Source organism: Actinorectispora metalli (genome assembly GCF_056323685.1).
The window spans coordinates 945,926-1,001,635 of the sequence record NZ_JBREYE010000002.1 but is presented as its reverse complement, the minus strand read 5'-3'; the positions used below and the strand labels follow the sequence as shown (position 1 = coordinate 1,001,635).

Sequence of the window (55,710 nt, the reverse complement as noted above, 5' to 3'; positions counted from 1 at the left end):
GCACCGACCCATACACAGCGTCGCGGCCCGAACCGGTCGACGGCATGTCCGATCAGGCGTGAACTGAGCATGCCCGCGATGCCGAACCCGACCAGCAGCGTCCCGCGTTCGGCCGCGCCCATGCCGAACGCATCGCCCAGCCGCAGCGCCACCAGGTAGGACACCCCGCCCAGGCAGCCCCAGCAGACCAGCACCACCAGCCCGGCGCGCAGCACGGTCGGGGTCAGCGCCTGCCGCAGCCTCGGCCGAGGCGCATCGGGCTTGTCGGGGGCGGCGGGCAGGCCCACCGCGCCGAGCAGCGCCGCGGCCACCGCGGAGCCGACGAATGCCCACTGCCAGGATGCCTCGGCCGCGAGCCCGCCGATCAGGGGGCTGGAGGTCTGCCCGGCGGCCTGCATGGCGCCGAACATGCCGATCGAGCGGCCCAGCCGCTCCCGGGGCACGCTTGCCGCGATCGCGGCCATCAGCAGCGGCGTGGTGAACGCGTTCGCCACGCCCTGCACGCCGCGAGCGGCCAGGAACAGGGTCCAGGAGTCGGCGAACACACACGCCAGCGACCCCAGCACGTACAGCGCGAACGCCAGCCGCACGGTGCGCCGCGCGCCCCAGCGTTCCCCGAACGTGCCGGAGACCAGCATGAACGCGGCGAAGGGCACCAGGTAGGCGGTCAGCGAGGTCGCGGCGTCGCCTGCGGAGATGCCGAAGGCACCACCCAGTTCGGGCAGCATGCTGGCGACCATGCCGCCGCCGAACGGCCCGAGGAATCCGCCCGCGTACAGCGCGGCCAGCCGTAGCCTGCCCGCCCCGTGCTCAGTAGTTGCCTGGGCCACGCCCTGGTCCCCCGTGGCCGCGCCGCCGCAGGTACCGCTCGAACTCCGCGGCGATGGCGTCGCCGCTGGCCTCGGTCAGCTGGATGTTGGAGTCGCCGCGTTCCTCCAGCGACCGCACGTACTCGCTGACCTCTTCGTCCTGGTCGGCCATCTCGCTGACGGTGCGTTCCCACTCCTCGGCCTGCTCGGGCAGCGCGCCCAGCGGCACCTCGAGGTCGAGTACGTCCTCGACCTTGTGCAGCAGCGCCAGGGTGGCTTTCGGGGCGGGCGGCTGGGAGACATAGTGCGGCACGGCAGCCCAGAACGAGATCGCCGGGATACCCGCCTTCACACAGGAGTCCTGGAACACCCCGACGATCCCGGTCGGCCCCTCGTAGCGGGAGCGTTCCAGGCCGAACCGGGCTGCCGACTCGGCGTCGTAGGAGGTACCGGTCACCGGCACCGGCCGGGTGTGCGGGGTGTCGGCGAGCAGCGCGCCGAGGGTGATGACGGTGGTGATGCCCAGCTGATCGACGTAGGACAGCAGTTCGGCGCAGAACGCCCGCCACCGCATGTTCGGCTCGATGCCGTGCACGAGGACCAGGTCGTTCTCCGAACCGGGAGGGCGGCACACCGACAGGCGGGTGGTGGGCCATTCGATGCGGCGGGTGATGCCTTCGATCATCCGCACGGTCGGGCGGGAGACCTGGAAGTCGTAGTAGTCGTCGGGGTCGATCTCGGCCAGGGGAGTGGCATCCCAGCTCAACTGGAGATGTTCCACCGCGGTACTCGCCGCGTCGCCGGCGTCGTTCCAGCCTTCGAACGCCGCTATCAACACCGGATCCTTGAGCGTGGGCAGCTCGACGGAATCGGTGTCGTCCGGTTCGCGGTGCAGGTCGGGATCGGTCACTGCGCAAGCCTACGACCAAACGGGCAGGAGCGAGTCCGTAGGCTGTAGGCATGTCGGAACGCTCGACTCCGCCGCTGCTGAACGCCCTGGAAGCGCGTGTCGTGGCCGCCGACGGCGCCGCGCGCTCGACGTTCCGGTCGTTTCCACCCGGCCTGCCCGATTTCACCGGGCAGGCGGACCGCGACGAGATCTTGACCGTCACCCGCCCGGAGGCCGTGCGCCGCGGCTGTCCGGAGGCGAGCACGGACACGATGGAGGCCTGCCTGTGCGGTCGCGCCCCGGCGAACCTGTCCGAATGTGACATCCCCGAGCAGTCCACCGACGCGTTCCCCGCCTGCCACCCCGAGGCGAAGTACTTCGACATCTAGGAGCAACTGTGACCCGACCGTCCAGCCAGGACGGCCGTTTCCCGGCAGCGGTGCTGTGGGACATGGACGGCACGCTGATCGATTCCGAGAAGATCTGGGACATCCCGCTGGGTGAGCTCACGGAGCGTCTCGGCGGCCGGTTATCCGCCGCCACCAGGGCCGCCATGGTCGGCTCGAACAATGTGACGACGATCCGCATGCTCTTCGACGAGGTCGGCCTGCCCCACGACCCGGCACGCATGGCCGAGGCGATGTCGTGGTTGATGGAGCGCACCGCCGAGCTGTTCCGGGCCGGGCTGCCCTGGCGTCCCGGCGCCCAGGAGGCGTTGCGCGCCGTCCAGTCCTCGGGCCTGCCGATGGCGCTGGTGACCTCCACCGAGCGCAGGCTCACGGAGATCTGCCTGGACACCATCGGCCGCGAGTTCTTCACCGCCACGGTCTGCGGCGACGAGGTCGACGGCAACCACAAGCCCCTGCCCGACCCCTACCTCAGGGCCGCGACGTTGCTGGGCGTGTCCACCGTCGACTGCGTGGCCATCGAGGACTCGCCGACCGGCGTGGCCTCCGCCGTCGCGGCGGGCTGCACGGTGCTGGTGGTCCCGTGCGAGGTCCCGGTCCCCTCGGGTGAGCGCCGCATCTTCCGCGAATCCCTGGTCGGCGTGGACGCCGACCTGCTGGCCGACCTCGCAGGCCACCACCCCGCAGCCGGCGCCTGACGGTTCAGCGCGAACCCGTGACCTCGCGGCTCGCCTGCGCGATCACCACGAGCACGGTGGCCGGGCGGGTGCAGCCGCTCGGCGCGGGTTGCACTGGTCCCCCGAAGACGTTTCGAGTGTCGACCGCGCCCCACGCGGATTCATCACCCGATGATCCACGACCGGGATGTCGACGGGCTGATGGCGGCCGGTTCGGTGACCGACTCAAGTCGCCTGCGCCCCGGGCGGTCGGGCCGGGTCCTCGTCGGGGAGTCGCAGGTCGATCAGGTATCCGACGAAGTGGAGGTCCTCGGTTTCCGACACCCACCCGTCGGCCAGACACATAGCCCGCACCACCGCCGTCCCGGGTTTCGGGTACAGACCGCCCGGGCGCGGTTCGTAGCGGCACAGAACGGCGTCGATCCACGTCACCACACCGGTGGTGATCGGCAGGTCCGCCGCCTCGCCGTGGTGGTCCTCGGCGTGGGTGACCGTCGCGGCGTTCTCGGCGCCGAGCACCGCGGTCAGGTAGTCGAGGCCGGGCGCGGTGAGGGTCCAGCCGATCGGCGTGCCGACCTCGACGCGCTGCCCGCAGCATTGCTGCTGCCAGGAGTCGATCCAGACCCTCAGGCGCGTGCTCACTGTTGCCAGGTGAGGATCTCGCCGCCCTTGCCCTGCATCAGGGAACCGGGGAACACCCGCAACCGCCACGGGCGCAGGCGCAGCGCCGTGAACGCCTCCGCGGTGGGGCTGTCCCAGCCGGGCACGCCGATACCGCCCGGGTCGTAGCCCAGCGGCTCCGGGGTGGACTTGTAGAGGTTCCACAACCGGGTGCGGACCTCGTCGTCGTAGACCAGTTCGGCCTCGCATTCGGCGACGGCGCTGTCGTGCTCCGGCGACCAGTAGCTCATCGAGGCATGCGGGTGCAGCCCGAAGTGCGCGCGTTTGACCGGGGTGGCGATGGTGCCGACCCAGCCGGTGAGCGCACCGTCGTCCCATTCCCAGATCGGGTGCACGACGCGAGAGCGCGGCCGCCCGGACTTGTCGACGGTCGCCATCGTGCACCAGACGATGCGGTGCGCCATGTCGATGAAGCCCTCGGCCGTCGTGGCCAGGTCTGCCATGAGTCCCCCCGGAGTGATCGTGACTACCTCATTGTGGCAGCGACGCACCTACCTGGCAGGATCGGGACCTGTGAAAACGTTCGACGGACTGTTCGCCGAGCTTGCCGAGCGCGCCCAGACCCGACCGGAAGGTTCGGGGACGGTCGCCGCGCTGGACGCGGGCGTACACGCGCAAGGCAAGAAGGTGCTCGAAGAGGCAGGCGAGGTCTGGATCGCCGCGGAGCACGAGTCCGACGAGCGGCTCGCCGAGGAGATCTCCCAGCTGCTCTACCGCGTCCAGGTGCTGATGCTCGGTCGCGGCCTGAAGCTGGACGACGTCTACCGCTACCTGTAGGTCAGGAGAAACCATGCTGCGCGTTGCCGTGCCGAACAAGGGCGCATTGGCGGAGGCCGCCTCCGAGATGCTCGCCGAGGCGGGCTACCGGCAACGCCATGAGAGCCGCGACCTGACCGTCATCGACAACGTCAACGAGGTGGAGTTCTTCTTCCTGCGCCCCAAGGACATCGCGATCTATGTGGGCTCGGGGGAGCTGGATTTGGGCATCACCGGCCGCGATCTGGCGGCCGAGTCCGGCGCGGAGGTCGGTGAACGGCTCGCCTTGGGCTTCGGCGGCTCCACGTTCCGCTTCGCCGGACCCGCGGGTCGCGAGTGGACGCTGGAGGATTTGGCGGGCAAGCGCATCGCCACCGCCTACCCGCGCCTGGTGCGCACCCACCTGGCCGAACACGGCGGTCTGGAGGCCACGGTGATCAGGCTGGACGGGGCGGTGGAGATCTCCATCCAACTCGGCGTCGCGGACCTGATCGCCGACGTGGTCGGTTCCGGCCGAACGCTGCGCCAGCATGGCCTGGTGGCCTTCGGCGAGCCGATCTGCGTGTCGGAGGCCATCCTCATCGAGGGCAAGGGCTCGGCGGACACCCCGGAGAAGGCGCAGTTGGCGGGCCGGTTGCAGGGTGTGGCGTTCGCCCAGCAGTACCTGATGCTGGACTACGACTGCCCCCGCGAACTGCTGGAGCGGGCCATCGCGTTGACCCCCGGCCATCAGTCGCCCACGGTGGCGCCGCTGGCCCACGAGAACTGGGTCGCGGTGCGCGCGATGGTGCCCCGCAAGGAGGCGAACCTGATCATGGACCGCCTCGCGGCGATCGGCGCCAAGGCCGTGTTGGCCTCCGACATCCGCTCCTGCCGCCTCTGAACCCAAGAGCCGACCTGTGCGGGGCCACCGACGTGCCGATGACCCCGCACAAGCTTGAACCGCGCTAGTGCCGTTCGGCTGCGATCAGCGGTGGTTTCGGCTTCGGTCCACCCGAAGGAAGGCATACCGTTCGGCGCTCGGGTCGTCGGTGCAACGGACGCGTCGTTTCCGGTTGTGCCGTCGCACGACCGGCCTCGCGCATAGGCGTTTCCGCCTCAGGCGGTAGCAGACTCATCCGCGAGAGCGAGGCGGCACCGCGTCCTCTGAAGGGATCTTCGGGATAGACGACTCAGCCCGAGTTTCTCAAGGAGATCCGATGAGATCAGCATTTCGCAGCATGGCGGCCGCGGGGGTGGCCGCCGCGGCCCTCGCGGTGATCGGCGTCCCCGCCGCCCAGGCCGAAACGGCACCCGCGCGCCACTCGGCGGTGATCGGCGCGGCCCGCCTCGACTACATCACCCAGGAAGACGACGTACGCCTCAGGATGAACGCTCATTCCGTCTCGACCCCGGGGACATCCCGCGCGTGGGGAACCGTCCGGATCTCCCACTACTTCGCCGTACCGGACATCGCGGTCTGGGCCGAGGCGACCGTCGACTGCGTCAAGGTCACCGGCCGATCCGCTGTCGTCTCCGCGATCATCCACGACACCCACCCCGAACTGGCCGACTGGCGCGGCAAACGCGTTGGCATCAGCATCGGCGGCACACCCACCCAGTTCGGTACCACCGGCCCGGTCGCGCAGGAAGAACTGCCTCCGTGCTCGGCCCCCGCGCCGATGATGGGCCTGCGTTCAGGCGGCTTCCACATCAGCGGCTGACCTGCCCGCAGAACCGACGAGTCGACCAGGGCGGCCATGGCTTGACGGCCGCCCTGCTCTCCTCCGCCACCCCGGGCAGGGTGACCTTGATGCTCCTCGGCTTTACTCTCGGTCCATCGCCGAGACCGTGACGCGGACTGCCGGCTACTCGCGCGGGAGGCCGAGCGGCATGGGGAGGGCGAAGCCTGATGACGCGGACGCTTGATCCGGTCGCCACCGACCCATACCGAGGAGCCTCACTCCGATGGCCCCTGCTCCGTCACGGGCATCAACTCGCCGCGGCCGTTTCCGCATCGGACCGCCACCTGCCGTACGGCCGGTTCCCGCCGCGGAGCAGACCCGATTCGACCAGCCACCTGTTGACCTTCTCCACGTTCCGGTACACGAGCACGTTCTCCCAGGGCACGAAAACCCGGTCCAGCACCAATTCCGCGCGGCTCTGACTTAGGTGACAGTCGATCCGGACCCCACGGGCGTTGAGCGGCAGCATGAACAGCACCGCCTCATCCGCGGCGGCATCGGCGGGCAGACTCGCGGGCCCGACCAGCGCCACGTGGCTCACCGCCGCCTCGACATCCACCGCCTTGGTACCCGACACCACGATCCCCGCGTCGCGCTCGGCCACCGCCCGAAGCGACCCCGCACGCCCTTCGCCCGAACCCGCGCCGAGCCGCGGCGGCGGGTCGGCGATGGCGACGCTGATCGCCAAGCCCTGGGTGGCGCAGCGCCGGTGCCACTCACGCGCGGCGTCCGCGAACGGCTCATACAGCGCGTGGTTCACCGCGAGCCCGACCAGAAATCCCGCCAGGTGATCCGGCACCCGACTCGCCGCGCCTCCGGCGGCGTGGGCCGTGTGCTCGGCTGCTTGTGACTGGGAGAAAATCAGGTCGGACGGCGGGGACACGTGATCACCGGCAGGGACCGCGACTGCTTCGGCGCAGGCGCGGTCGTGGGTTGCCGACATCAGGTCCGTGGTGTGGTCCGGGTCCACCGACTCCGTGCGCGCCGCATGGCCGGCTTCCACCGACATCTCGTCGGCGATGGAATTCGGTGTTGCCGACATCTCGCCTACGTCGTCCCGATCCCACTCCATCTCGCCTACCGGTTGGTCCGGGCCTACCGGCACTTCGCGTGTCGTGTCGTTCGGGCGCGTTGGCGCCTCGGGGTTTCGATCCGCCGACACGTCGTCCGCGGTGGGGTCCGGGCCCGAGAGTGAACCCTCGCGATTCCCCGGCTCATCGTTGACGGCACCGATTGGGCTGCTCGGCCCGGCTGTCGGTGTCGCTGCGGTGGAACTCGGTTCCATCGGGCGCGGATTCGTGCGGTGGCCGGAATGGTCTGCCCCGGAACGGGCTTGGTCTGCGTCCCGCTCCGATGTTCGCCCGCCGGCGGGCGCCGACGCCAGCGTTCGCGGGACGCGATGGCCGGTGTGGCGGTCGATCGCGGTCAGGGTGTCGCGGTGCGCGGGCTCGTGGAGCAGGTCGTAGCCGTGCGCCGCCGAGTAGGCGGCGTGCCGGAACGCGGCGTGGGTCGCGACGTCGGCCACCCGGGTGCCGTCGACGAACACGTCGCGTCCGTCGCGCAGGCTGCGCAGGTAGGCCTCACCGGTCAGCAGATCGTTGGGAATGTTGTATCGCGGATCGGACTGCTGCTCGCGCAGCGCGGATGTATGCCACATCTGTTCCCCTCAGAACATGACGATGCGAGGTGTGCCGGTGTCCGGCTTTCGGTGGCGCGGACACCTTTGGTCGAGGCCGTCGGAGCCGATGTCCCCTCGATCGGCTCCGCAGCGGCGCCGCGACGGTGCCAATCACGGTCCGATTGGCCTCAATTCGCGGCTTGTCGGTGCCACTGCGAGGTCGAAGTGGCACCCTCCGGGCTTTGCGTAGACACCCCCACCGGCTTGATTCGCCCTCGGGCGCACGGGATAGGCACCCGAGCGCACCATCCCGGCGCCGTCCCGGTGCGCGGCGGGAAGCGGCGAATACCGTCGGCTGGGTGTGGTCAGCTGGCGGCGGCGATGTGGTGAAGCGGCGGACGACCGTCGGGCCGGTGCTCTCCCGGTGCGAACGTGGCGCCGCCGCGGCGGCAGTCCGTTGGGGAGAAGCCGTAGGCCTGGCGAAACAGCCTGCTCAGGTGGGACGCCCCGGTCAGACCCCACCGTCTGCCGATCGCGGCCACCGTCAGGTGCGCCAGGCGCGGGTTCATCAGGTCCTGGTGGCAGCGAGCCAGCCTGGCCTCGCGGATCCAGCGGGCAGGGGAGGTGCCGCATTCGTGGAACAGCAGCTGCAGGTAGCGCACCGAGATGTGGTGGGTGCGGGCCAGCGAGGCCGGGTCCAGGGCGGGATCTCCCAGGTGTTCGCAGGCGTGCGCCTGGATGCGCCGCAACAACGCATGCCGGGCGTTGCCCGCCTCGGGCAGCGGAACGTGCTCGGCGACCAGGGTGGCGACCAGGCTCGCGATGCTCTGTCCGACCTGGTCGGCCGCGGCGACGTCGAGCTCTTTGAGGTGCGCGGCCAGACCGTCGAGCAGTCTGCGCAGCAGCGCACCGACTCCGCGGTCGGTGGGCCAAGGCGAACTGGGCAGCAGGCGGTGGCGCTGCTGATCGCCGAGGCCCGCGACGTGCCGCGGCAGGGTGAGCATGATCAGCCGGGTGCGCCCCGGCGTGACCAGCGTGTGCGCGCGGGAGTTGTCGAAGGCCACCAGATCACCGGGGCGCGCGGTGACGCGCCTGCCGTCCTGGGCCACCTCGGCGGCGCCGTGTTCGATCAGGCAGAGCCCGAGGCTTTCGGTGTCGTTCTGCGCGGCCATCCGGTCGTCGCGCCAGATGATGTGGGCGTCGGCTTCGACCAGAGTGGCTCGCAATGCGCCGAGGTCGCACCGGGTGATGGTGCCGTCGAACGGTCCGCTGTCGGGTCGCAGCACCCTGGCCGGGCCACCCGACATGCGAACGAGATCCCGCCAGATACCGAATTGCTGGTCCGATGCCACCCGGGTCGTCGACAGAACTTCGACAGATTTCTTCGTCCCGGTGTCAATACGGGTGATGTTGTCCACGTTCGATTCCCCCCAGAATCAACGTAATGGTGTCGTCCCCGTCGGGCCCACCCCCCCGGTATCAGCCCATTTCACGGCGGTGACGGCACCATGCTCGACGCTTGTCGCCGTGCACAGCTCCCAGCTTACTTATCCTGAAAGGGCCTCGCGACATGGTTTTGTCACCGAGAATTTGTAGTGCTCATGAATTCCCGACATTTGCGGAACAAAGCCGGTGACGAATTCACGAAGCCATTGTCGTCTCGCCGGGCGGGGGTAGCGGACGGCCGGTAGCCTCGGTTGACATGCCGAAGACCCGCCCCACCGCGGAGCCCTTCGTTCCCGAGGACGCCGACCTCAACGCCCTGCGTGCCGCCGCCGCGGGCTGCCGCGGCTGCCCCCTGTACGCCGACGCCACCCAGACCGTGTTCGGCGAGGGCGATCCGCACGCCAGGGTGGTGTTGCTGGGGGAGCAGCCCGGTGACTCCGAGGACCGCCGAGGCGAGCCGTTCGTGGGGCCCGCGGGCAAACTGCTGGATCGCGCGCTCGTCGACGCGGGCATCGACCGCGACCGCACCTATGTCACCAACGCGGTGAAACACTTCAAGTTCGCCCGCGCGGAGCGCGGCAAGCGCCGCATCCACAAGCCGCCCAACCAGACCGAGATCGTCGCTTGCCGCCCCTGGCTCGCAGCCGAACTGCGGCTGCTGCAACCGGAGGTGCTGGTCTGCCTCGGCGCCTCGGCGGGCAAGGCACTGTTCGGTTCGTCGTTCCGCGTCACCGAGGTACGCGGCACACCGATGCCCGCACCGGAACTGGACGCCGACCACCCGACACCGCGGCCCACCGTGATCGCCACCATCCACCCCTCGGCGGTGCTGCGCGCCGATGACCGCGACGCCATGTACGAGGGCTTGGTGGCCGACCTGAAAGTGGTCGCCGCGACCCTCACCCCATGACCTGCGCCCCGATCACGCCGAGCCGCGGGGTGGCTCGGTGGGGGTGACCGCCAGCGGGTGCCGCGGCTCGTACAGCCCGATCTCACCCGCGCCGGGCACCGCGAAGCGGGTCATCAGCCCGTAGCCCTCGTCGGTGACCGGCTCGGTGAACTCCACACCACGGGCCTCCAAGTCCGCGACGGTCCGCCGGACGTCATCGCACATCAGGTACAACTCGTGCAGGCCGGGTGTGCCCGGGAACTCCTTGGACACCGGGTGCACACCGACCTCGGCGGGCGGCAACCCGAAGATCAGCCATCCGTCGCCCGCGTCCACGGCGGGCAGTTCCAGCACATCCCGCAGGAACGCCCGGGTGCGGTCGGGGTCGTCGGAGTAGATGAGTGCGTGCATGCCGTTGATCACGTCGGCTCCCTGTAGGTGTGGCGGGTGGGTCAAGCTGAACAGTCGGCAACGTTCGCCGCCACCGGGGAGGTCACAGTGGGTGCAGTGTTGGCCGTGAGCCGCGACGAGACGCACGCCTTCAGCAAGCCCGCGCGGCAGGAGATCCGGCTGCTGGCCGGTCTGGGTGTGGAGGGCGACGCCCACCAAGGGGTAACGGTGAAGCACAGGTCGAGGGTTGCCCGCGATCCCCACCAGCCCAATCTTCGGCAGGTCCACCTGATCCACAGCGAGCTCCACGAGGAACTCCGCGCGGCCGGGTACCAGGTCGGACCGGGGGACATGGGGGAGAACATCACCACAGCGGGCCTGGATCTGCTGGCCCTGCCCACCGGCACGCGACTGCGGATCGGCACCACAGCCGTGGTGGAGGTGACCGGGCTGCGCAACCCCTGCGTCCAACTCGACCGATTTCAACAGGGTTTGATGGCCGCTGTCCTTGACCGTGACACCGAGGGCAACCTGGTCCGCAAGGCGGGCGTGATGGGCATCGTCGTGACCGGTGGCGTGGTGCGTCCGGGCGACGCGATCGCCGTGGAGTTGCCCGACCGGCCGTTCACGGCACTGCAGCCCGTGTGACGTGACCCCGACCGGCTCTGCGGCCGATCGGCCCTGATCCGACAGGAGTCGGGCCGCGGGCATGGCGCCCTTATGTGCGGCGCGGCGGCAGCGCCGGGTCCAGGCTGACTGCCGCTTCGCGAGCGTCCCCGTGCGCGGTCGGAGCCATCGCGTGCCTGCCCTGCACGGGTTGCTTGGTGTCCGAGCGGCAACGCACCGCAGGCTCCCGAGCAGGGATGGCGCGGAACGCGCGACGTCAGCGGGGTGTGGATTCGATGCCGGGCTTGGTCCAGGTCAAGGAGTAGCGCCACAACAGGCGCCGCCGGTAGCGCACGCCCGGCAAGACCTCGGCGGCGAGGGCCCGGATGTCGGCGTAGGTGTGCGGTGGTGGCCAGCAGACCGGCGCCGAGTGCTGCCAAAAGCCCCTGCGCAGCCGGTGATAGCGATGTGCGGCGGCCGCGGCGAACTCGCGGGGGAGGTCCGCCGGATAGCTGCCGCGGGCCACGCCCACCACGACGAGGCTGCCGCCGGGCCGCAGCAGTTCCCGCATGCGCAGCAACGCCAGGCGGGCGTCCATGTGATGCAGCGCCGCCACGGAAGCGACCACGTCGAACGATGCGGACGGCAGGGGATGCCGGAGGAAGTCCGCGACGATGTAGTCGATGGCGCCGCCGTGGCCGCGGGCGAGGTCGATACTCGGCGCGTCCACATCGATCGCCGTCACCTCCGGCACGCTGCGGCGCAGTTCGCGAGCCAGGACGCCTTCACCGCAGCCGACGTCCAACGCCCGCACGGCATCGGGCGGTATCGCCTGGTGCACCAGCCGGTGGTAGTGGATGTTGTGATTCCACATCACCCCAGCAACCGGTCCCGCAACGCGGTCAGCTCGGACTCGCTCAGACCTGCCGAACGCAGGTAGGCCGCGGTGTCGAACCCGTCCAGGGCAGCCAGCAGCGCCTGCGCCGCGGTGGTCTTCTCCACCGCCAGCAACTTCTCGATCGCGGCCTCCTGATCGGCGAGGCCCAACTCGGCGAACAACGGCCGCAGCCGCGCACCGCTGAGCGCGTGATCGGCCACGATGGTCTCCGGCGCGACCCCGGCCAGCGACAGCAGCAGCGCGGTGATCAGCCCGGTGCGGTCCCGACCCGCGGCGCAGTGCACCAGCACTCCGCCAGGTTCACTCGCCGCGAAGGCCCGCGGCACCGCCGCGACCCGCTCGGGCGCGCGTGCCAGCAGCGGCCGGTAGTACAGGGGAGTCCCGCACAGCGGGTCCCACCGCTGCCAGAACTCGGTGTCGGAGCGGTCCTCCAACGGCACAGGCACCGCCGTCACACCTGCCGGACAGAGATCGGTGTCCAGCGGCTCACCTTCATCGCGGATGTCGACGACGGTGCGCACGCCGTAGTCCCGCAGCGCCGCCCACCCGGCTCGCGTCAGCCGATACGGCGCCTCGGACCGCACCACCGACCGCCACCGGGTGGCGCGTCCGTCAACCGTCGGCAGGCCCCCGAGATCACGCGCATTGAACAGCCCGTCCCATTCCAGATGCCGAACCTCACCCATGACCGTCAGACGTCTCACCCACACAACGGTTGTCCGCACCACTTCGAGACCCAAGTCGGCCCCTACGAAAAGAAACGCCCATTGGTCGCCGATGCCCGGCATGATTTCTTACTTCCACACCGACGGCGAATGGGTGTGGCCTGCGGCAGAGACGCATTACCCGTGGCACAAAGCGCCCGCCGTCGCCTGGGCTGGTCGACCCATCGACAAGCCCAGGGCCGGTCCCCCGATCACCCCGGGGGAGCAGCCAGGACCGACCACCGGCCACGCTGGCTCCGACCCCAAGTGACTGGCTCGTCGCGCGGCCCACCTCCCGCCAGGCACCGCTCCCAGCGGGAAGCAAACCCGTTTCGCCTTGCTCTCATCGACGTGGACGTCTTTCAGGAATACCGGACCCGGTAACTCAGGTGGGTCACGTTGTTGCCCTGCCGCACCGACAACGGGCCCTCCAACGTGACCGGCGCACCGGTCAACTCGTCAAAGAACGAGGTACCGCCGCCGAGCAGCACCGGCACCAGATCCACCCAGATCTCATCCAACAGCCCGGCGTTGAGGCACTGCCGGGCGATGGTGCCGCCGTTGACCCCCACGTTCTTCCCACCCGCGATCTCCCGTGCCGTCGCGACCGCGGCCTCGATGCCGTCGGTGACGAAGGTGAACTCGGCGTCCTCGCGGGGCCACCCGTCCGGAACCCGGTGGGTGAGCACCACGACCGGTCTCCCGATCGGGTGGTTGCCGTCCCAGCCGGAGGTGGAGTCGAACAGCTTGCGACCCACCACCAACGCCCCGGTCTCCGCCACTAGGCGCCGCCAGTGCGCCGCGCTCACCTCCGACAGCCGCAGCGTCAACTCCTCGTGCGTGGTGGGCACGACGACCTCACCGTTGCCGTACCACTGGAACAGGTGCTCGAAGCCCGTCTCGCCCGGCCCGGAGATGTAGCCGTCCAACGACATGCTCGCCCCGGTATAGACCTTGCCCATGTCCGCTCCTCGTGATCGTCACCTTGATGGTTGGACCACGAGGAGCGGCGAAACTCATCGCTTCGTCAGGTCGTACACGGTCCACCCGTCGACGGTCGTGGGGGTGAAGTTCTGCTCCACCCAGGCGGCGATGTCGCTGTTGCCGCGCGGGCCACGCATGCCGCCCATGCCGCCACCCGCGACGAAGTACCGCACCCGACCCTCGGCGACGTAGCGCTGAAACTGCTCCACGGTGGGTGCCGGATCGGACCCGGTGAACCCCCCGATCGGGATCACCGGTCGCCCGCTCGCCAACTGCAGCGGACCGGCGCCGTGGGAGCCGACCGCCGCCGCGGCCCACGTCTCGGTGGTCGCCTTCAGCATCTCGGCCAACCGCGGACTCACCGACTCCCGCTCACCAAGCATCCGCCCCGGATCACCGCCGGCCGGGTCGGTCGCGGCCGGGCCGGAGAGCGGGACACCACCGCGATGCGCCTCCGCCGCCGTCACCACCGTCGTCGCCCCGGTGCCCGCCACCCCTGCCAACACCGTCGCCACCGCCAACGCCGCAGCCGCCCGGCTGCCCAACGCGATCGCCGCGGCGGCGAGCAGACCCACCGCCAGCACCGTCCACCGCAACCACGGCAGCCACCACTCGACGCGGGTGAGCAGGATGAACGACCACATCGCCGTCACCGCGACCATCACCGCCAACACCAGCCGGGCGCCCACCGTGTGCCTGCCCCGCCACAGCTCACGACCCGACACCGCCACCACCGCGGCGACCGCGGGCGCCAACGCCACCGCGTAGTACTCGTGCACGATGCCCTGCATAAAGCTGAACACCAACGCGGTCACCAGCAGCCACCCGCCCCACAACACCAACGCCGCGCGAGACCGGTCTGTGCGCGGCGCGCGGCGGGTGAACCACAGCCCGGCGACCAGCCCGATCAACGCCGCGGGCAGCAGCCAGGAGATCTCCATGCCCCACGAGGGGTTGAACATCCGCTCGAGACCGGCGCTGCCGCCGAAACCACCGCCGCCCGGACCGCCACCCACCACCTCCATACCGCCGCCGCCCCCGCCCAAGGAGGGGTTGCCCGCGCCGCCGAAGATCCGGCCCAGCCCGTTGTAGCCCAGCGCCAACTCCAGCACCGTGTTGTCCTGCGACCCGCCGATGTAGGGCCGGTCACCCGCGGGCCACAGGTCCACCACCGCCACATACCAACCGGCCGACACCACCAACGCCACCAACGCCCCACCCAGATGCACAAACCTGCGCCCGAGCCCGGTCGGCGCCGCGATCAGATACACCAACGCGAACGCGGGCAGCACCAAAAACGCCTGCAGCATCTTGGTGAGAAACCCCAACCCGACCGCGACACCCGCCAACGCCAGCCACCACGGACTCGCGGCCTCCACCGCCCGCACCACGCAATACGCGCCCGCAACCAGCAACAACACCAGCAACGCATCAGGATTGTTGTACCGGAACATCAATGCCGCCACCGGCGTCAACGCCAACCCGGCACCCGCCAGCACACCCGCCACCGGCCCCGACCAACGACGCACCGCCGCATAAAGCAGCCCCACCGCCGCCACCCCGCACAGGGCCTGCGGCGCCAGCATGCTCCACGACGAATACCCGAACACCTGCCCCGACAGCCCCATCAGCCACAACGCTGCGGGCGGCTTGTCCACAGTGATCACATTGCCCGCGTCCAGCGAACCGAAGAACAACGCCTTCCAACTCTGCGCGCCCGCCTGCGCCGCCTCCGCGTAGTAGCTGTTCGCCACACCCAGCGAACCCAGATCCCACAGATACAGCACCGCGGTCACCACCAACAGCGCCACCACCGCCGGGCGCTCCCAGCGCGGCCTCGTCATCATGCGCTCCATCACCGTCAGGACACCCGCTTCGGGTTGAACACCCAGCCACGCAGCAACAAAAACCGCAGCACCGTCGCCGCCAGGTTCGCCACGATCAACACCACCAACTCCACCCCGCGACCCGGTACCGCCACCGCGTGCAACACCGCCAGCGACCCGCTGGTCAACGCCAAGCCCAACGCGAACACCACCAGACCCTCGAACTGGTGCCGCGCCACCCCCGAGGAGCCCCGCACCCCGAACGTGATCCGCCGGTTCGCCGCCGTATTGGCGACCGCGCATACCAACAACGCCACGAAATTCGCCGCCTGCGCACTCATCCCGCCCCGCAGCAGCGTGAACAGCACCAGATACGCCAGCGTGCTCGCCACCCCGACCGCCGCGAACCGCACCAACTGCCGCAGCAGCCCGCTCTGCACACCCGGGGTGGGCACCTCGATCGGCGAGCGCCCCAACTGGCTGCGAAGCTGCGCCATCGGCACCCCACCGGTGGCCAGCGTCCGCCCCAGCCGCACGATCCCGCGCAGATCCGCCACCGCCGTGGCCACCAGTTCCACCCGGCTGTCCGGATCGTCCACCCAATCCACCGGCACCTCGTGAATCCGCACCCCCGCCTCCTGCGCCAACACCAGCAACTCGGTGTCGAAAAACCACGCCGTGTCCACCACATGCGGCAGCAGACCGTGCGCCACATCCGCCCGGATCGCCTTGAACCCGCACTGGGCGTCGGAGAACCGCACCGACAACACACCCCGCAGCAGCACGTTGTAGCACCGCGAGATCAACTCCCGTTTCGCCCCACGCACCACCCGCGCGCCCCGCGCCAGCCTGCTACCGATCGCCACATCCGAATGCCCGGAGATCAGCGGCGCCACCAGCGGTCCCAACGCCGCCAGATCCGTGGACAAATCCACATCCATGTAGGCCAGCACCCCGGCATCCGAGGCCAGCCACACCGCGTGCAGGGCCCGCCCACGGCCCTTCTCCGCCACATGCACGGCGGTGACCTCGCCGAACTCCGCGGCCAGCGCCTGCGCCACCACCCAGGTGCCGTCGGTGCTGGCGTTGTCGGCCACCGTGATCCGATACGAATAGGGGAACTGCTCCGACAAATACGCGCGCAGCCTGCGAACACAGGGCTCCAGGTCACGCTCCTCGTTGTGGACAGGGACCACAACATCAAGGACAGGGGAGGGGCCCACGGTAAGGACAGGGCGCCGGTCACGCGCCGCAACAGAGGTCGCTGTCATGACCACGACACTCGACGCCGCGGCTGGGTGCCCCATGTGCCGCCGCTGTGCGTCAACTGTGTGCGGGCAACCGCACCGTGAACCGCGTCCGACCCGGCATGCTGGCCAACTCCACCGACCCGCCATGGGCCGCCACCACGGCCGCCACGATCGCCAACCCCAGCCCGGTGCTGCCCGCCGCCCGCGACCGCGAGGTGTCCCCGCGGGCGAACCGCTCGAACACCTCCGGCTGCAACTCCACCGGCACACCCGGCCCGTCATCGGTCACCGCGATCACCACCTGGCCGTCCTCGGTGGACACCCCGGTCGTCACGGTCGTCCCCGGCGGGGTGTGCGTGCGCCCATTGGTGAGCAGGTTGGCCACCACCTGGTGCAACCGCAGCGGATCACCGACCGCGAAAACAGGCTCCTTCGGCAACTCGATCTGCCACTGGTGCGCAGGCCCCGCCACCGTCGCATCGCTGACCGCGTCGATCACCAGCCGCGACACATCCACCTTCGCCCGCTCCAGCGGACGCCCACCGTCCAGCCGCGCCAACAGCAACAAATCCTCCACCAGCGCCGTCATGCGGCCCGCCGCCACATGCACCCGCCCGACCGCGTGCGCCACCTCCGGCGGCACCTCGGCACGGTGCCGCTCGGCCAACTCCGCATACCCGCGGATCGCCGCCAGGGGAGTGCGCAGTTCATGGCTGGCGTCCGCCACGAACAACCGCACCCGCATCTCGCTCGCATGCCGCGCGTTCAACGCCTCCCCGATATGCCCCAGCATGCGGTTCAACGCCGCCCCGACCTTGCCGACCTCGGTGTCCGGATCGGTGTCCTGCTCGGGCACCCGCACCGCCAACGCCACCTCACCGCGGTCCAGCGGCAACTCCGCCACACTGCTCGCCGTCGCCGCCACCCGGTTCAACGGCCGCAACGACCGCCGGATGATCCACACCCCGGCCAAACCCGTCATCACCACCGCGCTCAACGACACCGCGCCCAGAATCCACGCCACACCCATCACCGTGCTGCTCACCTGCTCCAACGGCAAACCGGTCACGATCACCATGTCGTTGGGCATGCGCTGCGCACTCAACCGATACGAGCCGTACTCCCCAAGATCACGCGTGTACGGTTTGCCGTCCCTGGGCAGCTGCATCAGCGTGAGCAACGGCGGCCCGTACAGCTGCTCACGCGCCCCATCGCTCGGCTTGAGCCTGCCCGCGTCCCACAGCACATCGCCCATGATCAACGCGTTGATCGTGCCGACACCCTGCCCAGGTGCGTCCAGCGGAGCACGCGCGGTCTCGACGACGGGAGGCCGCGGCGGGGGACCGGTGATCGTCCCGTCGGGAGTCTTGATGAACAGCCGCGCCCGACTGCCCGACGCCGCCAACTGCGAATCAAGCTGACCGATCAGAAACGACTCCAGCCCCACCACCGAGACCACCACGATGATCAGACACACCCCGGACAACAGAGCGAGCTGACCCGCGATCAACCGGGACCGCAACGTCCAACTGCGCTGCGCCCAACCTCGCCGGGTCCGATCGCGCTGGGTCGAATCGCTAGGCCGCCGGTCGAAGGACATACCCCGCGCCCCGCATGGTGTGGATCATCGGCTGCCGCCCAGCATCGATCTTCTTCCGCAGATACGAGATGTACAGCTCGACGATGTTGGCCTGCCCACCGAAGTCGTAGTTCCACACCCGGTCAAGGATCTGCACCTTGCTCAGCACGCGCCGCGGATTGCGCATCATGAACCGCAACAGCTCGAACTCCTTGGCGGTCAGCTGAATCGACTCACCCGCCCGGAACACCTCACGCGAATCCTCATCCAACGTCAGATCACCCACCACCAACGACGCACCCGCGCTCGCCTCGGTCACCCCGGTCCGCCGCAGCAGACCCCGCAACCGCAGCACGACCTCCTCCACACTGAACGGCTTGGTCACATAGTCATCGCCCCCAGCGGTGAGCCCACCCAGCCGATCCTCCAAAGCATCCTTCGCGGTCAGGAACAGCACCGGCAGCCGCGGGCTCTCCGCCCGCATCCGCCGCAACACCTCAAGCCCGTCGAAGTCCGGCAACATCACGTCCAGCACGACCGCGTCCGGCCGGAACTCCCGCGCCTCCCGCACCGCGCTCACCCCGTCCGCGGCGCTGCGCACCTCCCAGCCCTCATACCGCAGCGCCAGCGTCACCAACTCGGCGAGCGTCGGCTCATCGTCCACCACGAGCACCCGGACCGGCTGCCCATCCGGCCTGCGTAGTTCCGGTCGCGAGTTCACGGCATGCATGCCTCCATCGTGGCCTGCACCTATATGGCCGACCTGTGGGTTCCCTGTGTATCAGCTGTGTCCGATTACGGCCGGTCCACGTCTTCAAAGGGACCGCAAACCAGCCACACAGCACCCGCACAGCAACCGCGGGCAGCGTGGACTCCACGACAACGCCACCTGGGAGGACCACGATGACCGACAACCCGGCCCAGAAACCGGACCCCCAGCCCCACCAACCGGCACCACCCGCCGAAGCACCCGCGGGGGAGGCCGCCCCGCCGCCGCCCGCGCCCGGACAGCCGACATCCGCAGCACCGCCTCACTGGCACACCGGAGCAGCCGAGCAGACCGACCGCATCGCAGCCCAGCCCGCCTGGGGAGAGGCGCTTCCCGCCAGGACCGGCACCGGATGGACCACCCGCAAGACCGTGGCCACCGTCGCCGTCGCGGTGGCGGTCATCGCCGCAGGCGGCCTCGCCGTCTACGCCGCGAGCGGCCCGGCAGGCGCCGCCCTCCAACGCGGTCCCGGCGGCGGAGGCGGCCTCGTCATGGCCGGTCCCGCAGCCTTCATGCCCGACGCCCTCCACGGCGACTTCACCGTCGCCGACGGCAAAGGCGGCTACACCACCTCCACCATGCAGGTCGGCAAGATCACCGAGATCAACACCACCGCACTCTCCGCCACCAGCGAAGACGGCTACACCAAGACCTACCTCATCGACGCCGACACCGTCTTCGCCGCCCAAGGCGGCGCCGCAAGCATCACCCCAGGAAAAACGGTCACCATCACCGCGACCCCCAACGGCGACACCGCCACCGCCGACACCGTCAGCGAAAACACCGGACGACGCAACACCGGCCCACGCGGCGGCCAGCAGCAAGGCGTTCCCCCCAACCGCGACGGAGCAGGCCAACCCCAGAACAGCTGAGCCCCCTCGCGGTTCTGGCGCGATCACCCTCAGATCGCCCAGAACCGCCCAGGGGGACAGGGGAGCGCCTAGGATCACCACATGAACAGGCCCGATCCCGACACTTCCGCCGCCGCCGTCTTCGACAAGATCGGCGAACGCTACGAAGCGGAATTCGGCCAAGCCCCCGGCAGGTTCCAAGCCATCACATGGCTCCGCACCGAACTGCCACCCGGCGCCACCGTCCTCGACATCGGCAGCGCGACCGGCGTCCCCACGGCCCGACAACTCACCGAAGCGGGCTTCCAGGTCACCGGCATCGACGTCTCACCCCGAATGGTCGACATCGCCCGCACAAAGGTCCCCGCCGCGACCTTCATCCTCGACGACGTCCGCACCTTCAGCACCCGCCCCGAATCCTGGGACGCCGTCTGCGCGTTCTTCTCGCTCCTGCAAATCAGCCAGGCCGAGATCAAACACAGCCTCGCCCGGATCGCGGGCTGGCTCAAACCCGGCGGCCGCCTCGCCCTGGCCACCGTGCCGGGCGAGGCCGACAACGTGCCCGTCGACTTCATGGGCGAACCCATCATCGTCTCCAGCTTCACCCGCGACGACTACCGCCGCCACCTCGGCAACGCCGGATTCACCATCATCACCGACTCCATCCTCGAATACACCCCACCAACCCCCAACGCCCAACCCGAACCCGAACTTTTCCTCCACGCCGTCCGGTCCCGGTGATCACGCCGCGCCCGCGACCACCGGACGTGATCGGAACTCAGGCAGGCGCGCCTAATTCGGCGTTCGAATGTCAGAACCTATGCCCACACCGGCATAGGTCGAAGATCAGTTCGTGGGAATCAGTCCGCGGCAGAGCCTGCGGATCTCGGCGGCCATCCGGTCCTGGTCGCCAGGGGAGTGGAGCAGATGATCAGCAGTGCCGTGCATCGCGTGGTACAGGATGATCGCCGTCGCCAGGGGATCGGGCACCTCGGCGTCAAGGTCCGCGATCAGATCCCGCAACGCATCGATGGCATGGTTGCTCGTCGGCTGCTCAGGCCGCTCCGTGTGGTGAAACAACACGTCATGCAGCCGAACGTCGCCCACATACTCCGCGATGCCCGCCAACACCCACCGCTCGACCCGCTCAACCCCATCGACCGCGCCAGCGGCCTCCCGCTGCCGAGCCACGAACCGCTCCACATATCGGTTGCGCAGCCCGTCCACCAACTCGGACTTGCTGGCGAAGTGCAGGTAAAACGTCCCCTTCGCCACCCCCGCACCCACGGTCACGTCATCCACGGTGAGGGAGTCGATGCCTTTCCGCAGCACCAACTCCTCAGCCGCGTCCAACAACTCGGCCCGACGCTGCCCACCCGGCTTGGTCCGTCCCACACCGCCTCCAACCGCCAGAACTGCTCCCAACGACCCCTACCGAACCACAGCCACACCCGCACCAGCTGAAACGGCCATTGTCAGACCTGTTGCGTAGCCTTAGGCGCATGGCGCTGTCGAAAGAAGAACGTGAACAGTTCCTGGCAGAACCCCACATCGGAGCGCTGTCAGTGATCGAGAAGCCCGATCGCGCACCGCTGACCATCCCCATCTGGTACCAGTACACCCCAGGGGGAGACCTGTGGGTGAGCACGCCCGCCGGTTCCCGAAAGGCACGCGCGATCAACGCCGCGGGCCGCTTCAGCCTGATGGTGCAACGGACCGAGCCAACCGTCCGCTACGTGTCGGCGGAAGGCCCGGTGGTCAGAACCGCCCCAGGCAGCCACGAGCATTCGCTGGAGATGGCCACGCGGTACCTGCCGCCAGAGAAAGCCGCCGCCTTCGTGGAGTACGAACAAGCGCACCTGGGCGAACACATCGCCATCTACATGCGGCCGGAACACTGGCTGTCCGCCGACATGGGCCCGATCTGATCGCCGAGAAAGCCGTCAGCACCCGCGTGCCACCCTTCGCATCCAGCTGGCACAGACGTGACGAGAAGGCCTGCCCAGCCAAGAGGCCTTAGTCCGGACCTCACCAAAGCCAACAACCCGAATCGGCCGACACCGCTGCAACACACCGGCTGCCCTATCTCCATTGAAGTGGCCGGTAGACCATCGCCTGGCGATGCACCGAAGTTGATCGCGAGTTGTCTCCAGCTTGACTGAGGTTGCGGGGCACCGGAAATGACATCCCGGTGCCCCGCAAGAACACGGCAGGGGAGCCTCTCAGACACAGGCTGTCTCAGCCAACCTGGCCGCTGGAGATTGGCCAGCTTCGTTGAGACAAACACCGGCGCCTCCCGATGTGGGGAGGCCCCTCGAAGACCTAACTTAACATAATGTAGGTTATCGGCCAATCGCCCGTACCACGCAAGATCACTCGAGAGGGGTCTACAACCCCGAATCTCGACGTGTTATCCACAGCAGCGAAGCTATCCACAGATTTCCCAGAGGCCCTCGCCAGAAGGGTCATAGCCGATAGACTGGCGCAGGGCGTTGCCCCCTGGGAGGGCGGGGGGACCCACTAGGAAGCGAATCCGAGTTATTTTCTGCTGCCTAAAATCAGGTCCAATATGAGTGAGTCTCCATTACTCCGAGGGTTCGGCTAGTCCCGATAGATTCGTCACCGTGACATAACTAGGTGGGATGGCTGGATGGCCCAGAGCAGCTGGTTTTGTTGCGGGAGTCCGGTTTTCGTAAGTTGATCAAGCCGCGAGGTCGGCTTGGATCGTCCGGTTGCTTGGTGTGCTGTTCGGCGTTGCGGTGCTCGAGCCAAGGATTGATGTTGGGCGGATCGGGTTCGGAACGCTGGTCGGAAATGAATCAGCGGAATGGCCGCAGTGCGGTCCCCCGGAATGTGGAGGTCGGCATCGATGGGCGCATTTCATGCATAATGCTGATTATGCATGAATCTCCTAGTTGATCACTGGAGATGGGCGGGCCCGCGGCGGGAATGTCAGGGGTGGGCGGTACAAGATCCACATGCAGTTGATCGAGGCTCAGGATGCGTTCTTTGCTGCGAGGCGGCCGCGGAAGGATTCGCCGCACACCACCGCTGCCTATCGGCGGGATCTGGCTGGGATCAATGGACTGCTGGCCGATGGGTTGGCCACTCCCCTGCCCGACCTGTGTCTGGGTGACCTTGGGGCGGCTGGGTTGCGGGCGGCGTTCGGACGGTTCGCGGACTGTCATGCCAAGTCCTCGGTGTTGCGGGCCTGGTCGACGTGGAATCAGTTTCTGACGTTCTGCGTAGTCGAGGGGCTGTTGGAGGGGAATCCGATGGGGGCGGTGGCGCGGCCGAAGGCGCCTGCGCTGAGTCCCAAGCCGTTGCGGGGTGAGGAGACGCCGGAGCAGTTGTTGGAGGCGGTGACGGCGGGGGTGAGTCGGGCGCGGGATCCTTGGCCGGAGCGGGATGTGCTGGTGTTGGCGCTCGGGTTGGTGGCGGGGCTGCGGTCGGCCGAGATGCGGGCGCTCACCTTGGGTTGTTTGGCCGGGCGACCGGGTGAGCGGCGGCTGCATGTGCGGGGCAAGGGCAGTCGGGACCGCTCGATCCCCATCGAGGAACCGATGGCCGAGATCGTCACGCGCTACCTGGACTCCTGCCGCAGGCGGTTCCCCGGGCTCCACAGTGGACCCAGTGCGGTGCTGCTGCTGGATCGGCAGGGTGAGCCGATCGGGCGGGGTGCGTTGGATTACCTGGTGAAGAGCTGTTACCGGGCCGCGGGGTTGCATGACCGGGTGCCCGCGGGGGCGAACCTGCACGCGTTGCGGCACACCTTCGCCACACGGCTCGCCGAGGATGGGGCGACGGCGGTGGAGATCATGCGGTTGCTGGGACACGCCTCGTTGGCGACCAGCCAGAATTACATCGATGCGACCAGCAGGGACCAGCGCAGCGCCGCGGCGGCGAACCGCACCTACCGCGCGTTGCGTTAGGCGAGCATCAGCTGGACGGCGACCAGGCACAGCATGAGGCCGGGGCCGCGCAGGAGTTGGATCAGCATGCTGGGCTGTATCAGGCCGAACGGGGTGTCCACGCTGGCGCCGCCGTAGCTGATCATCGGCTTGGTGGCCATCGCGTAGATCATCAGCAGCAGGCTCAGCGGCAGTGTGATGACCTGCGCGAGGCTGACCGAGGCGACGGCGGGCAGCGCGAGGGCGATCCACACCACGGCCGCTGCGCCGGGGACGATCAGGTGGATCAGTTTCATGGGCAGGTCGGCGAGGCCGAGGGTTCTGCGCAGTGCCTTGGAGGCTGCGACTTTGCGGAGGCCGACGGCCAGCGGTGAGATGGAGAAGTAGCCTGCGATGAGTGCGGTCACCGGTATCCAGGTGGGTGGCAGCAGGAGACCGACGGCGTAGGGCAGGACGAGCAGGCAGGTCGCGATGGCCAGTTCGGGTCGGTAGCGGCGCAGACGCATCAGGTCGGCGCGCAGCAGCGCGATCAGGCGGGTGCCGCCGATGCGGCGGGAGTGGACGGTGCCGACGGCTCGCCAGCGGCGCAGGGACAGCGCGGCGGTGAGGAAGCTGGGGTCGAGCCAGCCCGCGGTGACCTTGCCCGCGAGGACGAGGTCCGCTCCCCTGCTCAGGGCTCCGCGTGGGAGTCGGCCGAGTCCGCGGAGGGCGGTGAAGACCGTGTAGGCCAGTGCGGGCAGCAGGAGGACCGCGATGCCCGCGGGCAGGACCTGGGGTGGGGCCAGTGAGCGGCCGAGGTTTCCGAGTACGACCAGGACGACGGTTTGCAGCACGGCAAGGGTGACCAGGACGCGGGAGAGCAGCATGGTGGCGCGGTGGGCCCAGGTGCTGGTTTGGCCGAGTACGCCGAGGGCGACGAGTGCGGCGCCGGTGCTGGCGCCGAGGGTGGCGGCCCAGATCAGGGCGGCGGCGCTCGGGCCGAGTGCGGCGATGAGGGCGGTGGTGACGGCGGCTCCGGCGAGGGCGCCGATCGCGAGGGTGGTTCTGAAGGTGCCGACGAGGAGGTCGTGGCGGTCGGCGGGCGTGGCCAGCAGCCAGCTGTGGGTGGCGGGGGTGGCGACGAGTGGTCCGAGGCTGAGCAGGAGGTGGAGGGCGAGGCCGGTGAGCAGGGTGAGGGCGGGCATGACAAGCCAGTCGAGCATCGGCGAGTGGATGATGGGTGGGGCGTCCACGGAGCGGCGGAGGGCCTGGGTGATGAGGCCGCCGCCGATGAAGGCGTAGAGAGCGAGTTGGTAGAGCTCTCCCGCGCGTTGAGCGGTGCTTCGTTGGTGGTGTTGTTTGCGGAGTCGGCGCAGGTCGGTGCGCAGTTGGCGGGCTGTGGGGGTGGGTGGCTCGGGTTCGGCGAGCACGGTCATGAGCCGACCTCGATGGTGCTGTCGGCAACGGCGTCGACGATGCGTTCGTCGTGGGAGGCGAACAGGACGGCGGTGCCCGCGGCTTTCTCGGCTTGGAGGCGTTGGGTGAGCCAGGCGCGGCCCGCGGTGTCCAGGCGTTGTTCCGGTTCGTCGAGCAGGAGCAGTTTTCGTGGCCGGACCAGGCAGGATGCGAGCGCGGTTCGGCGGAGTTGGCCGCTGGAGAGGGTGACGGGGAGTTGGTCGGCCGCGCCGGTGAGGTTGAGTTCGTCGAGGACGGCGGCGACCAGGTCGGTGGGGTCGGGGGTGCCGTGGGCTCTGGCGAAGAGTTCGAGGTGTTCGGTGATGGAGAGGTCGGGAAAGAACTCGAGGTCGTCGAGTACGGAGGCGACGGCGGCTCGAATTGTGGGGTCCGTTTCGTCCATTCGGCGATCCCCGAAAGATACTTCACCTTCGTCGGGGAGATCGATGCCTGCGATGCAGCGCAGCAGGGTGGTCTTTCCTGATCCGTTGGGACCGATGACGGCGCATGCTTGACCTGCGGGAAGGGAGAAGCTCACGCCGTCGAGTACGGTGTGCCCCCCAAACCGCCGAGTCAGCTCCTCGACCTTCAGCACGTTTTCATAATACGCGGGCGAATGCGTGCGGTGGATAGCCCCGGCGGCACTGGTCCCCAATCACGAAACGATTACATATATAGTTCTTCGGAACTACTCCCCTGCGTTGAATTTCATTTGCCCAGGTGTCGACTCGCTCCTAACTACTCCGTTTGGGTGACACGGGATGCGGTGCTATGACCGGGGAGGTACCCAGATGGCATGCGTGCGATGTGGCGAGGAGCGATCTCCTTTGGGCTGGTCAACATCGCCGTGCGCCTGTATGCGGCCACCGAGGAGCATGATTTCCGGTTCCACCAGGTCCACCGGAGCGACAATGGCCGGATCCGCTACAAGCGGGTGTGTGAGGTCTGCGGCGAGGAGGTCGCCTACGCGGACATCATCAAGGGCTATGAGCTTGATGACGGCAGGCTGGTGACGCTGGACCAGCAGGACTTCGACCAGCTTCCGATCAAGACCGACCGCGCCATCGAGGTGCTGGAGTTCGTGCCGGTGGCCGAGGTGGATCCGATCTACCTGCAGCGCAGCTACTACCTGGAGCCGGACAAGGCGGCTTCGCGGCCGTATGTGCTGCTGCGGGACGCGTTGGCGCAGGCCGACCGCATCGCGATCGTGAAGATCACGCTGCGGCAGCGGGAGACGTTGGCGATGGTGCGGGTGCGCGACGACGTGCTGGTGCTGCACATGATGCTGTGGCCCGATGAGATCCGGGTGCCGGAGTTCGAGTTCCTGCGGCAGGAGATCACCGTGCGGCCGCAGGAGTTGGCGATGGCCGACTCGCTCATCGAGAACATGACGGACACGTTCGATCCGTCGGAGTTCCGCGACGACTACCGTGATGCTCTCCAGCAGGTCATCGAGGCCAAGGCGGAGGGTGCGGCGCTGCCGGAGAAGCCCGCCGCGGCGGACACCGGTGAGGTGGTCGACCTGATGACCGCGCTGGAGCGCAGTGTGGAGGCCGCGAAGGCCTCCCGCGGCAAGCCCGCGCCGAAGAAGGGGCAGGCGAAGAAACCAAGGAGCCGCAGGAAGACCGCATGAGCTGGGGGCGGAGATGACGGAGCCGCTGCGGGAGTACCGCCGGAAACGGGACCCGCGGCGCACGCCGGAGCCGGTGCCGGACTCCGCGGCGCCGCAGGGCAACGATGACTCCTTCGTCATCCAGGAGCATCACGCGCGGCGGCTGCACTGGGATGTGCGGTTGGAGCGGGGCGGGGTGCTGGTGTCGTGGGCGGTCCCCAAGGGGCTGCCCACGGAGCCGGGGGTGATGCGGCTGGCGGTGCCGACCGAGGACCATCCGCTGGAGTACGCCGAGTTCGAGGGTGAGATCCCCAAGGGCGAGTACGGCGGCGGGACGATGTTCATCTGGGACAGCGGGCGCTATGAGACGTTGAAGTGGTCGGCGGATGAAGTGCAGGTGGTGTTCCACGGCGCTCGTATCCAGGGCAGGTACACGTTTTTCCGCACCGATCGCAATGAGAAGTCCGCGCCGAAGAACAGCAGCGCGCACCGGGCTGGTGGGGGGTGGTTGGTGCGGCGTTCGGATGCACCGCTCAAACCCGATCGTGATCCGCTGCCGGAGTCGGTGTTGCCGATGTTGGCCACCTTGGGCACGTTGCCGGATCTGGCCGAGGACGACCAGTGGGCGTATGAGTTCAAGTGGGACGGTGTTCGGGCGGTGGTGACCGTCCAGGGTGGACGGGCCCGGATCAACGCCCGTTCGGGCAACGACGTCACGCGCACCTACCCCGAGTTGTCGGGTATCGGGGAGCAGTTGGGGTCCACGGAGGCGGTGTTGGACGGTGAGATCGTGATCATCCGGGACGGCCGCCCCGACTTCGGTGCGTTGCAGCACCGGATGCATGTCGGCAACTCCGCCCAGGCGCGGAAGCTGGCGAATTCGGACCCGGTGACGTATCTGGCGTTCGACCTGTTGTACCTGGATGGGGAGTCCCTGCTGGCGTTGCCGTACGCGCGGCGGCGGGAGTTGTTGGAGGGGCTGGAGCTCACGGGCCGGTTCTGGCACACCCCGCGTGGCTACACCGGTGGTGGTGCTGCGGTGTTGGAGGTGAGTCGCAAGCAGGGCCTGGAGGGCATTGTGGCGAAGCGGCTGACCTCGCAATACAACCCGGGCAGGCGGTCGGCGGACTGGGTGAAGGTGGCGCATCTGCGTGCCCAGGAGGTGGTGGTCGGCGGCTGGCGGCCCGGTGAGGGCAGGCGGACGGGGGTGATCGGCTCGCTGATCGTGGGTGTGCCCGCCGAGGAGGGTCTTCGGTTCGTGGGGCTGGTCGGCACCGGTTTCAGTGACCGGATGCTGGAGCACCTCACTGCGCGGCTGCGGAAGCTGGAGCGCAAGAGCAGCCCGTTCGCTGAGGTGCCGCGGGATGTGGCGCGGGTGGCGCAGTGGGTGACACCGTCGCTGGTCGGTGAGGTGACGTTCCGGGAGTGGACCCGCGAGGGCAGGATGCGGGCGCCCTCGTGGCGTGGGTTGCGGCCGGACAAGTCCCCGGAGGAGGTCCGCTTCGATGGCGTCTAAGACTGTGAGCGTGGATGTCGACGGGCAGCGGCTGCGGCTGTCCAATCTGGACAAGGTGCTGTTTCCGGTGGCGGGGTTCACCAAGGCGGAGGTCATCGACTACTACGTCAAGATCGCGCCCGTGATGCTCCCGCATCTGCGGGACCGGGCGGCGACGTTTCGGCGCTACCCGGATGGGGTGGACGGGCAGTCGTTCTTCGAGAAGAACGTGTCGCGGCATTCGCCGGAGTGGGTGCGCACGGAGCGGTTGCCGACGCCGGGCAGCGCGAAGGGCGCCGAGACCGCGGACTTCGCGATTCTCGATGACCTGCCGTCGTTGGTGTGGGCGGCGAATCTGGCGGCGTTGGAGTTGCACATTCCGCAGTGGACGGTGGGTCCACGCGGTGGGCGGCGTTCGCCGGATCTGCTGGTGTTCGACCTGGATCCCGGGGCGCCCGCGGACATCGTGGATTGCTGCCGGGTGGCGTTGCGGATTCGGGAGGCGCTGCGCGAGGACGGGTTGGAGGCGTGCGCGAAGACCAGTGGTTCGAAGGGGATGCAGCTCTACTCCCCCATCACCACCTCGCGCCCGGAGCACACCAGCGAGTACGCGAAGGCGATCGCGCAGCGGTTGGCGGCGGAGGATCCGTCGCGGGTGACGGCGACGATGGCGAAGGCGGCACGGGGCGGGAAGATCTTCATCGACTGGAGTCAGAACAACCCGGCGAAGACGACGGTGGCACCGTATTCGCTGCGGGCCAGGGAGCATCCGACGGTGTCGACGCCGATCACCTGGGACGAGGTCGCGGACTGCCGGGAGCCGGGTGATTTGTACTTCACCGCCGGCGACGTGCTGGACCGGGTGACGGCTGACGGAGATTGTTTCAAGCCGCTGTTGATTAAGTCCCGGCCGCGGCTTCCCGCGCGTTAGTGCCCGGCCTGATCGACTCCCTGGCGCACTCGCGCGCAGCCTATGACGCCATCGCCGTCGGCCACGCCGAGATGGTCCGGGAGCGGTTGGCTGCCAAGTGCGGTGGAGAGGCAGGAGCACCCGGGTCTTCGGTTCACCTGGCGGGAGGCGTTCGGGAGCTCCGATCGCGTGCCGCCGAGCAGTTGGCGATGCGGGTTCGAGGTGGAGCGGCGACCGGGCGGGACCGCACGCCACGGAGACGGTGCTGCGGCCGCACCTGGTTGCGCGCAAGACGTAGGTCGGGCAGGTGCAGGCGTCCTCAGCGCTCAACGGGGGCGCCCGCAGCGCGATGGTTGCCACGCATCTGCCCACGCCCACAGGCTCTATCTGGCATCAATTCTCAGGCTGGTGACGGTCAGGCGGTGCTCGTCGTGTCGAATTGTGTAGCGGGCGCGGAAGCTGGGCCGGTCGATCTCGTGGAGGGTGTGTTTGCCGCAGGAAACGTTCGCCGCGAACACCGCGCGCCGCCCCACATCAGCCTCAATCTCGGACCGCATGGCTGGTGTCGCGCCACTCAACACCTTCTGTGGCTCCGGTTCCCAGCGGATGCTGTAGGTCATTGCCATCCTCCTCCTGTATCCAGATCACCTCGCGACCGTTTTCAAACTCGCGGTCGCACCAGCACTTGGTCACCGGCTCTGCAAGCGCGGCCGCGCGCTCTTCCTCGGACATGGGCTCGTACGGCTGGGGATCGAGTTCGTCGTCGCGGCCCTCTTCCACGGCGCGGATGACGCGCTGCGACTCGGAGTCGTGCAGTTCCAGGACGAAAAAGCCCCAGGCACGCACGACGTGCAGCAGATCCTCGGCTTCCGAGGTAGTCGCGGCTTCGATCAGGATGGGGTGCAGAGACGGCGGGAGAAGTTTGCGGATGTCTTCGACGGTGTTGGGCACGGGTAGCCCGTCGATGCCGGGTGGAGTCGGGGGCAGGTCGGTGTAGTGATCGGCCCTATCGGACAGTCCCAGGGCAACCGGGATCTTCAGCGGAGGCCGATCCAGGAACACCATGCGCCAACTCATGGCGGAGAGTGTCCCGCAAACACTCCCCCACGCTCTAGCTGCTGCATGTAGCCCACACAGGCAGAGTTCGGCGGGCCTGCTACTAATCGCGGGGCCTGCCGGGCATGGTCGGGCGGGTCTGCCAGGGGTGGGGGCCGTCGAGGGGGCGGTATTCGACGGCGAGGGCGTCGAGGCGGGGTAGGTGGTGGTCGGTGAGGCGGCGGTGGAAGTCGGTCAGGTCGCGGGTGTGCTGGGGGCTCCAGGCGACTTCGGCGAAGGCGGACAGGCGGGGGAAGGCGGCGTAGTCGACGCGGCGCGCGTCGTGCAGGTGCTCGGTCCACACGTGGGCCTGGGTGCCCAGCACCCGCGGGGCCGTGTCGGTGGGCATGCCCGCGGGGATGGGTTCGTAGCTGTAGACGGAGTCCACGGTGGTGAGGAACCCGACGGGGATGGGTTCGTCGGGGTGGTCGGCGGCGCGGTGGTCGAGGTAGACGTGCTGCTCGGGGCACATGATCACGTCGTGGCCTTCGCCCGCGGCGACCACGCCTGCCTGTTCGCCGCGCCAGGAGGCGAGCACGGTGCCTTCGGCCAGGGGGCCTGCGTCGATCAGGTCGTCCCAGGCGATGGCGCGGCGGCCGAGTTTGCGCAGGTGCTCGCCGAGTTGGGCGACGAACCAGCCGTGCAGTTGCCGTTCGGTGGTGAGGCCGAGGTCACGCATGCGTTGCTGGGCGCGGGGGTCGGTGCGCCATTGGGTGGTGGGGACCTCGTCGCCGCCGAGGCAGATCAGCGGTGAGGGAAAGATCTGCACGATGTGGTCGAGGACGCGGCGGTAGAAGTCGAGGGTGTGGTCGGTGACGTTGAGGATGTTGTGGCTCACGCCCCACCAGGTCAGCACCGGGAGTTGTTCGCCGAGGTTGCCGAGTTCGGGGTAGGCGGCGATGGCGGCCTGGCTGTGGCCGGGCACGTCGATTTCGGGGACGACGGTGATCCCGCGGTGGTGGGCGTAGGTGACGATCTCGCGGAGGTCGTCGGAGGTGTAGTAGCCGCCGTGGGGTCGTCCGTCGTGGTCGGGGGTGCCTTCGGGGCCGGTGCCCATGAGTGAACCCGCGCGCCAGGCGCCGATCTCGGTGAGGCGGGGGTAGTCGGGGATTTCGATGCGCCAGCCCTGGTCGTCGGTGAGGTGCAGGTGCAGCACGTTGAGTTTGTGCATGGCGAGCAGGTCGATGAAGCGCAGCACGCCCGCCTTGGGCATGAAGTGGCGGGCGACGTCGAGCAGGGCGCCGCGCCAGCCGAAGCGGGGCTGGTCGGCGATGCGGCCGCAGGGCAGCTCCCACGGGCCTTTGCCGATGGGGCTGGCGCGGTAGGCGTCGGGGCCGAGGAGTTGACGCAGGGTCTGGGCGGCGTACAGGGCGCCGGGTTCGTCGGCGGCTTCCACCAGGGTGCGTTCGGGGGTGATGGTGATGCGGTAGCCCTCGGCGGGGGTGTCGCCGCGGCGGAAGGCGATGCTGGCATCCGCGGCGCTCTCCAGCGGGAGTCCGGTGGCGGCGCCGACCTCGCGGCGCAGCCAGGCCGCTGCGCGGGCGGTGGTCTGGTCGAAGGCGAGGGTGCTCGTGCTGTCGAGGGTGCAGCGGCCGGGTGTCGGCTCCGCGGTCACCGGTCGAGGCACCAACACGTCGAACCCCATGATCATTCCCCTGCCGTGCGATGGAGTGCTGACGAATGCACGACAGTAGGGCGCGCGGGGGTGGTCGCGCCATGGTCAAGTCGGGTTAGACGGTGTCGTCCGCGCGCATCAGCAGGGTCCGCAGTGGGCGGGGTTTGCCGAGGTAGAAGCCTTGGGCGACACGGACTCCGAGGCGGGCGAGTGCGTCGACCTGGGAGGGCCGCTCCACCCATTCGGCCACGGCCGAAAGGCCTAGACCACGGGCGATTTCCATGATGCCGCGGACGAGTACGGCATCGCGGGTGCTGCTGTCGATGCCGCGGACGAATTCTCCGTCGATCTTCAGGCCGGTGATGGGCAGGTGTTTGAGGTGGACGAAGGAGCCGAAGCCGGAGCCGAAGTCGTCCAGGGCGATGCGGCAGCCCGCCGAGCGCAGTTGCAGGGACAGGGTGCGGGCGGCGTCGAGGTTGGTCATGGCGGCGGTTTCGGTGATTTCCAGGCCGAGGCGGCCGGGGGCGACGCCGCTGGAGCGGAGGCGGTCGAGGACGAAGTCGCCGAAGTCGACGTCTTCCAGGGTGCGGCCGGAGACGTTGACGTTGAACCACAGGTCGGGGGCGCCGGGGTCGGTGAGGGCGTCGATGGCCTGCTCGAGCACCCACCGGTCGATGGCCAGGACGAGGTCGGTGCGTTCGGCGGCGGGCAGGAATTCGCCGGGGCTGCACGGTGGCTGTTGGCCGTCCTCGAGGCGCAGCAGCAGTTCGTAGCCGAGGGTGGCGCCGGTGTGGAGGTTGACCATGGGCATGGCGTGCAGGTTCAGTCCGCCGCGTTCCAGGGCGAAGCGAACGCGGTCGAGCACGGAGACGCGTTTGGCGGTGTCGGCGTAGTGGGCGGGGTCGTAGACGGTGACGCGGTTGCGGCCCGCGTTTTTGGAGGCGTAGAGGGCGAGGTCGGCGTTGGCGAGGACGGTTTCCCAGCCGGTGCCGCTGGAGAACGGCGCCAGGCCGATGCTGACCGTCATGCGGGTGGCCGCTCCGCCCGCCACGACGGGCAGACCCTCGATCGCGGCGCCCAGCTTGCGGCCGACGACCTCGGCCTCGCAGATGCTCACGCCGGGCAGCACGACGGCGAACTCGTCGCCGCCCAGCCTGCCGATCATGTTGCCCTCGGTCAGCTCGCCCAGGAGGGTGCCTGCCAGGGTGCGCATGACGCGGTCGCCGACGGCGTGCCCGCGCAGGTCGTTGACGTCTTTGAAGTTGTCCAGGTCCAGCAGCAGCAGGGCGCCGTCGGAGCAGGAGGCGAGCTGACGCTCCAGTTCCCGGGTGAGCGCGCGGCGGTTGGGCAGCCCGGTGAGCGGGTCCTCCTCGGCCATCTTGCGCAGCTCGGTCTGGACGTGGTGGACCTGGGTGATGTCGTGCAGGGTGCCGACCAGGCGCTCGGGGCGGCCGTGCTCATCGCGGATCACCTCGCCGAAGCATTCGAAGACACGTTCGCTGTTGCCGTCGGCGAGGACTCCGCGGTGCACGTAGTGGAAGCGGTCGCCGGTGCGGATGGCGCGCCGTACTGAGCTTTCCAGCTTGCGCAAGTCGTCGGGGTGGACGAAGGAGGCGTATTTGGCGTAGTCCAGTTCGACGTCGTAGGGCAGGCCGAACATCTCGATCAGGGCGTCCGACCAGACGACCCTGTCGTCGGCGATGAACCATTCCCAGTTGCCCATCCGGCCCAGCACCTGTGCCCGGCGCAGCGCGTAGGTCTCCTGGGCGACTTCGAGTTCGCGGTCGCGCCAGGCGGTGACGTCCACGGCGCGGTAGAGCAGTTCGCCGTCCATGGCGGTGCAGCTGATCTCCAGCCACCGGTGGTTGTGCTCGTGGACGGGTGGGGAGACCACGGCGATGTCGCGGTCGGGAAGTTCGGGGACGCCGGGGAGCAACGCGGGAAGCGAATGGCCGATCGCCTGCTCGGCGGGGAGGCCGAGCAACTCCGCCATCGACTGGTTGACCCAGCGGAGCTTGCCAGTGTCGTCGGTGAGGCCGAACCCGACGTCCGCCAGGCGCAGTACTTTTCGGTGCAGAGCACCGTCTTCGGTCACCCGCTCCTCCTTGCTGCCGGCGTCGTGATCACGCCTGCGCAGGCTGGCTGGCAAACCAGCAGCCGATTAACGCACGGTTGGCCAGGTGAGTCATGCCCACCCACCCGATCGGACCGGCGTTTTACCCATTTTGGCCTAATGAACGACAAACAATCCAGGGCTAACACGTTAATTGCGAAATCAGCGTACTTTCTCCAGCCCTTGGGCCGCTGCCGCCACCTGCAGGGCCATTTGGCGCAACTCGTGGCCGTCGGCGCCGTCGTCGACGGCGGTGGCCACGTCCTCGGCGGCGCACCGCAGCTGGAACAGCCGGTCCTGCAGGTCGGCGAGTTCGGCGGAGGACAGCACGACGGCGTCTTCGGGCAGCCCCCCGCGGGCGATGGCGGATCGCCGCTCGTAGGCGCGTTGCCTGCATGGCTGGCCGCAGTACTGGCGGCGGCGCCCGACCTTGCCCTCGTCGGGCAGTCTGCGGCCGCACCAGCCGCACAGTCGGGGCTTGCCCCGGCTGAGGGCGGCGCCGTTGGACGTCACCTGCATGGCGTGACGCTATCGTCGCCGCCGCGCCGGGCGATGCAGGCACGCCGGGTGGGATGTCGGCAACTGGCAGGGTGGCGGTCATCGAATATCCACTCGCGTGTTATCGCGGGATGACAAACTGGGCGGGTGAGTTCCGTCGGCAGACCAGTGGTCCCGGTGACGCACCCCTATCTGGCCGGGCCTTATCCCCGGGCGTTCGCGCACCGCGGTTGGCATATCGGTGAGTTGGCGGGCATGGAGAACTCGCTGGCGGCGTTCCGGCGTGCCGTGGAGGAGGGCTTCCGGTACGTGGAGACCGATGTGCACGCCACCGCCGACGGTGTGGTGGTGGTGCACCACGACGCCGAGTTGGACCGCACCACCGACGGGGCGGGTGCGGTGGCCGCGCAGCCGTGGTCGGCGGTGAGAGGCGCGAAGATCGCCGGGCGGGAGCCGATCAGCAGGCTCGAGGACGTGCTGGAGGAGTTGCCGTCGGTGCTGCTCAACATCGACGTCAAGGCCGATTCGGCGGTCGAGCCGACGCTGGCGGCTCTGCGCCGGATGAACGCCTTCGACCGGGTGTGCCTTGCCTCGTTCAGCGAGCGCAGGCTGGCGCGGCTGCGCAGGCTGGCGGGCCCGGCGCTGCTGACGTCGATGGGGCCGCGGTCGGCGGGCCTGTGGTGGGCGTCGGCGTGGCTGCCCGCCCTGCCGTGGCGGGGCGGTATCGCGGGCACGCTGGCGCAGGTGCCGGTGCGGCGGGGGTCGCTGACGGTCGTGCAGCCGCGGACGGTGCGGGCCGCGCACCGGTTGGGCATCGAGGTGCATGTGTGGACCGTCGATGCGGCCGAGGAGATGACCGCGCTGCTGGATGTCGGGGTGGACGGGGTGGTGACCGACCGGCCCGACGTGCTGCGGGAGGTGCTGCGCGGCCGCAAGCAGTGGGCCGAGCTCTCCAGCGCTGAGTAGTACTACTCGAATATCGACTTCGCGGCCATCCCGTGCCCGTAATCGCTGCGTGGAGGCGCTACAGTCCGCCCGGATCACGGTGGGTGCGGGAGTCGGGGAGCTAGCCCATGGACGATGTGGATCGGCAGCAGGCGCCGGATGAGGCGCAGCGGCGGCGCGAGCAGCGGGGCTGGGCCTGGTACGACTGGGCGAACTCGGTGTTCCCCACCTCGATCATCACCGTGTTCATGGCGCTGTATCTGACCTCGGCGGCCCAGCAGGACGCCAAGCTCGACACCGCCCGCAACGGCCCCACCCCGTGCGCCGACAGCGCCTTGGTGGGCTGCGACATCTCGCTGTTCGGCGTGTACTTCCCCGCCGGGTCGCTGTGGGGCTACCTGCTGTCGATCGCGACCGTGTTGCTGGTGTTGGTGCTGCCGATCACCGGCGCGATCGCCGACCGCACCCAGAACAAGCGTTTCCTGTTGGGGCTCTTCGCCTTCATCGGTTCCGCGGGCACCATGCTGATGGCGTTGATCACCGGTACCGATTGGGAGCTCGGCGCGCTGCTGCTGATCCTGGCGAACACCGGCTATGCGGCCTCGATCGTCGTGTACTACTCGGTGCTGCCCGAGATCGCGGGCCCGGATGAGCGGGACAGGGTCTCGGCGTGGGGTTGGGCGTTCGGTTACCTGGGCTCCGGTTCGCTGCTGGCGGGTCAACTGGTGCTGTTTGTGGCCCACGACGCGTTGGGGCTGGCCGAAAGCGAGGCGGTGCGGCTGTGCTTCCTGCTCACCGGCATCTGGTGGGCGGGTTTCACCCTGGTCCCGCTGCGCCGCCTGTATCGCCACCGCGGTCCGCGGGAGGTCCGGGAGGGTTCGCTGTTGCGCGGCGGCTTCGGTGAACTGGGGCGGACGCTGCGCGGCGCGAAGGCGTTTCCGTTGACGCTGGGCTTCCTCGGCGCCTACCTCGTCTACACCGACGGCATCACCACGGTGACCCAGGTCGCCGCCCAGTACGGCAGCCTGGAGCTGAAGCTGCCCCAGGACGTGTTGATCGCGACCATCCTGATCGTGCAGTTCATCGCGTTCTTCGGTGGCCTGCTGCACGGCGCGATCGCCAAGCGTCTCGGCGCGAAGAAGACGATTCTGATCAGCCTGGTCGTCTGGATCGCCGTGATCTGCTTCGCCTACTTCCTCGAGGTCGGCGAGGAATACCAGTTCTACGGCGTGGCTGTCGGCATCGGCCTGGTCCTGGGCGGCACGAACGCCCTGTCGCGTTCCCTGTTCAGCCAGATGGTCCCCACCGGCCGCGAAGCCCAGTACTTCTCCCTCTACGAGATCGGCGAACGCTCCACCTCGTGGCTGGGCCCCCTGGTGTTCGCGGGCATCGGCCAGGCCACCGGTTCCTTCCGCCTGGGCATCGTGGCCCTGTCGGCGTTCTTCATCGTCGGGATCATCCTGGTCTCGCTGGTCCCGGTCCGCCGCGCCATCCGCGAGGCGGGCAACCCCGAACCCGCCATCCTCTGACCACCCGTCCCCCGGCCCGACCAGGCGGACAGGCGGCTGCGGATCATGGACGCCGGGCTGCGCACGATCGGCGCCGATCCGGAGCAGGGTCCGCCAACGGCCTGCGCAATCGCCGCCACACCGCCGACACCCAAAGCCGGCTGACCTTCCCGCCAGGGCACGGCGCGGAACCCGGCGGCCCGCGATCTCGGTGCGACCCGGAGCCCGGGCGTTGCGGACCACACCGACACCGTCGCCCCGCACTAGGCTTCGATTCGGGGGCGCCTCGACCCGAAAACCTCCCAGGACGACACCATGCTCTCCTGGGGCGACATCATGACGCCGCGGGGCGACATGATGGGCTTTCCGGGACCGAAGCCGCCGCGGCGCGGGCGTCTGGCGAAAATCAGGAGTCGGCGGCGACCTTGGCGCCGAAGGCGATGAACACGCCGCCGGTGACGCGCTCCAGCCATGCTCGGATCCTCGGGCGGGCCAGGCGATGACGGATCGCGTGCGCGCCGAAGACCAGCACGCACGCCCAGACCGCGCTCTCCGCCAGGTGGATGCCGACCAGCAGCAGCGAACCGCCGAGCACATCGAAGCCCGCGGGAATGAACTGCGGCAGCAGACTGAGGTAGAACAACCCCACCTTCGGGTTGAGCAGGTTGGTCGCCAAGCCCGTCCCGAACGTGGCGCCCCCGCCGGGTGTGGCCGACGTCTCGACAGCGGCCGCGGACCGGCTGTCCCAGATCGCCCGCGCCCCCATCCACACCAGGTACACCGCGCCGCCGATACGCAACACCTGGTAGCCGAGTTCCGAGGCGTGCAGCAGCGCGGACAGGCCCACCGCGGTGGCCACCGCCCACACCACGCACCCGGTGCAGGCACCCGCCCACGCCAGGAAACCCGTACGCCGATTGGCGGTCGCGGCGGTGCGCAGGATCAGCAGACTGTCGGGGCCAGGACTGATCGTTACGAGGGCGGCGACACCGGCGAAGGCGAGGGCTTCTGCGTGCACATGCTCACCCTAGAGGCAGCATGATCGATATTGAATCGAGATCAAACTCGGGTTTAACGCAGGGTGCTTTTGGTCACTACCCCGAGCGTGGGGTAGGCAGACTACCTGTCGCTATTGAGCCCGTTGTCCATCCACAGGGTGATCAACACTGCACCCCAGGTTACCGATACGTAGAGTGTCTGACCGTAGGCCAGACTTTCGCTACCGTCGGTTACCGCGAACAGGTGGTTACTCCTGTTAACCTAGGTGGGGCAGGTTCGCAATAGCTGAATACAGGGTATCCCGCACCCGAACTGACAACGCTATGCTTCGATACTAGGCCGAACGGGTGTGGTTGCTGGTTACCAGGCCGATAACGCGTCACGAACTTGCCGCGATTGCATCCCCTAGTTGGGAGCTCATGGTTGAGGCGTGAACGAGCTCACCGAAAGCGACCAACAGGGACAACCCGGGAACAACGATCCCGCCACGATCGTTGCACTCGGTAAGCGAAACTCCGGGGCTGCAAGCCCCGAGCCGAGCGAAAGGACTCAGCCATGGCCGACCGCGTTCTGCGTGGTAGCCGGCTCGGAGCGATCAGCTACGAGACCGATCGGAACCACGACCTCGCGCCGCGCCGGTCCGTGCAATACGCCTGCCCCAAGGGCCACGACTTCGAGGTCCTCTTCTCCGACGACGCCGAGCTGCCGACCAACTGGGACTGCCGCCTGCACGGCACCGAGTCCAAGATGATCGACGGCAGCGAGCCGGAGCAGAAGAAGACCAAGTCCCCGCGTACCCACTGGGACATGTTGCTGGAGCGGCGCACCATTCCGGAGCTGGAGGAGCTGCTCACCGAGAGGTTGGAGCAGATCCGCGGCCGCAGCAGCCGCACAGCCTGACGCACCACAGACCAGACGGCCGCCCGGGACCCCCAGCCGGGCGGCCGTCGCCTGTTTCACCTGATCTCGCATACCCGCCGCATCGCCGCGCTCCCCTGCGCGGTCATGATGTCGTCCTGCGGCGACATCATGCACCCCTAGGACGACGTGATGACGGCCCAGGGTGTTTTCGAGCCTGGACGCCCCCAAATCGAGCCTGGCAGGTGGTGGGGCGGATCGTGGGCAACGCCGGCCGACAGGCGTGTCGCGCTTTCGCGGCAGGACGCGACGCCGAGCGGGCAAGACCACCAGCCCTCGCCGAACAGACGGCACCGCCGGGGTTGCGCTGACCCACAGATCATCTTTGGGCGGCGAATGCTGCGGCCGGGCAGGCAGATCAAGTGCGACGCTGATGTTGCATCGATCTAGCAGATCAGCCGCGATCTCGTCGATGCCCACGCGACCTTGGTCATCCCGCGCTCGGTGCGGGGTTTGTCTGCCACGCCTCTGGCGGGTTGTTCCAATGTGGGAGGAGGAACCGGCACCTGAGTTCAGGGCCGTGCGCGCAGCGGAATGCCGTGGAACAGGCACGACGACGCCACGGCAGCGTCGGTCCACTAGCGGAGCTGTGGGTCAAACCCCGGCGGTGCCGATAGAGGCGCAGCCGCTACATCCACGGCTGAAACCCGCTGCGCTACTCCGCGGCGGGGAGGGACCGTTTTCCGGGGTGAGCGCGCTTCCTGGGTGGAGGCAGGCTCACCCCGGGGAACGGGGTCAGGCCAGGGTGGCCTTTTCGATGACGACGTCCTCGACGGGGACGTCCTGGTGGCCGCCCTTGTTGCCGGTCTTGACGGCGGCGATCTTGTCCACCACCTCGGTGCCCGCGGTGACCTTGCCGAAGACGGCGTAACCCCAGCCCGAGGGACTGGGCGAGGTGTGGTCCAGGAAGTCGTTGTCGGAGGTGTTGATGAAGAACTGGGCCGTCGCCGAGTGCGGGTCGCTGGTGCGGGCCATCGCGACGGTGTAGTGGCGGTTGCGCAGGCCGTTGGCGGCCTCGTTCTGAATCGGCGCCTGGGTGGGCTTCTGCTTCATGCCGGGCGCGAAACCACCGCCCTGCACCATGAAGTTGGGGATGACACGGTGGAAGACCGTGCCGTCGTAGTGGCCTGCCTTCACATAGTTCACGAAGTTCTCGACCGACTTGGGCGCCTTGTCGGCGTCCAGTTCCAGCGTGATGTCGCCGTGGTTGGTCGTGAGCAGGACAGACGTCATTAATGCACTCCAGAGGTGATCTTGCGAAGGACAGGCCAATGCTAGGCCACACCGGTGGGCCGGTGCCGGGCCGCGGCGAGCCTCACTTGCGGCCGAAGAGCCTGCCGACCTGGTTGGCGCGGTGCCGCAGGCCCCACTGGGCGACGTTGAGGATCGCCTCGCGGACGATGCTGCCGTGCATCTTGGACACGCCGATCTCCCGCTCGGTGAACGTGATCGGCACCTCCACGGCACGGTAACCGGCCCGCACGGAACGCCAGGCCAGGTCGATCTGGAAGCAGTAGCCCTGCGACTCCACCTCGGCCAGGTTGATCGCGCGCAGCACCTCGGCCTTGTAGGCGCGAAAGCCCGCCGTGATGTCGTTGATCCCGGCGCCAAGCAGGATCTTGCAGTACAGGCTCGCGCCGCGGGAGAGCACCAGGCGCTTGAGCGGCCAGTTGACCACCTTGCCGCCGGGCACGTACCGGGAGCCGATCACCAGGTCCGCTCCCCCGCCGCCCGGCGTGACCGCGTCCAGCAGCCGCGGCAGGTCCTCGGGCGCGTGCGAGCCGTCGGCGTCCATCTCCACGATGACGCCGTAGTCGCGCTCCAGCGCCCAGTTGAAGCCCGCGATGTAGGCCGCGCCCAGCCCGGCCTTCTCGGTGCGGTGCATGACGTGGACGCGGTCGTCGGCCGAGGCCAGTGTGTCCGCGAGTTCACCGGTGCCGTCGGGGCTGCCGTCGTCCACCACCAGGGTGTGCACGGCGGGCAGTGCCGCGTGCAGCCGCTTGATGATCGGCTCGAGGTTGTCCCGCTCGTTGTACGTCGGGATCACCACCAAGACCTGACCCAGCTCGGCCAGGTGATCGCCGCTGGTGTCCCGCTTGTCCGACATGCTGCTACTTCCTCCTACTGTCCTGCTGGCGGTGGCGTTCCGGGGACCCTGCGTCGCACGGCGCCGAAGACCAGACCGGCCAGACCGAGGGCAACAATCGCCCATTCAGGTGTTGCGCCCAGCCGTGTGGCCAGCGTAGTGGTCGTCCTCAGCGGCACCTGCGCGACCAGTGCGTCGGGGGTGAACAGCGCGGTGCGCTGGGTGACTCGGCCATCCGGTTGGATGATCGCGCTCACCCCGCTGGTCGCGGAGATCAGCACTGTCCGGTCGTGCTCGACGGCACGCACCCGGGACATGGCCTGCTGCTGGTAGGTCATCTCGGTGAACCCGAAGGTGGCATTGTTGGTGGGTACCGCGAGCAGCTGGGCGCCACCGGCCACGACGTCGCTCACGATGTAGTCGAAGGCTACTTCGTAGCAGGTCGCGACCCCCACCACGGCCGGCCCCATGCGCAATACGCCGGGTTTGTCACCGGGCTGGAACTCCCAGGTGACCCGGTCCACCTCGGGGCTGAAGATCCGCACCACCTCGCGCATCGGGATCACTTCGCCGAAGGGCTGGAGGTGGCGCTTGGTGTAGGTGTCGGTGGGTCCGCGGTCGGGGTCCCAGAGGATGACGGTGTTGCGGGTCTTCTGCACCGGCCCCTTGTCGCTGAGCAGTTGGGGGGCGAGGACCGCGCCGACGGCGATGGGGGCCTTGACGGCCTTGGCGGCGCGGTCGATGGCCGCGGCGGCGTCGGGGTTGCGGTAGGGGTCGATGTCGACGGAGTTCTCCGGCCAGATCACCAGTTGAGGCTGCGGCACCGTGCCCGCGGCGACGTCGGCGGCGAGTTGCTCGGTGCGGCGGGCGTGGTTGTCCAGCACGGCTCGCCGTTGGGCGTTGAACTCCAGGCCCATCCGGGGCACGTTGCCCTGCACCACGGCGGCGGTGACGGTCGGGCCCCCCGAGGCCGCCATGGGTACGGCGAGCGCGGCGGCCAGCGGCAGCAGGACGGCCGCGGCGGGCAACACCAGGCCGCGGGCGGTGCGCGGGGCGTGGATCGCGGCGGCCAGGCCGAAGCCGGTGAGGGCGACCGCGAAACCGAGCAACGCGACCCCGCCGACGGAGGCCAGCGGCAGGAACGCGCCCTCGGGCTGGCCGAAGGCGATCTTGCCCCAGGGGAAGCCGCGGAACGGGATGCGGCCGCGGAGCGCCTCTCCCGCCACCCACAGGGCGGCGGCGAACACCGGGGCGCCGGGCAGCCTGCTGGTGGCGGCGATGCCCGCGCCCGCGGCGCCGACGAACAGCGCCTGCAGGGCGCCCAGGGCGAGGGAGGCGTGGATGCCGACGTAGGTGCCGACCCACCACAGCAGCGGCAGGAAGAACCCGAGGCCCGTCAGCAGCCCGTAGCCGAAGCCGGTGCGGGCGCGGCGGCCGTGCAGGGCGAGACCGAGAAGGGCGAAACCCACGGGAGCCAGCCACCAGAGTGATCTCGGTGGGAAGCTTGCGTAGAGCAGCAGTCCGGCCGTGAGCGCGGCCACCGGCCGCCACCAGCGCAGCAGCCTGTGCACGCGGGCCGGGGGCCGCTCTGGTGCTGCCGCCTCGGCGGCGGTCGTTGCCACCCGATCAGCGTACGGGTGGGGTGGGTGGCGCCGAAGTGAAGCCCCTTTCCGCGGGCGTGAATCCGTATGCTCGGTGGCGTGCGCATCTGTGTCTTCTGTGGATCAAGCAGCGGCCGGTCGGAGGAGTACACCCAGGGCGCCCGCAAACTCGGCACGCTGCTCGCCGAGCGCGGCATCGGGCTGGTGTACGGCGGTGCCAGCGTCGGCCTGATGGGCACGGTCGCCGACGCGGTGTTGGAGGCCGGTGGTGAGGCGTTCGGGGTGATCCCGCGGGCGCTGATGCGCAAGGAGTTGGCCCACCAGAGCCTCACCGAGCAGCATGTGGTCGCCGACATGCACGAGCGCAAGGCGCTGATGGCGCAGCTGTCGGATGCGTTCCTGACGCTGCCCGGCGGTCCGGGCACGTTGGAGGAGTTCTTCGAGATCTGGACCTGGGCGGGCCTGGGGATCCACCGCAAACCGGTCGGTCTGCTGGACGTCGCGGGTTATTTCGAGCCGCTGATCACCCTGCTGGAGCGGATGGAGGAGCAGGGCTTCTTACGCGGGCACTACCGGGACGCGCTGCACATCTCCGACGATCCGGTGGACCTGCTGGAGCGTTTCCAGGGCCGCCAGGCCTCCTGACTTATACCCGACCACCTTTCAGCGGACGCCGTTCGGATCAGGCACGAGCACGGGTGAATTGAGCCGAACGGCAGCCTGGTAATACCGGGGGTACCGGGTTGGAATCGGTATGCGATTCCCCTTGCACCCCTGCGAAAGGATCGCCGTGTTGTTCCGCAAGATTCCCATGACGATGATATTCGCGGTTCTCGTCGCTCTCGCGACAGCGCTCACCGCGACGGCGCAGGGCCTCACGGCCGTACAGCTGACGGATGCGAAGACGCAGCAGGACAACAGAACAGCCGCCCTGTCCCGGCCGACGGACCGAGCGGAGAGCAAGCAGTCGTTCATCGACGAGATCGCCCGGGACGCGCGGGTGGTCGACTCCCGCGCCGAGATCCCCGCTTCGGTGGGTATCGCGCAGGCGATTCTGGAATCGAATTGGGGCCGCAGCAGGCTCACCGTCGCGCACCGCAACTTTTTCGGCTTCAAATGCGTTTCCCGCGACTCCCCCGGCCCCATCGCCGAAGGCTGCGCGGAATACGAGACCACGGAATGCACGCCCGATTGTCATCCGACGTTCGCGCATTTCCGGGTGTATCGGTCGCAGGCGGATTCGTTCCGCGACTACGGTCGTCTGCTGACCAGCCACCACGCGTACGAGCCCGCGTTCGAGTTCACCGACGAGCCCGACCGCTTCGCCACCGAGATCGCCCGTGCCTACGCCACCGACCCCGGCTATGCGGAGAAGGTCATCTCCCTGATGCGGGAGCACGACCTGTATCGCTACAACGACTAGCCAGGTACCTCAGCAGCTGCCCGGCGGTCGAGGGCGGTCGTGCCTGCCGGTACGAGGCGAGCAGCAGGTGTTCGGCTCGTCCGCAGCCGATCTGCCCGGCCATCGGGACCAAGGCGCGGGCGACCTGCTCGGCCTGTGTCCAGGAGCGGGCCGCGACCAGTGCCCGCAGCAGGTAGGCGTGGTGCAGGTAGAAGCCCCTGCCGTCGGCGGGGGTGAGTGCCGCGGCGAGTTCCAGGCCGGGGATCGCCCGCGGCCAGTCGCCTGCGGAGGCGGCCAGCATGCCGTGGTGCCAGGCGAGTTCCCGGTCGTCGATCCACCACGTCCACTGTGGATCGCGGCGGTGGATGCCGTCCTGGAACAGCGACCGTGCCCGCCCGAATTCACGGACGGCCGGGTCCTCGGCGCCGAGGGCGGCCAGCGCACGGGCCCGCCGGAGGGCGAACAGGACGGTGAGTCGGGGCGGGAGCCTGCGGTGTGCCAGTACGCCGTCGGCGATGCGCAGGGCGTGGCGGGGGCGGTGGTGATGGGTGTCGATCAGGCTCTGGTTGCCGAGGATGAACAGCTCCATCCCCTTATCCCCCGCCGATCGCGCCAGCGCCACGGCCTCCCGGTTGATCCCCCGCGCTTCACCGGGTCGTACCGCGTCGAACAGCAGCCACGCGGCCACCTCGCCAAGCTCGGCGACGGCCGCGGTGTGGTCGCTGCCGTGTGCGGTGCCGCGCGCCTCGCGGAACAGCGCCACCGCGGCATCGGCCAACGGGGCGCCGCCGTACTCCGCGTCGAGTGCGACGAGGCGTCGGGTGTGTTCCCGCACTGCCGCCGCAAACCGCTCGCCCATGCCCTCCAGCATGCCGGGTCGCGCCGGACATGCGTGAGAAGACACTGTGCTGGAAGGACGTGGAGGCGCTGCGACGGGTGGGGCCGAGGTCAGTTCGCGGTTTGCGGCGGGACGACGACGGTGCCTTCGGCGCGGGTGATGACCACCGGCGGGTCGAGCACATCGGCCGAGGACGGGCTGCGGCCGGGAGCGGCGCGGCAGACCACGCGGGCCTCGAAGGCCAGTGTGCGGGAGCGTCGGCCCACCCGGGTGATGGTGGCCGTGGCCTCCAGCACGTCGCCCGCGTGCAGGGGGGCCAGGAACTCCACGGTCGAGTAGCCCGCGAACAGGCCTTCGTCGCCGTCGGTGCGGATGCACAGTTCGGTGGCCACATCGCCGAACATCGCCAGTGTGTAGGCGCCGTCGACGAGGTTGCCGCCGTAGTGGGCGTGGGAGTGCGGCACATATCGGCGGTGGGTGACCGCGAAGCCTTCGACCAGTGCTGCGCTCACGGAGCCTCCGCTTCGACGAGGTCGCGGCTCACGCGGCGACCTGCTGTTTCGTGGTGATGGCGTGGACCAGGTAGCTGGCGACCTCGCCGGGTGTGGTGCCGCGGCCGAAGAGCCGGTCAACCCCCAGTTCCTCGGCCATCAGTGGATCAAATCGGGGTCCGCCCGCGACCAGCAGGGGTCGGCGTTCGCCCATGGCTTCGCGGAACGCGGCGGCCATTTCGCGGGTGTTGTGCAGGTGCGCGTCGCGTTGGGTGACGACCTGGGAGACCAGCACGGCGTCGGCTTTCTCCGCGCGGGCGCGTTTGACCAGGTCGGGCACGGCGACCTGGGCGCCGAGGTTGACCACCCGCAGTTCGCGGTAGTACTCGAGGCCTTTTTCGCCCGCGAAGCCCTTGATGTTGAGGATGGCGTCGATGCCGACGGTGTGGGCGTCGGTGCCAATGCAGGCGCCGACCACGGTCAGCTTGCGGCGCAGGGTCTTCTTCACGGTGTTATTGACATCGGTGGGGGTGAGCAGCGGGTAGTCGCGCTCGACGACGGTGACGGCGTCGGTGTCGACGAGGTGGGTGACGGAGCCGTAGACGACGAAGAAGGTGAACCGGCCGCCGATGGAGTGCGAGTGCACGACCATCGCGGGCTCCATGCCCATCTTGGCGGCCAGTTGCAGCGCGGCGCCGTCGCCTTTGGGTCCACACGGGACGGGCAGGGTGAACGACATCTGCACCATGCCGTCGCCGGTGGTGTCGCCGTAGGGCCGGATGTGGGTCATCGGGTCATCTCCAGCAGGTCCACGGCGGGGTTGAGGTAGCCGTCGGTTTTCTCGATGACGCCGTCGGCGCCCTTTCCGCCGTGAGGCGGGCGTTTCATGAGGCCGAAGGTGCCGTCGGCGATGGCCGAGAGCAGGCCGGGTTGTTCGCCGGTGTCGTCCTCGACAATGCGTTCCAGCAGGTCGATGGCTTCGCCGAGGACCTGGTGGGCGCGTTTGACGATGAAGCCGTCCGGGGCTGGGCGGAAGTCCTCGTGCAGGTTGCCCGCGGCGTTGCGGACGTATTTGACGTTGGCGACCGCGAGGTCGCGGTCGGAGAGGAACGGGGTGACCACGGCCTCGGTCATCATCCCGACGAGCAGGATGGACTGTCCGGTGAGGACGCCCGCGAGGTTGAAGAACCCGTCGAGCAGGAACCCGCGGAACACATCGCCGGTCATGTGTTTGGTGGGCGGCATCCACTTCAAGGGCGCGTCGGGGAACAGTTCGCGGGCCAGCAGGGCGTGGGCGAGTTCCAGCCGGAATGACTCGGGCAGGTCGGGGTTGATCTCGAAGGCGTGGCCGAGGCCGATCAGCTCGTCGGGCAGCCCGGCCTCGTGGGCGAAGTATTCGTTGAGCAGCTGGGAGACGGTGACGGTGTGCGCGGAGTCGACGGCGTCGTCGGTGGTGAGGTAGTTGTCCTCGCCGGTGTTGATGATGATCCCGGCGCGTGCGTGGACCTGTCGGGAGAACCGCTGGTCGACGAAGGTGCGGATGGGGTTGATGTCGCGGAAGAGGATGCCGTACATGGAGTCGTTGAGCATCATGTCCAGCCGCTGCAACCCGGCCAGCACCGCGATCTCGGGCATGCACAGCCCGGAGGCGTAGTTGGTGAGCCGCACGTAGCGGCCGACCTCGGCGGACACCTCGTCCAGGGCGGCCCGCATGATGCGGAAGTTCTCCTGGGTGGCGTAGGTGCCCGCGAACCCGTGGTGGGTGGCGCCTTCTGGCACGTAGTCCAGCAGCGATTGGCCCGTGGAGCGGATCACGGCGATCACGTCGGCCCCTGCGCGGGCGGCGTTGCAGGCCTGGACGACGTCCTCGTCGATGTCGCCGGTGGCGACGATGAGGTAGATCCACGGCCGCATCGCCGGGTCGCCGTGTTTGGCGACGAGCCGGTCGCGTTGGACGCGGTTGCGGTCGACGGTGCGGATGCCTTTGGCCACCGCGGACTTCGCGGCCCGGGCGGCGGCGGTGCGGTCTTTTCCGGTGGGGTGGCTGAACTGGACGATGCCCGCGGCGGTGGCCTCGGCCAACTCGGTGAGATCGGTGAGGTTGTGGCGGCGCAGGGCGTCGAAGGCGGGCAGCACCGCGCCCTGTTCGAGGCCGCAATGCTCGCGGATGGTGTCCACGACGCGGTTCACCCACGGCACGTCCCCGGCCCGGTGGGTGGAGTCGGCGCCGGTGATCCCGGCCAGTCGCAGCGTGGCGCGTTCCACCGCGACGGTGGTGTGGGCCCGCGCCAGCCGCACGACCGGGGTGGCGGCCCGCTCGGCGAGTCGGCGGGCCTGCCCCACCAAGGCCGGATCCAGGTTCAGCAGGGTCACCCGAGCGCTCCCTCCACATCGTGGATCACGGTGCCGCCCAGCACGGTGCGCAGGCAGCGGGGCAAGTCGGCGGTCAGATCGGGCAGCGGCGGCACACCGGAGCGGGGGTCGGTGGACCAGCGCTGCACGCGACTGTCCGATGTGGACGCCTGGAGCTCGCCGGTCTGCCACACCGCGTAGTGGGCGGGCGCCCCCGGCACCAGCACGCCCGCGAGCGGGTCGGCGGCGCCACCGGCGCGCCAGGCGCCGCGAGTGTGGGCGGTGAAAGCGGCGCGCGGGGAGATACCGGCCCCGTCGGTGCGGTGGTGCACGGCGGCCCGCACGGCCTGCCACGGCCCGACCGGGGTGACGGGAGCGTCGGAGCCCAGCGCCAGCGTGATGCCCGTGGAGGCGAGGGTGGCGAACGGGTTGAGCGCGGTGCCGCGCTGCGGTCCGAGGCGCTGGGCGTACATGCCGTCCGGGCCGCCCCAGAATGCGTCGAAGACGGGCTGCACGGAGGCGATCACACCCCAGGCGGCCAACCGCTTGGCTTGCTCGGCGTCGATCATCTCCAGGTGCTCGACGCGGTGTCGGGCGCCTGCCAATGCTTGGGTGCCGACGGTGTCGGCGGCTTGGGCGAAGCCCTCCACCAGGGCTTGCACGGCGGCGTCGCCGATGACGTGGAACCCGGCCTGCACGCCCTTGGCGGTGGCTTCGGCGAGGTGCTCGGCGATACCGTCGGCGTCGAGGTAGGACGCGCCGCAGGTGTGGGGGGCGTCGGTGTAGGGCTCGCGCAGCGCGGCGGTGCGGGAGCCGAGCGCGCCGTCGACGAACAGGTCGCCCGCGAGCCCGGCCAGGCCGAGGCGTTCGACCAGGTCGTAGGCGCCGGGCTCGCCCCAGTAGCCCACCACGTCGGGCAGTGCCGGGTCGGCGGCCAGGCGGAGCAGGGCGGCGAGGTCGTCGGCGCCGGAGATGTCGGGGCCCGCGCATTCGTGCACGCTCACCACGCCGTGGGCGGCGGCGTGCCGCAGGAACGCGTGCTGGGCTTGCCTGCGTTGGCTCGCGGTGAGGGCGGTGGTGGCTTCGGTGCGCACCGCGTGGTGGGCCTGTTTGGTCAGCGGGCCCTGATCGCAGTAGCCGTCGGCCGCGGCGGCGCCGGGGGTGCGGGTCAGCAGCGCGGTGGACACGAGTGCGGAGTGGACGTCCACTCTGGACAGATACACCGGGGTGTCGCCCGCGGCGGCGTCGAGTTCGCCTCGGGTGGGTGGGCGGCCCTCGGGCCACTTCGTCTCATCCCAGCCGTGCCCCCAGACGAGGCTGCCGGGGCGGTGCCGGACGTGGGTGGCGATGAGGTCCAGGCATTGGCGCAGGGAGCGGCTGTGGGTGAGGTCGAGGCCGTCGAGCAGCAGCCCGGCGGAGGTGGCGTGCACGTGGGCGTCGACGAAGGCGGGCGCGACGAACGCGCCGTCCAGGTGCACGGTGTCCGCCTCGCCGTAGAGGGCGGTGCCGACGTGGTCGGTGCCCAGCCAGACGACGGTGCCGTCGGCGACGGCCATCGCGGTGGCGTCGGGGTTGGCGGGTGAGTGGATGCGGCCGCCCAGCAGCAGCGTGGTGTTCATCGTGGTCACGCCCGTGATTCAAACAGCGCGCGCACGCCCGCGTGGTCGCGGAGCAGGCTCAGGGCGTACTCGGCGTGTCCCGGTACGTAGCCGTTGCCGATGAGCATCTCGATGTCGGCGGCCAGGCCTTCGGCGCCGAGTGCGGCGGCGGAGAAGGAGGTGGCCATGGAGAAGAAGATGATCGTGCCGCCATCGGCGGTGGCCAGGATCGCGCCGTGCTCGCAGCCCGCGACGTCCACGCACACCACGGTCACGTCGACCTGCTCGCCGATGGCCTCGGCGACGGCGACGGGGTTGCGGGCGTCGGCGATCACGACCTCGTCGGACAGGCCCGCCTCGCGTACGGCGGCGGCTTCCCGCTCGGTGGGGACCAGCGCGACCACGCGGTGGGCGCCTGCTTCCAGGGCGGCCACCAGCGACAGCGAGCCGGACTTGCCGCCGCCGCCGAGTACCGCCACGGCGGGGGCGCGGCCCAGTTCGGCTTCTTTGCGGCGCACCACGCGGCGGGTCAGGGCCGGGGCGCCGCAGACGTCCAAGGCGGACAGGGCGAGCGCGGCGGGCAGGTCCTCGGGCAGCACGGCGGCGATGGAGCGTCCGAACAGGATCGCCTGACCGCGGCAGGGCACCTGCTCGCCGTGTCCGTCCCAACCGGACAGGTCGGTGATGCGCAGCGGGGTCAGGGTGAGGGAGACCAGGGTGGCGATGCGGTCGCCGACGGTGAGGCCGAGTGGGGAGTCGGGGCCGACCTCGGCGACGGTGCCCAGCAGCATGCCGCCGGAGCCGGTGACGGGGTTCTGCATCTTGCCGCGGCCGGTGATGATCTCGGCGACGACCTCGGGAACCCGGTCACCGTGTTCCTCGCGGAGTTGGCGGAAGGAGGCGGCGTCGAGGTTGAGGCATTCGACGTCGACAAGCACCTCGTCGGGGCCGATGGGCGGGTCGGGGTGCAGCCGCCAGGCCTGCTGCGGCAGCACACCGGCGGGTTCCAGCACCCGGTGCAGTCCGTAGCGTGACAGCCCGGTACCACCCGTAACTCCTGCCGCCACCACAAGCACTCCCGAAAGATTTACGTAAATAGGCCGCTATCGCAGCATATCTTTACGCAAAACTGGCGGGTCGGGCAACGCCTCTCAGCGTTGCTCCTCGATATGGAGGACCTCTCCCTCGATCACCGTGGGGTCCGATGGGGCCGGTGTCCTGCGGATTCCGGCCTGCCGGGCGTGGACCTCGGCCCGGCGGGCCAGGCGGCGGCGGATGATCGCGCGGGTGGGCGGCAGCAGCAACAGCAGGCCGACCACGTCGCTGATCAGACCCGGCAGCACCATCAGCACCCCACCGGCCACGATCAGCGCGCCGTCGGCGACCTCGCGCTGCGGCGGGCGGCGGCTGTTCACCGCGTCGCGAAGCTCGACGAAGGCCCGACGTCCCTCCCTGCGCAGCAGGACGCCGCCCAGCAGCGAGGCGGCGATGAGCAGCCCGATCGTGGGCAGCAGCCCGATGGCGTCGCCGACCGCGACCAGCACCACGATCTCGGCGACCGCCGCGAGGACGAGAACAAGCAGGATCGGCATGCCGGAAGGCCTCCTTCGCCGAAGCGGAACTGCCCTGTCAACGCTTCGCGGTTACGCCGAGTTCCCGCTCGCACGCGGCGAGAAGTGTTACCTGAAGTGGGGTTTTTCTCTCCCCACCCCTTGCAGCTCGCTCTCCGTGACCAGCAGAAGCCAGCGTCCCCACGCGAAAGTTCCCCGCCCCGGTGTCGCACGACGGCCAGCGAGGCGCCGCCCGAGGTAAGCGCTCGCCACTCGGCTGCGGTGGGCTTTCGACCCGGAACGTCGACGTTCCCGCACCTGTGCCCGGCCGCGGTCCGCCCTGTTCCCGCCGGCGATCCCCCAGCGAAAGGAACTGCCCCGTGCGGCGATCTCTGCCGCCGATGTTGCGCGCCCTGGCGCACCGCAACTACCGGCTTTGGGCGGCCTCCGACCTCGTTTCGGTGACCGGAACCTGGATGCAGGCCCTCGGCCTGAACTGGCTGATCATGTCGGCCACCGGCTCCCCCACCGCGGTCGGCCTGTCGATCCTGGCGCACGCCGCGCCGATGCTGCTGCTCGGCCCATGGGCGGGTGCCCTGGCCGACCGGCTGCCCGCCCGGCCGCTGCTCACCCTCACCCAGTCGCTGCACGCGCTGCTGTCGGCCGGGTTGGCCGTCATCGCGCTCGGCCACGCCGACCTGGCCTGGGTGTATGCCCTGACGGTCGCGTCCGGGCTGGTCACCGTGTTCGAGGGTCCGGCGTTGGGGCGATTGGCAGGCCAGGTCGCCGGGCGCGGCGACCTCGGCAACGCGCTGGCGCTCGGGTCGGTGGTCAACTCCTCCGGCCGCATCCTGGGCATGAGCCTGGCCGGGGTGCTCATCGGCCTCACCGGGGTGCCCGCCCTGTTCGCGCTCAACGCGCTCAGCTTCGGCGCGGTGATCCTGGCGCTGTGGTCGATCCGCACCCGCGACCTGCACCCCCTGGCCGTGAGCCCGCTCGGGCGGTCGGGGGTGCGCGCCGGGCTGCGCTACGTCGCCGGTGACCGCAGGCTGCTGATCCTGCTCGGCCTGGGTTTCGTGCTGTCCTGCCTTGGCCGCAACTACCAGGTCACGATGGCCGCGATGAGCAACGGCCCGCTGGGCTCGGGTGCGGCGGGTTTCGCGGTGCTGTCCACGGTGTTCGCCGTCGGCACGGTCGCGGGCGGGCTGCTGGCGGCCCGGTTGCGGGAGCTGAGCGTGCGGGTGCTGGTGATCGCCGCGGCGGTGTCCAGCGCGTTGCAGGCCTTGGCGGGCACCGCGACCTGGTTGGCGGTGTTCGCGGTGGTGCTGCTGCCGATCGCGGCGGGCTCGGTGCTGATCGACACCACCACCAGCGCCCGCGTGCAGCTGGACACCGATGAGGACATGCGCGGCCGCGTGCTCTCGGCCTACGGCATGGTCAGCGCCGGTGGGGGTGCGGTGGGCGGTCCGCTGCTGGGCAGGCTGTGCGAACACCTCGGCCCCGGTAGCGCCCTCAACGCCGCGGGTACCGCCTGCGCGCTCGCGACCCTCGTCGCCGTGTCGCTGCTGTCCGCCACCCGAACCGAGCCGCGGCCGCCCGGCGGCCCGGTGCCGCGCCTGTCGATCCGCCGCCTGGCGTCGCGGCGGCCTGCGACCGAGGCGGCCTAGCCCCTCGTCCGCGCGGCGGAATGAGACCGGCCCGAGGAGTGGAGCCCGTGCCGGCGAGGTACACGCCGACCACGTCCATTCCGGCGGCGGGATACGACCCGGCGAAGGGCCGTCGCGATGCGGGTCGGCACGGCGACCCGGTGCGACCGCAGCAGTGCGGACACCGGTATCCGGGCAGCTCAAAGCCGCTGCGGCCACGCTCGTCGCCCACCCTGCCCACAGAGCGGGCAAACGGAAGATTTACGGTTCCGTGCCCGTATGGCAGCATATCTTTACGCGACCTTGAGGGCGAGGAGCAAAGATGACCGCAGTCCATGAGGCGGCCGGCACGGTGGCGGACGCCGTCGCGGAGGCCTTCCACCAGCCCTACGAGTACTCCCGCCGGGAACTCGTCGAACCGGACTGGCGCCGGTTCCCCGGCTGGCGGGATGTCACCGACGCCCAGTGGCGGGATGCCCAGTGGCAGCGCGTGCACTGCGTCCGCAACCTGCGCCAGCTTCGCGCCCTGATGGGGGACCTGCTCGAGGAGCGGTTCTACGACGATCTGCAGAACGATCAGCGCGAGATGGCCACCATGTCGATGCTCATCCCGCCGCAGATGCTCAACACGATGGCCGTACACCAGGCCGGGCTGCCCGGCACCGAGGCGCCCACCGAGCCCGAGTCGTTCACCGCCGCGTTCTACGCCGACCCCATCCGCCGGTACATGCTGCCCGTGCGCAGCGATCGCGATCGGCGCTGGCCCAGCCACCCGCACTCCGAACGCGACTCCCTGCACGAGGCGGAGATGTGGGTGGTGGAGGGCCTGACGCACCGCTATCCGACGAAGGTGCTCGCCGAGTTGCTGTCCACCTGCCCGCAGTACTGCGGCCACTGCACGCGCATGGACCTGGTCGGCAACTCCACCCCGCAGGTCGCCAAGCACAAGCTCGACCTCAAGCCGGTGGACCGCCAGGACGCGATGATCGACTACCTCAAGCGCACCCCCGGTGTGCGCGATGTGGTGGTCTCCGGCGGTGACGTCGCCAACGTGCCCTGGCACCAGCTGGAGGCGTTCCTGATGCGCCTGCTCGACATCGAGACCGTCCGCGACATCCGGCTGGCGACCAAGGCGCTCGCGGGCCTGCCGCAGCACTGGCTCCAGCCCAAGGTCGTCGAAGGCCTGGAGCGGGTGGCCCGCACCGCGGTCCGCCGCGGGGTGAACCTGGCGATCCACACCCACGTCAACCACGCCCAGTCGGTCACCCCGCTGGTCGCCGAAGCCGCCCGCGCGGTGCTCGGGGTGGGGGTGCGCGACGTCCGCAACCAGGGCGTCCTGATGCGCGGCGTGAACGCCACCCCGGACGCGCTGCTGGACCTGTGCTTCGCGCTCCAGGGCGAGGCGAACATCCTCCCGTACTACTTCTACATGTGCGACATGATCCCCAACGCCGAACACTGGCGGCTGGCGGTGTGGGAGGCGCAGGAACTCCAGCACGCGATCATGGGCTACCTGCCCGGCTACGCCACCCCGCGGATCATCTGCGACGTCCCCTATGTCGGGAAACGCTGGGTGCACCAGGTCAGCGAGTACGACCGCGAGTTGGGCATCTCGTACTGGACGAAGAACTACCGCACCGGCATCGAGGTCGACGACGCCGACGCCCTCGACCGGCGCTATCCCTACTACGACCCGATCGCCACGCTGTCGGCCCCCGGCCAGGACTGGTGGTCCGCCCGGGAGTCCTGAGGCCATCCCGGGCACGTCCGCACCGGAGGGCCGAGATAAAACCCGTGGGCGGCGACCGCATGCCACCGGTCGCCGCCCACGGGGCTCGAAACGGACGGGTGCGGCATCCGCTCGGGGCGAATGCCGCATCCGTGGGGGTGGGGTCAGCCGGCTTGCTGCTGGCAGGCCCCGTTGCCGTTGTTCTCGAACGCGTCGCGGCCACCGTCGAAGGCGCCGCCCGCGGCGGCACCGCCGAGGACACCGCCCTGCTCGCCGAGGACTCGGCCGATCTGGCCACCGATCTTGCCCGCCTCGGCGGCGGCGTCTCCGCCGTTCTCACCGGCGAACGCGCCGACCAGCGCGCTGGCCAGCGCCGAACCGCCTGCCTCGCCCGCGGCGCCGCCCGCCTTCTTCCCGAGGTCGGCGCCGACGACCTCGTTGCCCTGGGCGGTGCCGTTCTGGATGCCGGTGAAGCCCGCCTGCGCCCCGCAGTTGATGCCGCCCGCGGTGGCGACGGCCCGGTTCAGAAGCTGCTCGAACAGGCCCCCGTCGATGGGGGCAGGGGCGGGCTGGGCGGGGGCGGCCATGGCCGGGGCGGCGGGCAGCAGGAACGCTCCCACCACCATGGTGCTGCCGATCGCGATACGCAGGGGGTTCGTCGAAGCGGATTGCGCGCGGTGGCGGCCGCGCCTGCCGGTGTCAAGGCTGTGACGACCCATGAGGGTGCTCCTTTGGGTGGGCTGATCTGGAGAATTGCCTCCGCATGCGCGCTCCAACGCCGCGGTCACCTACTCAAACGACAATCCGAGCCCGCACGGTTCACAGGAATGTGCGCTACGGCGCAGAAGAGACGTCACCAGGTCCACAGATCCGGCGAATTGCCCAGATCACGCGCCAAAGCGCGGCGACCCAGGCGGGAGCGGGCGTAGGCGCGGCGCCGGATCTCGCCGATCCACTCCGGCACCGGCGTCAGCGCCGGGTGCACGTTGCGGATCGGGTCGAAGGCGATCGCCGGGTTGTGCTGGTTGGCCACCGGCGCGAGCACCTCCAGCCGCGCCACCTCGCGCCAGCCCCCGAACACCGGCGCCGCCAGCACCGTGAAGGACAGGCCGTCGGTCGCCACCGCCTCCCACACCGCGGCCACCGAGCCGATCGGCTTGCGGCCGGGCCGGTCGGGCACCGCGCCCAGGTGGTAGAGGCGTCCCTCGAAGCGGAACGGCAGCAGGCTGCTGTAGGCGGCGTTGCACCAGTGCCTGCTGGGCAGCGGCAGCCAGCGGGTCGCCATGCTCACCCCGCTGGAGGCCAGCAGCAGGTCGAACAGCCCGCCCGGGGTGTCCGGGTGGTCCACCCGCATCGCCAGGCCCAGGACGTCCGGGTAGGACCGCGGCAGGCCGCCGCCCTTGGACAGGCGCACCACCACCCGCTCCGAGACGCCGGGCGCCAACAGCAGATCCGTCAGGGGATGACGCACCCGCTCCGGCGGCACCAGCCGCCCCCCGCACAGCACCCCTATCGGGTGCAGTGCCCGTGCCGAACGCCACCGCGCGATCGTGCCGAACAACCCCTGCTCACCTCCCTGTCCCGCCCGGGCTACCCCGCGGGCCCCGCCCT

Annotated in this window: 55 protein-coding genes (1 of these 55 running past the window's edge); 21 read left to right on the top strand and 34 right to left on the bottom strand. The window is 69.4% G+C overall.

Features of this window, described 5'->3' with window-relative positions; all coding sequences use genetic code 11:
* Together ACU6XJ_RS24960 and ACU6XJ_RS24955 are read right to left on the bottom strand one after the other, a co-directional pair.
* A protein-coding gene (locus ACU6XJ_RS24960; protein ID WP_476316488.1) for an MFS transporter crosses the window boundary here: on the bottom strand, positions 1-830 show its 5' portion. 322 nt of this gene lie to the left of the window's left edge; the window shows 830 of its 1,152 coding nt (coding positions 1-830); the start codon lies at positions 828-830; the stop codon falls past the left edge of the window.
* A complete protein-coding gene (locus ACU6XJ_RS24955) occupies positions 811-1,719 on the bottom strand; it encodes a PAC2 family protein (protein WP_476316485.1) in 909 nt (302 codons plus the stop codon). Before ACU6XJ_RS24955 ends, ACU6XJ_RS24960 begins: the two co-directional genes overlap by 20 nt.
* A 50-nt stretch (positions 1,720-1,769) precedes the next feature.
* On the opposite strand from ACU6XJ_RS24955, the gene ACU6XJ_RS24950 reads away from it, so the two are divergent.
* Positions 1,770-2,087, top strand: a complete 318-nt coding sequence (locus ACU6XJ_RS24950; protein ID WP_476316482.1) for a hypothetical protein — start codon at positions 1,770-1,772, stop codon at positions 2,085-2,087.
* A 62-nt stretch (positions 2,088-2,149) separates the two neighbouring features.
* Positions 2,150-2,803 (top strand): HAD family hydrolase, encoded by a 654-nt coding sequence (locus ACU6XJ_RS24945; RefSeq protein ID WP_476318623.1) that lies wholly within the window; start codon positions 2,150-2,152, stop codon positions 2,801-2,803.
* Between the two features lie 204 nt (positions 2,804-3,007).
* On the opposite strand, the gene ACU6XJ_RS24940 is transcribed toward ACU6XJ_RS24945, so the two are convergent.
* Both ACU6XJ_RS24940 and ACU6XJ_RS24935 read right to left on the bottom strand, forming a co-directional pair.
* Positions 3,008-3,424 (bottom strand): DUF6578 domain-containing protein, encoded by a 417-nt coding sequence (locus ACU6XJ_RS24940; protein ID WP_476316479.1) that lies wholly within the window; start codon positions 3,422-3,424, stop codon positions 3,008-3,010.
* The gene (locus ACU6XJ_RS24935) at positions 3,421-3,906 is read right to left on the bottom strand and encodes a pyridoxamine 5'-phosphate oxidase family protein (protein WP_476316476.1); all 486 of its coding nucleotides are present in this window, start codon (positions 3,904-3,906) and stop codon (positions 3,421-3,423) included. The genes ACU6XJ_RS24940 and ACU6XJ_RS24935 overlap by 4 nt, the downstream gene beginning before the upstream one ends.
* Positions 3,907-3,976: 70 nt before the next feature.
* On the opposite strand from ACU6XJ_RS24935, the gene ACU6XJ_RS24930 reads away from it, so the two are divergent.
* The 3 genes from ACU6XJ_RS24930 to ACU6XJ_RS24920 all read left to right on the top strand — a co-directional run bounded on the left by ACU6XJ_RS24930 (position 3,977) and on the right by ACU6XJ_RS24920 (position 5,922).
* A complete protein-coding gene (locus tag ACU6XJ_RS24930) occupies positions 3,977-4,240 on the top strand; it encodes a phosphoribosyl-ATP diphosphatase (RefSeq protein WP_476316473.1) in 264 nt (87 codons plus the stop codon).
* A 13-nt stretch (positions 4,241-4,253) separates the two neighbouring features.
* Positions 4,254-5,102, top strand: a complete 849-nt coding sequence (gene hisG / locus ACU6XJ_RS24925) for an ATP phosphoribosyltransferase (protein ID WP_476316470.1) — start codon at positions 4,254-4,256, stop codon at positions 5,100-5,102.
* Positions 5,103-5,418: 316 nt separating this feature from the next.
* Positions 5,419-5,922: a hypothetical protein gene (locus tag ACU6XJ_RS24920; protein ID WP_476316467.1), complete on the top strand. Its 504-nt coding sequence runs from the start codon at positions 5,419-5,421 to the stop codon at positions 5,920-5,922.
* A 268-nt stretch (positions 5,923-6,190) separates the two neighbouring features.
* Here the strand turns inward: ACU6XJ_RS24920 and ACU6XJ_RS24915 are convergent, their stop codons facing one another.
* Together ACU6XJ_RS24915 and ACU6XJ_RS24910 are read right to left on the bottom strand one after the other, a co-directional pair.
* Positions 6,191-7,600: a 4-hydroxyphenylacetate 3-hydroxylase N-terminal domain-containing protein gene (locus ACU6XJ_RS24915; protein ID WP_476316464.1), complete on the bottom strand. Its 1,410-nt coding sequence runs from the start codon at positions 7,598-7,600 to the stop codon at positions 6,191-6,193.
* A gap of 326 nt (positions 7,601-7,926) precedes the next feature.
* A complete protein-coding gene (locus ACU6XJ_RS24910; protein ID WP_476316461.1) occupies positions 7,927-8,913 on the bottom strand; it encodes an AraC-like ligand-binding domain-containing protein in 987 nt (328 codons plus the stop codon).
* 350 nt (positions 8,914-9,263) lie between these two features.
* Here ACU6XJ_RS24910 and ACU6XJ_RS24905 point away from each other — a divergent pair, with 350 nt between their 5' ends.
* Complete coding sequence (locus ACU6XJ_RS24905) at positions 9,264-9,917, top strand: UdgX family uracil-DNA binding protein (RefSeq protein WP_476316459.1); 654 nt, start codon at positions 9,264-9,266, stop codon at positions 9,915-9,917.
* Positions 9,918-9,929: 12 nt separating this feature from the next.
* On the opposite strand, the gene ACU6XJ_RS24900 is transcribed toward ACU6XJ_RS24905, so the two are convergent.
* A complete protein-coding gene (locus ACU6XJ_RS24900) occupies positions 9,930-10,319 on the bottom strand; it encodes a VOC family protein (RefSeq protein WP_476316456.1) in 390 nt (129 codons plus the stop codon).
* Between the two features lie 75 nt (positions 10,320-10,394).
* Here ACU6XJ_RS24900 and ACU6XJ_RS24895 point away from each other — a divergent pair, with 75 nt between their 5' ends.
* Complete coding sequence (locus tag ACU6XJ_RS24895) at positions 10,395-10,934, top strand: MOSC domain-containing protein (protein WP_476316453.1); 540 nt, start codon at positions 10,395-10,397, stop codon at positions 10,932-10,934.
* A 235-nt stretch (positions 10,935-11,169) separates the two neighbouring features.
* On the opposite strand, the gene ACU6XJ_RS24890 is transcribed toward ACU6XJ_RS24895, so the two are convergent.
* From ACU6XJ_RS24890 to ACU6XJ_RS24860, 7 genes are all read right to left on the bottom strand, one after another.
* The gene (locus tag ACU6XJ_RS24890; RefSeq protein ID WP_476316450.1) at positions 11,170-11,766 is read right to left on the bottom strand and encodes a class I SAM-dependent methyltransferase; all 597 of its coding nucleotides are present in this window, start codon (positions 11,764-11,766) and stop codon (positions 11,170-11,172) included.
* Positions 11,766-12,494 (bottom strand): tyrosine-protein phosphatase, encoded by a 729-nt coding sequence (locus ACU6XJ_RS24885; protein ID WP_476316448.1) that lies wholly within the window; start codon positions 12,492-12,494, stop codon positions 11,766-11,768. The genes ACU6XJ_RS24890 and ACU6XJ_RS24885 overlap by 1 nt, the downstream gene beginning before the upstream one ends.
* A 362-nt stretch (positions 12,495-12,856) precedes the next feature.
* Positions 12,857-13,456, bottom strand: a complete 600-nt coding sequence (locus ACU6XJ_RS24880; RefSeq protein WP_476316445.1) for a dihydrofolate reductase family protein — start codon at positions 13,454-13,456, stop codon at positions 12,857-12,859.
* 54 nt (positions 13,457-13,510) lie between these two features.
* On the bottom strand, positions 13,511-15,322 hold the full coding sequence (locus ACU6XJ_RS24875) for an ArnT family glycosyltransferase (protein ID WP_476316442.1): 1,812 nt from the start codon (positions 15,320-15,322) through the stop codon (positions 13,511-13,513).
* 17 nt (positions 15,323-15,339) lie between these two features.
* A complete protein-coding gene (locus tag ACU6XJ_RS24870) occupies positions 15,340-16,575 on the bottom strand; it encodes a bifunctional glycosyltransferase family 2/GtrA family protein (RefSeq protein WP_476316439.1) in 1,236 nt (411 codons plus the stop codon).
* Between the two features lie 52 nt (positions 16,576-16,627).
* Complete coding sequence (locus ACU6XJ_RS24865) at positions 16,628-18,076, bottom strand: sensor histidine kinase (protein WP_476316436.1); 1,449 nt, start codon at positions 18,074-18,076, stop codon at positions 16,628-16,630.
* 55 nt (positions 18,077-18,131) lie between these two features.
* Complete coding sequence (locus ACU6XJ_RS24860) at positions 18,132-18,863, bottom strand: response regulator transcription factor (protein WP_476316434.1); 732 nt, start codon at positions 18,861-18,863, stop codon at positions 18,132-18,134.
* A gap of 173 nt (positions 18,864-19,036) precedes the next feature.
* Here ACU6XJ_RS24860 and ACU6XJ_RS24855 point away from each other — a divergent pair, with 173 nt between their 5' ends.
* The gene (locus tag ACU6XJ_RS24855; protein ID WP_476316432.1) at positions 19,037-19,774 is read left to right on the top strand and encodes a hypothetical protein; all 738 of its coding nucleotides are present in this window, start codon (positions 19,037-19,039) and stop codon (positions 19,772-19,774) included.
* A gap of 81 nt (positions 19,775-19,855) precedes the next feature.
* Complete coding sequence (locus tag ACU6XJ_RS24850; RefSeq protein WP_476316429.1) at positions 19,856-20,494, top strand: class I SAM-dependent DNA methyltransferase; 639 nt, start codon at positions 19,856-19,858, stop codon at positions 20,492-20,494.
* Positions 20,495-20,599: 105 nt separating this feature from the next.
* Here the strand turns inward: ACU6XJ_RS24850 and ACU6XJ_RS24845 are convergent, their stop codons facing one another.
* The gene (locus ACU6XJ_RS24845; RefSeq protein ID WP_476316426.1) at positions 20,600-21,148 is read right to left on the bottom strand and encodes a TetR/AcrR family transcriptional regulator; all 549 of its coding nucleotides are present in this window, start codon (positions 21,146-21,148) and stop codon (positions 20,600-20,602) included.
* Positions 21,149-21,255: 107 nt separating this feature from the next.
* Between ACU6XJ_RS24845 and ACU6XJ_RS24840 the strand changes: the two genes are divergently transcribed.
* On the top strand, positions 21,256-21,681 hold the full coding sequence (locus ACU6XJ_RS24840) for a pyridoxamine 5'-phosphate oxidase family protein (protein WP_476316423.1): 426 nt from the start codon (positions 21,256-21,258) through the stop codon (positions 21,679-21,681).
* A 1,050-nt stretch (positions 21,682-22,731) separates the two neighbouring features.
* Entirely contained in the window at positions 22,732-23,685 is a 954-nt protein-coding gene (locus ACU6XJ_RS24835) for a tyrosine-type recombinase/integrase (protein ID WP_476316420.1), read from the top strand.
* On the opposite strand, the gene ACU6XJ_RS24830 is transcribed toward ACU6XJ_RS24835, so the two are convergent.
* Together ACU6XJ_RS24830 and ccmA are read right to left on the bottom strand one after the other, a co-directional pair.
* A complete protein-coding gene (locus ACU6XJ_RS24830) occupies positions 23,682-25,079 on the bottom strand; it encodes a DUF6297 family protein (RefSeq protein ID WP_476316418.1) in 1,398 nt (465 codons plus the stop codon). The two genes, ACU6XJ_RS24835 and ACU6XJ_RS24830, sit on opposite strands and share 4 nt — an antisense overlap.
* Entirely contained in the window at positions 25,076-25,693 is a 618-nt protein-coding gene (ccmA, locus tag ACU6XJ_RS24825; RefSeq protein WP_476316416.1) for a heme ABC exporter ATP-binding protein CcmA, read from the bottom strand. Before ccmA ends, ACU6XJ_RS24830 begins: the two co-directional genes overlap by 4 nt.
* Before the next feature lie 201 nt (positions 25,694-25,894).
* Between ccmA and ku the strand changes: the two genes are divergently transcribed.
* Genes ku through ligD (ACU6XJ_RS24810) form a run of 3 tightly spaced genes read left to right on the top strand, consistent with a single transcriptional unit; the run spans position 25,895 to position 29,136 of the window.
* The gene (ku, locus tag ACU6XJ_RS24820; RefSeq protein WP_476316413.1) at positions 25,895-26,731 is read left to right on the top strand and encodes a non-homologous end joining protein Ku; all 837 of its coding nucleotides are present in this window, start codon (positions 25,895-25,897) and stop codon (positions 26,729-26,731) included.
* Between the two features lie 13 nt (positions 26,732-26,744).
* The gene (gene ligD, locus ACU6XJ_RS24815; protein ID WP_476316410.1) at positions 26,745-28,226 is read left to right on the top strand and encodes a non-homologous end-joining DNA ligase; all 1,482 of its coding nucleotides are present in this window, start codon (positions 26,745-26,747) and stop codon (positions 28,224-28,226) included.
* Complete coding sequence (ligD, locus tag ACU6XJ_RS24810) at positions 28,216-29,136, top strand: non-homologous end-joining DNA ligase (RefSeq protein ID WP_476316407.1); 921 nt, start codon at positions 28,216-28,218, stop codon at positions 29,134-29,136. Before ligD (ACU6XJ_RS24815) ends, ligD (ACU6XJ_RS24810) begins: the two co-directional genes overlap by 11 nt.
* A gap of 519 nt (positions 29,137-29,655) precedes the next feature.
* On the opposite strand, the gene ACU6XJ_RS24805 is transcribed toward ligD (ACU6XJ_RS24810), so the two are convergent.
* The 4 genes from ACU6XJ_RS24805 to ACU6XJ_RS24790 form a co-directional block, all read right to left on the bottom strand.
* Positions 29,656-30,192 (bottom strand): hypothetical protein, encoded by a 537-nt coding sequence (locus ACU6XJ_RS24805; protein WP_476316404.1) that lies wholly within the window; start codon positions 30,190-30,192, stop codon positions 29,656-29,658.
* An 82-nt stretch (positions 30,193-30,274) separates the two neighbouring features.
* The gene (locus ACU6XJ_RS24800) at positions 30,275-31,855 is read right to left on the bottom strand and encodes a beta-N-acetylhexosaminidase (protein ID WP_476316402.1); all 1,581 of its coding nucleotides are present in this window, start codon (positions 31,853-31,855) and stop codon (positions 30,275-30,277) included.
* A gap of 85 nt (positions 31,856-31,940) precedes the next feature.
* Positions 31,941-33,920 carry a putative bifunctional diguanylate cyclase/phosphodiesterase gene (locus ACU6XJ_RS24795; protein WP_476316400.1) on the bottom strand — a complete coding sequence of 660 codons (1,980 nt, stop codon included), beginning with the start codon at positions 33,918-33,920 and terminating at the stop codon, positions 31,941-31,943.
* A gap of 180 nt (positions 33,921-34,100) precedes the next feature.
* Entirely contained in the window at positions 34,101-34,457 is a 357-nt protein-coding gene (locus tag ACU6XJ_RS24790) for a hypothetical protein (RefSeq protein WP_476316398.1), read from the bottom strand.
* A 126-nt stretch (positions 34,458-34,583) separates the two neighbouring features.
* Between ACU6XJ_RS24790 and ACU6XJ_RS24785 the strand changes: the two genes are divergently transcribed.
* Both ACU6XJ_RS24785 and ACU6XJ_RS24780 read left to right on the top strand, forming a co-directional pair.
* Positions 34,584-35,402 (top strand): glycerophosphodiester phosphodiesterase family protein, encoded by an 819-nt coding sequence (locus tag ACU6XJ_RS24785; RefSeq protein WP_476316395.1) that lies wholly within the window; start codon positions 34,584-34,586, stop codon positions 35,400-35,402.
* A gap of 107 nt (positions 35,403-35,509) precedes the next feature.
* On the top strand, positions 35,510-36,910 hold the full coding sequence (locus tag ACU6XJ_RS24780) for an MFS transporter (RefSeq protein WP_476316392.1): 1,401 nt from the start codon (positions 35,510-35,512) through the stop codon (positions 36,908-36,910).
* A 385-nt stretch (positions 36,911-37,295) separates the two neighbouring features.
* On the opposite strand, the gene ACU6XJ_RS24775 is transcribed toward ACU6XJ_RS24780, so the two are convergent.
* A complete protein-coding gene (locus ACU6XJ_RS24775) occupies positions 37,296-37,907 on the bottom strand; it encodes a LysE family translocator (protein WP_476316389.1) in 612 nt (203 codons plus the stop codon).
* Between the two features lie 536 nt (positions 37,908-38,443).
* Here ACU6XJ_RS24775 and ACU6XJ_RS24770 point away from each other — a divergent pair.
* On the top strand, positions 38,444-38,788 hold the full coding sequence (locus ACU6XJ_RS24770; RefSeq protein ID WP_476316386.1) for an RNA polymerase-binding protein RbpA: 345 nt from the start codon (positions 38,444-38,446) through the stop codon (positions 38,786-38,788).
* A gap of 753 nt (positions 38,789-39,541) precedes the next feature.
* On the opposite strand, the gene ACU6XJ_RS24765 is transcribed toward ACU6XJ_RS24770, so the two are convergent.
* The 3 genes from ACU6XJ_RS24765 to lnt all read right to left on the bottom strand — a co-directional run bounded on the left by ACU6XJ_RS24765 (position 39,542) and on the right by lnt (position 42,514).
* On the bottom strand, positions 39,542-40,039 hold the full coding sequence (locus ACU6XJ_RS24765) for a peptidylprolyl isomerase (protein WP_476316384.1): 498 nt from the start codon (positions 40,037-40,039) through the stop codon (positions 39,542-39,544).
* A gap of 82 nt (positions 40,040-40,121) precedes the next feature.
* Positions 40,122-40,913, bottom strand: a complete 792-nt coding sequence (locus ACU6XJ_RS24760) for a polyprenol monophosphomannose synthase (RefSeq protein WP_476316382.1) — start codon at positions 40,911-40,913, stop codon at positions 40,122-40,124.
* Between the two features lie 14 nt (positions 40,914-40,927).
* On the bottom strand, positions 40,928-42,514 hold the full coding sequence (gene lnt / locus ACU6XJ_RS24755; RefSeq protein WP_476316379.1) for an apolipoprotein N-acyltransferase: 1,587 nt from the start codon (positions 42,512-42,514) through the stop codon (positions 40,928-40,930).
* Between the two features lie 78 nt (positions 42,515-42,592).
* Here lnt and ACU6XJ_RS24750 point away from each other — a divergent pair, with 78 nt between their 5' ends.
* Complete coding sequence (locus ACU6XJ_RS24750; RefSeq protein ID WP_476316376.1) at positions 42,593-43,138, top strand: LOG family protein; 546 nt, start codon at positions 42,593-42,595, stop codon at positions 43,136-43,138.
* 166 nt (positions 43,139-43,304) lie between these two features.
* Positions 43,305-43,916, top strand: coding sequence for a glucosaminidase domain-containing protein (locus ACU6XJ_RS24745; RefSeq protein ID WP_476316373.1), 612 nt, complete (start codon positions 43,305-43,307; stop codon positions 43,914-43,916).
* On the opposite strand, the gene ACU6XJ_RS24740 is transcribed toward ACU6XJ_RS24745, so the two are convergent.
* From ACU6XJ_RS24740 to ACU6XJ_RS24710, 7 genes are all read right to left on the bottom strand, one after another.
* Positions 43,870-44,754 (bottom strand): hypothetical protein, encoded by an 885-nt coding sequence (locus ACU6XJ_RS24740; protein ID WP_476316370.1) that lies wholly within the window; start codon positions 44,752-44,754, stop codon positions 43,870-43,872. The two genes, ACU6XJ_RS24745 and ACU6XJ_RS24740, sit on opposite strands and share 47 nt — an antisense overlap.
* A gap of 89 nt (positions 44,755-44,843) precedes the next feature.
* Positions 44,844-45,245 carry a 3-aminobutyryl-CoA ammonia lyase gene (gene kal / locus ACU6XJ_RS24735; RefSeq protein WP_476316367.1) on the bottom strand — a complete coding sequence of 134 codons (402 nt, stop codon included), beginning with the start codon at positions 45,243-45,245 and terminating at the stop codon, positions 44,844-44,846.
* Between the two features lie 28 nt (positions 45,246-45,273).
* A complete protein-coding gene (kamE, locus tag ACU6XJ_RS24730) occupies positions 45,274-46,014 on the bottom strand; it encodes a lysine 5,6-aminomutase subunit beta (RefSeq protein ID WP_476316364.1) in 741 nt (246 codons plus the stop codon).
* Entirely contained in the window at positions 46,011-47,597 is a 1,587-nt protein-coding gene (gene kamD / locus ACU6XJ_RS24725; RefSeq protein ID WP_476316361.1) for a lysine 5,6-aminomutase subunit alpha, read from the bottom strand. The genes kamE and kamD overlap by 4 nt, the downstream gene beginning before the upstream one ends.
* Positions 47,594-49,195: an amidohydrolase gene (locus ACU6XJ_RS24720; protein ID WP_476318621.1), complete on the bottom strand. Its 1,602-nt coding sequence runs from the start codon at positions 49,193-49,195 to the stop codon at positions 47,594-47,596. The genes kamD and ACU6XJ_RS24720 overlap by 4 nt, the downstream gene beginning before the upstream one ends.
* Before the next feature lie 5 nt (positions 49,196-49,200).
* Complete coding sequence (gene kdd / locus ACU6XJ_RS24715) at positions 49,201-50,241, bottom strand: L-erythro-3,5-diaminohexanoate dehydrogenase (RefSeq protein WP_476316358.1); 1,041 nt, start codon at positions 50,239-50,241, stop codon at positions 49,201-49,203.
* Between the two features lie 84 nt (positions 50,242-50,325).
* Positions 50,326-50,766 carry an FxsA family protein gene (locus ACU6XJ_RS24710; RefSeq protein ID WP_476316355.1) on the bottom strand — a complete coding sequence of 147 codons (441 nt, stop codon included), beginning with the start codon at positions 50,764-50,766 and terminating at the stop codon, positions 50,326-50,328.
* Positions 50,767-51,104: 338 nt separating this feature from the next.
* Here ACU6XJ_RS24710 and ACU6XJ_RS24705 point away from each other — a divergent pair, with 338 nt between their 5' ends.
* Entirely contained in the window at positions 51,105-52,391 is a 1,287-nt protein-coding gene (locus ACU6XJ_RS24705; RefSeq protein WP_476316352.1) for an MFS transporter, read from the top strand.
* 301 nt (positions 52,392-52,692) lie between these two features.
* On the top strand, positions 52,693-54,120 hold the full coding sequence (locus ACU6XJ_RS24700) for a KamA family radical SAM protein (protein ID WP_476316349.1): 1,428 nt from the start codon (positions 52,693-52,695) through the stop codon (positions 54,118-54,120).
* Positions 54,121-54,263: 143 nt separating this feature from the next.
* Here ACU6XJ_RS24700 and ACU6XJ_RS24695 read toward each other — a convergent pair whose 3' ends face one another.
* Together ACU6XJ_RS24695 and ACU6XJ_RS24690 are read right to left on the bottom strand one after the other, a co-directional pair.
* Positions 54,264-54,818 (bottom strand): hypothetical protein, encoded by a 555-nt coding sequence (locus ACU6XJ_RS24695; protein WP_476316346.1) that lies wholly within the window; start codon positions 54,816-54,818, stop codon positions 54,264-54,266.
* Positions 54,819-54,952: 134 nt separating this feature from the next.
* Positions 54,953-55,660, bottom strand: a complete 708-nt coding sequence (locus tag ACU6XJ_RS24690) for a hypothetical protein (protein ID WP_476316343.1) — start codon at positions 55,658-55,660, stop codon at positions 54,953-54,955.
* Positions 55,661-55,710: the final 50 nt, after the last annotated feature.

Coding starts and splice junctions, on each gene's coding strand:
- ACU6XJ_RS24745 (WP_476316373.1), top strand. CDS start 43,305: ATGACGATGATATTCGCGGTTCTCGTCGCTCTCGCGACAGCGCTCACC.
- ACU6XJ_RS24770 (WP_476316386.1), top strand. CDS start 38,444: ATGGCCGACCGCGTTCTGCGTGGTAGCCGGCTCGGAGCGATCAGCTAC.
- ACU6XJ_RS24840 (WP_476316423.1), top strand. CDS start 21,256: ATGGCGCTGTCGAAAGAAGAACGTGAACAGTTCCTGGCAGAACCCCAC.
- ku (WP_476316413.1), top strand. CDS start 25,895: ATGCGTGCGATGTGGCGAGGAGCGATCTCCTTTGGGCTGGTCAACATC.
- ACU6XJ_RS24950 (WP_476316482.1), top strand. CDS start 1,770: ATGTCGGAACGCTCGACTCCGCCGCTGCTGAACGCCCTGGAAGCGCGT.
- ACU6XJ_RS24835 (WP_476316420.1), top strand. CDS start 22,732: ATGCAGTTGATCGAGGCTCAGGATGCGTTCTTTGCTGCGAGGCGGCCG.
- ACU6XJ_RS24870 (WP_476316439.1), bottom strand. CDS start 16,575: ATGACAGCGACCTCTGTTGCGGCGCGTGACCGGCGCCCTGTCCTTACC.
- ACU6XJ_RS24875 (WP_476316442.1), bottom strand. CDS start 15,322: ATGACGAGGCCGCGCTGGGAGCGCCCGGCGGTGGTGGCGCTGTTGGTG.
- ligD (WP_476316410.1), top strand. CDS start 26,745: ATGACGGAGCCGCTGCGGGAGTACCGCCGGAAACGGGACCCGCGGCGC.
- ACU6XJ_RS24905 (WP_476316459.1), top strand. CDS start 9,264: ATGCCGAAGACCCGCCCCACCGCGGAGCCCTTCGTTCCCGAGGACGCC.
- ACU6XJ_RS24860 (WP_476316434.1), bottom strand. CDS start 18,863: ATGCATGCCGTGAACTCGCGACCGGAACTACGCAGGCCGGATGGGCAG.
- ACU6XJ_RS24890 (WP_476316450.1), bottom strand. CDS start 11,766: ATGTGGAATCACAACATCCACTACCACCGGCTGGTGCACCAGGCGATA.
- ACU6XJ_RS24880 (WP_476316445.1), bottom strand. CDS start 13,456: ATGGGCAAGGTCTATACCGGGGCGAGCATGTCGTTGGACGGCTACATC.
- ACU6XJ_RS24920 (WP_476316467.1), top strand. CDS start 5,419: ATGAGATCAGCATTTCGCAGCATGGCGGCCGCGGGGGTGGCCGCCGCG.
- ACU6XJ_RS24700 (WP_476316349.1), top strand. CDS start 52,693: ATGACCGCAGTCCATGAGGCGGCCGGCACGGTGGCGGACGCCGTCGCG.
- ACU6XJ_RS24765 (WP_476316384.1), bottom strand. CDS start 40,039: ATGACGTCTGTCCTGCTCACGACCAACCACGGCGACATCACGCTGGAA.
- ACU6XJ_RS24945 (WP_476318623.1), top strand. CDS start 2,150: ATGGACGGCACGCTGATCGATTCCGAGAAGATCTGGGACATCCCGCTG.
- ACU6XJ_RS24915 (WP_476316464.1), bottom strand. CDS start 7,600: ATGTGGCATACATCCGCGCTGCGCGAGCAGCAGTCCGATCCGCGATAC.
- ACU6XJ_RS24935 (WP_476316476.1), bottom strand. CDS start 3,906: ATGGCAGACCTGGCCACGACGGCCGAGGGCTTCATCGACATGGCGCAC.
- ACU6XJ_RS24760 (WP_476316382.1), bottom strand. CDS start 40,913: ATGTCGGACAAGCGGGACACCAGCGGCGATCACCTGGCCGAGCTGGGT.
- ACU6XJ_RS24740 (WP_476316370.1), bottom strand. CDS start 44,754: ATGGGCGAGCGGTTTGCGGCGGCAGTGCGGGAACACACCCGACGCCTC.
- ACU6XJ_RS24780 (WP_476316392.1), top strand. CDS start 35,510: ATGGACGATGTGGATCGGCAGCAGGCGCCGGATGAGGCGCAGCGGCGG.
- ACU6XJ_RS24710 (WP_476316355.1), bottom strand. CDS start 50,766: ATGCCGATCCTGCTTGTTCTCGTCCTCGCGGCGGTCGCCGAGATCGTG.
- ACU6XJ_RS24850 (WP_476316429.1), top strand. CDS start 19,856: ATGAACAGGCCCGATCCCGACACTTCCGCCGCCGCCGTCTTCGACAAG.
- ACU6XJ_RS24695 (WP_476316346.1), bottom strand. CDS start 54,818: ATGGGTCGTCACAGCCTTGACACCGGCAGGCGCGGCCGCCACCGCGCG.
- hisG (WP_476316470.1), top strand. CDS start 4,254: ATGCTGCGCGTTGCCGTGCCGAACAAGGGCGCATTGGCGGAGGCCGCC.
- ACU6XJ_RS24855 (WP_476316432.1), top strand. CDS start 19,037: ATGACCGACAACCCGGCCCAGAAACCGGACCCCCAGCCCCACCAACCG.
- ACU6XJ_RS24830 (WP_476316418.1), bottom strand. CDS start 25,079: ATGACCGTGCTCGCCGAACCCGAGCCACCCACCCCCACAGCCCGCCAA.
- kamE (WP_476316364.1), bottom strand. CDS start 46,014: ATGACCCACATCCGGCCCTACGGCGACACCACCGGCGACGGCATGGTG.
- ACU6XJ_RS24720 (WP_476318621.1), bottom strand. CDS start 49,195: ATGAACACCACGCTGCTGCTGGGCGGCCGCATCCACTCACCCGCCAAC.
- ACU6XJ_RS24790 (WP_476316398.1), bottom strand. CDS start 34,457: ATGCAGGTGACGTCCAACGGCGCCGCCCTCAGCCGGGGCAAGCCCCGA.
- ACU6XJ_RS24805 (WP_476316404.1), bottom strand. CDS start 30,192: ATGAGTTGGCGCATGGTGTTCCTGGATCGGCCTCCGCTGAAGATCCCG.
- ligD (WP_476316407.1), top strand. CDS start 28,216: ATGGCGTCTAAGACTGTGAGCGTGGATGTCGACGGGCAGCGGCTGCGG.
- ACU6XJ_RS24800 (WP_476316402.1), bottom strand. CDS start 31,855: ATGGGGTTCGACGTGTTGGTGCCTCGACCGGTGACCGCGGAGCCGACA.